Raw genomic sequence first — 42,618 nt, forward strand, 5'->3', positions numbered from 1 at the left:
GGGGGGGGGGGGCCCCCCCCCCCCGGGGGGGGGGGGGCCGGGGGCGGGGGGGGGGGCGCGGGGGGGGCCCGGGCCCCCCCGGGGGGGCCCCCCCCCCCCCCCCCCGGACGCGGCGGCCCGCGCCAGGGCGCGGGTGAGGTGTTCGGCCGCCGCGGGCGCGCCGCCGGGGCCGGGTCCCGCCGCCTCGGAGCCGCCGTCGGCGAGCGTGTCCGCCATGCCGCGCAGGAACTGGGCGAGAATGGTGCCGGAGTTGCCGCGCGCGCCGATCAGAGCGCCGTGTGCCATGGCCCGTACAGCGTCCTGGGGGCTGGGCCGCCCGTCGGCAGGGCCGCGTGCGGCGAAGACGGCCTCGACCGCCTGGGCCGCGGACTCGGCCGTCAGATAGAGGTTCGTCCCGGTGTCGCCGTCCGCCACGGGATAGACGTTGATCGCGTCGATCTCCTCGCGGTCCCTGCCGAGGGCGTCGAGCGCCCGTGCGCACCAGGTACGCACCGCGGCGGCGTCGAGGGTGTGCGGCACCTGCTGATCTCCTTGGCCTTGGCGCGAAAACCCGCCCGCGGACCGTCCACGGAGCGCCCGGAGAACGGAATGCCCGGAGAACGGAGCGCCCTGCGCGCGAAACGCCCGGGGAGCGGCCTTGCGGTCCTGCTCCGGGAACACTAGTCGGCGGCGGGCGGGCACCGCCGAGCCGGTCGGACCAGCGGCGCACCGTCCGGGTCAGCGCGTGCGCCAGCCGTGGTCGACCGGCCCGATGCCGCCGCCCAGGGCGAACCCGTGGCGCACCGCGCCGGTCACGTAACTCTTCGCGGCCCGTACGGCGGTGACGACGTCCGCGCCCGAGCCGAGTCCCGCGGCGATCGCGGAGGCGAGCGTGCAGCCGGTGCCGTGGGTGTGCCGGTTGTCGAGGCGCGGCGCGCGCAGCCAGACCTCCTCGGTGCCGTCGGTGAGCAGGTCGACGGCGTCGCCCGGCAGATGCCCGCCCTTGACCAGCGCCCAGCGCGGGCCGAGCGCCAGCACCGCGTCGGCCGCGCGCCGCAGGCCGTCCTCGTCCGTGACCCGTACGCCGGTGAGGCTCGCCACCTCGTCCAGGTTGGGGGTGGCGACGGTCGCGGTGGGCAGGAGCGCGGTGCGTACGGCGTCGAGCGCGGACTGCGCGAGGAGCGCGTCGCCGTGCTTGGAGACACCGACGGGGTCGACGACCACCGGTGCCGCGGTCCCGGCCAGGAGCTCGGCGACGGCGGTGACGATCGCGGCGGACGACAGCATGCCGGTCTTCACCGCCTGCACGCCGATGTCGTCGACGACGCTGCGGTACTGGGCGCGTACGGCCTCCACCGGCAGGTCCCAGGCGCCCTGCACGCCCAGGGAGTTCTGCGCGGTGACCGCCGTGACGACGCTCATGCCGTGCACCCCGAGGGCGAGCATGGTCTTCAGGTCGGCCTGGATGCCGGCGCCGCCGCCGGAGTCGGAGCCGGCGACGGTCAGCACACGGGGCGGCGGCACGGGGGCGGCGGGTCGGCCTTCGGCGGTCATGGCACCCGACCCTACTTTTCCGGGCCGTTGAAGTGGTCCCAGCCCCCCTCGCCCGTCCAGGGGGCGCCGTCGACGGTCACCTGCGGGCGCGCGGTGTGCGCCCGCACCTCGCCGATCACCTTCCACCGGGCGGGCAGTTTCACGTCGGGCGGGAAGGTCGCGACGATCGCGTGGTCCTCGCCGCCGCTGAGCACCCAGTGCAGCGGGTCGATGCCGACGGCCTGGCCGATGTCGTTCATCTGGGAGGGGATGTCGACGAGCCCGGAGCGCAGGTCGATCCGTACGTCGCTGGCGTGGGCGATGTGCCCGAGGTCGGCGACGAGTCCGTCGCTGACGTCGGTCATGGCGGTGGCACCGAGTCCGGCCGCGGCGGGGCCCGCGTGGTAGGGCGGTTCCGGCCTGCGGTGCGCTTCGACGAAGGCGCGCGGCGAGCGGAAGCCGCGGGAGAGCACCGCGAGGCCCGCGGCCGACCAGCCGAGCCAGCCGGTGTACGCGACGACGTCGCCGGGGTGCGCGCCGGACCGCGTCACCGGTTCGTGGCCCCGCAGGTCGCCCAGCGCGGTGATGGCGATGGTGATGCAGTCGCCGCGTACGACGTCACCGCCGACGACGGCCGCGCCGGCGACCTGGCACTCGTCGCGGATGCCGTCCATCAGCTCGGTGGGCCAGGTGACGGGGAGTTGCGCGGGGACGACGAGCCCCAGCAGCAGTGCCGTGGGCACGGCGCCCATGGCCGCGATGTCGGCCAGGTTCTGTGCGGCGGACTTGCGGCCCACGTCGTACGCCGTCGACCAGTCACGGCGGAAGTGCCGCCCTTCGAGCAGCAGATCCGTACTGGCCACGACCCTGCCGTCGGGCGCGGTCACGACCGCGGCGTCGTCGCCCGGCCCGAGCCGGACCGCCGGGGTGGTGGTGAGCCGGGACGTGAGCCTGTCGATCAGCCCGAACTCCCCCAGCTCCCCCACGGTTCCCTTCACCGGGTCTCCTCTCCGCTCGTGCGCGCGGTCCGATCGCGCGCGGTCCATGTGCGCCGGGCGGCGTCCGCGGCCCGGCCTGTGCACCCGTCACGGCCGGCGATCGCGCCAAGAGGCCAGGTCCGCCCGGCGGACGCGGGGAGCACCGGGTCTCCCCCCGGCGCGGGACGACGCGATACCGTGGCGTCCCTTCTCCCCTGGGACATGATCCTCATGGCCGCCCTGGAGGCTCCGTGGTACAGGCGTACATCCTCATTCAGACCGACGCGGGCAGAGCGACGTCGGTCGCCGAGACCATTTCCGTGTTCGACGGCGTGATACAGGCCGAGGACGTCACCGGCCCCTACGACGTGATCGTGCGCGCCCGTGCCGACACGGTCGACGAACTGGGCCGCATGGTCGTCGCCAAGATCCAGCGGGTGGAGGGCATCACCCGTACTCTGACCTGTCCGGTCGTGCATCTGTAGCCCCGTCTACGCTTGGCCGGTGACACCTTTCCGCCGAAGGCGCCCCGGGCGCAGGCTACCGGGCCCTCTCCTCTTGTCGTTGCCCGCCGTCGCCGTGCTGTGCGCCGCGGGCTGTTCCGGTTCGGGCTCCGCACCGAAGGTCGCGGTGCCCGAACCGCCCCGGGACCAGGCGGCGGTGTGCAAGGCCCTGCACAAGAAGCTCCCCGCGAAGGTCGGCGGGCAGGACCGGCGGGACCCGGAGCCGAGTTCGGACCTCACGGCGGGGTGGGGCTCGGGGGACGCCTCGATCGTCCTGCGCTGCGGGATCGCGCGGCCGAAGGAGATGAGCGACCCGCGGTCCGAGGCCGTGGACGCGGACGGCGTGAACTGGCTCGTCCAGCAGTCGTCGTCGGGCCAGACGTTCACGACCACGTACCGCAGTGCGTACGTCGAGGTCACCATGGGCGCGAAGTTCGCCCAGGACGGCACGCCGATCGCCCAGTTCGCGGGGGCGGTGAAGAAGACCGACCCGTCGACGCTGTGACCGTACGGGCGACCCGGGAGACACACGCGACGCACGGCGGCGGATTCCCTGCGTACGCCGGCGCGACAGCGCCACCCCGTACGCCGTCCCGGCCCGTCGGAAACCTGGGGCGGCGGCACGGGCAGGGGCGGTGGACACCGGCAGGACGGCCGGGGAGCACCGCCCCGCACCCCGCCCGGCCGAGGCGTCCGGGTCCTCAGCGCAGTCCGGTCGAGCGCCGCAGCGCCGCCCGGATCAGCAGGTCCACGAGTTCCGCGTAGCCGACGCCCGTCTCCTGCCACATGCGCGGGAACATCGAGATGGGCGTGAAGCCGGGCATGGTGTTGATCTCGTTGATGACGAACTCGCCGTCGTCGGTGAGGAAGAAGTCCGCGCGCACCAGGCCCTCGCAGGACGCGGCCTCGAAGGCCTCCACCGCGAGCCGCCGCACCTCGGCCGTCTGCTCCTCGGTGAGCGGCGCGGGCACGATCCCGGGCGCCGCGTCGATGTACTTCGCCTCGAAGTCGTAGAAGTCGTGCGCGGTGACGGGCGGGATCTCCGCCGGCAGGCTCGCTCGCGGGCCGTCCTCGAACTCCAGCACGCCGCACTCGATCTCGCGGCCCCGCAGGAGCGACTCCACCAGCACCTTGGGGTCGTGGCGGCGGGCCTCGGCCAGCGCCTCGTCCAGGTCCTCGAAGCCGTCGACCTTGCTGATGCCGACGGACGAGCCGCCGCGCGCGGGCTTCACGAACAGCGGCCAGCCGTGCTCCGCCGCGAAGTCCACGATGCGGCGGCGGGCGTCCTCCTCGCCGTTGTCCCACTCCCGGGGCCTGATCACCAGATACGGGCCGACGCGCAGCCCGAACGAGGTGAAGACCCGCTTCATGTACTCCTTGTCCTGGCCGACCGCCGAGGCGAGGACACCCGCTCCGACATAGGGCACCCCCGCGAGTTCCAGCAGGCCCTGGAGGGTGCCGTCCTCGCCGTAGGGGCCGTGCAGCATCGGGAAGACCACGTCGACGTCGCCCAGCGCCTTGGGCACGGAGCCCGGTTCGCTGTAGACGACCTCGCGGTTGCCGGGCGCCACGGAGAGCACCACGTCGCCCTCGGTGGACTCGGCGATCTGCTCGACGCTGGGCAGCGACCGGCCCGCGATGGCCATCCGCCCGGGATCGTCGGCGGTCAGCGCCCAGCGGCCGTCGGTGGTGATGCCGATGGGCAGGACGTCGTACGTGTCGCGGTCGATGGCGGCGAGCAACGCTCCCGCGGTGACGACGGAGATGCCGTGCTCGGAGCTGCGGCCCCCGAACACGACGGCGACGCGCGGCTTGCGGGGCGGCCGCTCAGGGCTCTGGGAGGGGTTCAGGCTGCTCATATCGCGATGAGGGTACCCGCACATCCGGCCCAGGTCAGCGGCCGAGGGCCGGTTCGGCGCGCCTCGGCGCCTCCGCCCGCGCGCGGCGCTACTCAGAGCCGTTCGGACTTGGCGCTGCGTGACATGAGGTCCTTGAGCGCGGCGAGCGGCGACTTGCCGTTGTGGACGATGTCCACGATGGTCTCGGTGATCGGCATCTCGACGCCGTGGCGGCGTGCGAGGTCGAGCACGGACTCGCAGGACTTGACGCCCTCAGCGGTCTGCCTGGTGGCCGCGATGGTCTCCTCCAGCGTCATGCCGCGCCCGAGGTTGAGGCCGAAGGTGTGGTTGCGCGAGAGCGGCGAGGAGCAGGTGGCGATGAGGTCGCCCATGCCCGCGAGGCCGGAGAAGGTGTGCGGGTCGGCGCCCATGGCGAGGCCGAGCCTGCTGGTCTCGGCGAGCCCCCGCGTCATCAGGGACGCCTTGGTGTTGTCGCCGAACTCCATGCCGTCCGCGATGCCGACGGCGAGGCCGATGACGTTCTTGACCGCGCCGCCGAGTTCGCAGCCGACGACGTCGGTGTTGGTGTACGGGCGGTAGTACGCGGTGTGGCAGGCGGCCTGGAGGCGGCGGGCGACCGACTCGTCCTCGCAGGCGACGACGGCGGCGGCCGGTGTGCGGGCGGCGATCTCCATCGCGAGGTTGGGCCCGGTGACGACGGCGACCCGCTCGGCGGGCGCCTTGGCCACCTCCTCGACGACCTCGCTCATCCGCTTGGCGGTGCCGAGTTCGACGCCTTTCATCAGCGAGACGAGGACGGTGTCGGCGGGCAGGTCCCGCGCCCAGACGGCGAGGTTGGCCCGCAGCGTCTGGGAGGGCACGCACAGCACGGTGAACTCGGCGTCGCGGGCGGCCTCGGCCGGGTCGCAGGTGGCGCGCACCCCCGCGGGCAGCCGGACCCCCGGCAGGTATTCCGGGTTGGTACGGGTGGTGTTGATGGTCTCGGCGATGTCCGCGCGGCGCGCGCAGAGCGTCACCTCGCATCCCGCGTCGGCGAGGATCATGGCGAATGCCGTGCCCCACGAACCGGTTCCGAAGACGGCGACCCTGGTCACGTTGTTCCCTTGTCCTCTTCCAGCTCCGCCGGGGCGGAGTCGTGCTCTGCCACCGGGGCGGACTTGCGCCGCTCCAGCGCCCGTGCTCTGCGCGGATCGTACGGCACCTCCGGCGCGGGCTCGCCGCGCAACTGGACGAGCAGCTCGGTGATCGCGGCCATGATGACCTCGGTGGCCTCGCGCAGCAGGTCCTGGGTGATGGCCCGGCCGTAGAAGGCCGACAGGTCCACCGGGGTTCCGACGAGGACGCGGTGGGTCTTGCGGGGGAAGAGGGACGCCTTCTTGGAGTAGGGCGGCAGCAGTTCGTTCGCGCCCCACTGGGCGATGGGCACGACCGGGCACTTGGTCTGGAGCGCGACGCGCGCGGCGCCCGTCCTCGCGGTCATCGGCCACTGGTCGGGGTCGCGGGTGAGGGTGCCCTCGGGGTAGAACGCGACGCACTCGCCGCGTTCCACGGCGTCCATGGCGGCGCGGAACGCGCCCCGCGCGTCGGTCGAGTCGCGGTACACCGGGATCTGCCCGCTGCCGCGCATCACGGCCCCGACGAAGCCGTCGGTGAACAGGGAGCTCTTGGCGAGGAATCTCGGCACACGTCCGGTGTTGTACTGGAAATGGCCGTAGGCAAAGGGATCGAGATGCGAATTGTGGTTCACCACGGTGATGAATCCGCCGTCCGCCGGAATGTTCTCCGCACCCCGCCAGTCCCGCTTGAACAGAAGGATGAGCGGCGGTTTCGCCAGCACTGCGGCAAGGTGGTACCAGAAGCCGACTTTTCGGCGGGACACGCGGACACCTTCCTGATGGCCTGCCCGGCTCGGTGCCCGGCTGCTGGGGGTCAAGTGTCGCCCCGAGCCCCTGGTCTGTCGAGCACACCGTACGCCCGGGTCGCGGGGACGCGGCGGCCCGCGGGGGCCCGGTCGCGTCAGAATGAAAGGCAGTCTCACGAGGACGGGGAGCCCGCCACGAACACCGATCCGACGGCCGGATGGTCCCTGGTCGTCCCGTTGAAACCCTTGGGGCGCGCGAAAAGCAGGCTCGCGCCCGCGGCCGACGCCTCGCAGCGCCCCCGGCTCGCCCTGGCGTTCGCGCAGGACACGGTGGCCGCCGCGCTCGCCGCCGAGAGCGTGCGGAATGTGGTGGTCGTCACCGACGATCCGGGCGCCGGGGCCGCGCTGGCCGCGCTGGGGGCGCGTGTCGTGCCGGACTCCCCCGCCGCCGGGCTGAACGCGGCGCTCGCGCACGGCGCCCGGGCGGCCGGTGCGGCGCGTCCCGGCGGGCGGGTCGCGGCGCTGAACGCGGACCTCCCGGCGCTCCGGCCGGCCGAACTGGCCCGGGTACTGCGCCATGCCGCAGCGTTTCCGCGTGCTTTCCTCACAGACGCGGCGGGAATCGGCACGACGCTGCTGACCGCGGGCCCCGGTATGGAATTGCGCCCCGCGTTCGGAGGGCCTTCCCGGCTGCGCCACCGTGCGGGCGGCGCGGTGGAAATCCCGCTGTCCGGCGTGGATTCCGTACGGCAGGACGTGGACACCGCGTCCGATCTGCGGACGGCGGCGGCGCTGGGGCTCGGCCCGCACTCGGCGCGGGTGTACGCGGCGCTGTCGCCGCTCATGTCGCCGTAGCGGCGCCGCGGGCGGCGGTCCCCGGGATGGGGGCGCGACGGAGGGCGGGAGTACGGGCGTGCGGTTACGCTGCGGGCATGCAGGCGACCGCGTACACCTACGTTCCCGAGACCCGCAGCGGCAGTGTGCTGCTCGACGACGGCACCCCGGTCGAGTTCGGCGCGGACGCGTTCGACGCGGGCGGCCTGCGGATGCTGCGGCCCGGGCAGCGGGTGCGGATCGAGACGGAGGACCGGGGCGAGGGCGAGGGCCCGAGGATCACGCTGGTGACGCTGCACACCTTCTGACGTCCGCGCCCTGCCGCCGTACTCGCCGGGCCGGACGCGCCGCGGGGGGGGGGGGGGGCCGCGGGGGGGGCGGGGGGCCGGGGGGGGGCGGGGGGGGGGCCCGGGGCCCCCGGGGGGCCCCCCCCCCCCCCCCCGCCCGCCCCCCCCGCCCCCCCCCCGCCGCGGGCCCCCCCCCGCGGGGGGGGGGCCCCCCGGGGGGCCCCCGGCCCCGGCGTGGACGCGGCCGTTGCCGCCGCTGGATCGTGCGTGTGGTGCTTACTTGCTCCTGGAAGCGGCCTTCTTCGCGGTGGTGCGCGAGGCGGCCTTGCGCGCGGGCGCCTTCTTGGCGGGGGCGGTCTTCTTCGCGGTGCCCGTGGCCTTCTTGGCGGTGGCCTTCTTCGTCGTGGCGGTGGCCTTCTTCGCCGTCGACTTCTTGGCCGGTGCCGTCTTCTTGGCGGCCGTCTTCTTCGCGGTCGCGGCCTTCTTCGCCGTGGTCTTCTTGGCGGTGGCCTTCTTGGCGGCGGCCTTGGCCGTCGTACGGGTGGAAGCGCCGCCGGAGAGGCTGCCCTTGGGCGCCTTCTTCACCGCGACCTCGCCGCCCTTGGGGAGCTTCTTCGAGCCGCTGACGAGGTCCTTGAAGCCCTGGCCGGCCCGGAAGCGCGGCACCGACGTCTTCTTGACCCGCACCCGCTCACCCGTCTGCGGGTTGCGCGCGTAGCGGGCCGGGCGGTCCACCTTCTCGAACGAGCCGAAGCCCGTGACCGACACACGGTCGCCGCTCACGGTGGCGCGGACGATCGCGTCGAGTACCGCGTCCACCGCTTCCGCGGCCTGCTGGCGACCGCCGAGCTTGTCCGCAATCGCTTCTACGAGCTGAGCCTTGTTCACGTCTTCCCCTTCGGAGACATTGCCAGAACGAATGTGTTCAAGCCTTTTCGCACGTTAGGCAGATATATACCGCAAATCAAACACGAAACGGGCTAATCACCCTAGTGCCGCAACGAAGTCGACCCGGCGGTCTTCCACCGGTCAGTCCCCTTCCGGAAAACGACCCTCGTCGAGATCCGTCAGAAGACGGTCGAGGCGCCGTGCGGCTTCCGGGAGATCATGCTTCGCCGCAGCCGTGATGACCAGCAGCTTCCGTGAGAGCGCCATGCGTACGCCCTCCGCGACTTGCAGTTCGCGCACTCTTGTGTGCGCTTCTTTCAGTTGTCCGGCGACCAACTCGTAGAGTCCGAGTTGGCTGTCGCGTTCCATGCACCGATTGTGCCATCTGGGGCGAGTTGTCGCCCCACGGGGGCTCAACATGCAACTGCACCCCCTGCCTGGGGGCAGGGGGTGCAGTTGGGGAAAACCGCTGATCAGATGCTGTTCAGGCGGCAATTGTGCGCGGCTTGAAGGCCGGTCGCGAGGCCTCGTACGCGGCGATGTCGGACTCGTTCTGCAGGGTGAGGCTGATGTCGTCGAGCCCGTTCAGCAGACGCCAGCGGGAGTTCTCGTCAAGGTCGAAATCAGCCGTCAGTTGCTCGGTGCCCGCGGCCGAGGCGCGGACCTGGCGGCGCTCCAGGTCCACGGTGACCTCCGCCGCCGGGTCGGTCTCGACGAGCGTCAGGAGGCGTTCCACGACATCCTGGCCGAGGACGACCGTCAGCAGGCCGTTCTTCAGCGAGTTGCCGCGGAAGATGTCCGCGAAACGCGACGAGATCACGGCTTTGAAGCCGTAGTTCTGCAGGGCCCAGGCCGCGTGCTCGCGGGAGGAGCCGGTCCCGAAGTCGGGTCCGGCCACCAGGACGGTCGCGCCCCGGTGGCGCTCCTGGTTGAGCACGAACGACGGGTCCTTGCGCCAGGCCTCGAACAGGCCGTCCTCGTAGCCGTCGCGGGTGACCTTCTTGAGCCAGTGGGCGGGGATGATCTGGTCCGTGTCGACGTTGCTGCGGCGCAGCGGGACGGCACGGCCGGTGTGGACGGTGAAGGCTTCCATGGTTATCGGGCTCCAGCGGGCGTGCGGTCGTCGGCGTCGGACAGGTCGGCGGGTGAGGCCAGATGGCCCAGTACCGCCGTCGCGGCGGCCACCTGCGGGGAGACCAGGTGGGTACGCCCGCCCTTGCCCTGCCTGCCCTCGAAGTTGCGGTTGGACGTGGACGCGGAGCGCTCGCCCGGCGCCAGTTGGTCCGGGTTCATGCCGAGGCACATCGAGCAGCCCGCGTGCCGCCATTCGGCGCCGGAGCCGGTGAACACCTTGTCCAGCCCCTCCTCGACGGCCTGGAGCGCCACCCGGACGGACCCGGGGACCACCAGCATCCGTACGCCGTCGGCGACTTTGCGGCCCTCCAGCACGGCCGCGGCGGAGCGCAGGTCCTCGATGCGGCCGTTGGTGCACGAACCTACGAAGACCGTGTCGACCCTGATGTCGCGCAGGGCCTGCCCGGCGGTCAACCCCATGTATTCCAGGGCCTTTTCGGCGGAGAGGCGCTGCGAAGCGTCGTCGTACGAAGCAGGGTCGGGGACCCGCTCGGACAGCGGCGCGCCCTGGCCGGGGTTGGTGCCCCAGGTGACGAACGGGGCGAGCTGCGCCGCGTCGAGGAACACCTCCGCGTCGAAGACCGCGTCGTCGTCGGTGCGCAGCGTCTTCCAGTACGCGACGGCCCGGTCCCACTCCTCGCCCTGAGGGGCGTGGTCGCGGCCCTCGAGGTAGGCGAAGGTGGTCTCGTCGGGGGCGATCATGCCCGCGCGGGCACCGGCCTCGATGGACATGTTGCAGATGGTCATCCGGGACTCCATCGAGAGCTTCTCGATGGCGGAGCCGCGGTATTCGAGGATGTAGCCCTGGCCGCCGCCGGTGCCGATCTTCGCGATGACGGCGAGGATCAGGTCCTTCGCCGTGACGTCGTCGGGCAGTTCGCCCTCGACGGTGATGGCCATGGTCTTCGGCCGGGCCATCGGCAGCGTCTGGGTGGCCAGCACGTGCTCGACCTGGCTGGTGCCGATGCCGAACGCCAGCGCGCCGAAGGCGCCGTGGGTGGAGGTGTGGGAGTCGCCGCACACGACCGTGGTGCCGGGCTGGGTCAGGCCCAGCTGGGGGCCCACGACATGGACGACACCCTGCTCGACGTCGCCCAGCGGGTGCAGCCGCACACCGAACTCCGCGCAGTTCTTGCGCAGGGTCTCCAGCTGGGTGCGGGAGACCGGGTCCGCGATGGGCTTGTCGATGTCGAGGGTCGGGGTGTTGTGGTCCTCCGTGGCGATGGTGAGATCGAGCCGCCTGACCCTCCTGCCGTTCAGGCGGAGCCCGTCGAACGCCTGCGGGCTCGTGACCTCGTGCAGCAGGTGCAGATCGATGAAGAGAAGGTCGGGCTCGCCCTCCGCGCGCCGGACGACATGGTCGTCCCAGACCTTCTCCGCGAGTGTCCTACCCATCGCTTTCCCTCCGGCCGGCGCCTTCGCCGGCGCTTTTTTAGAGACATGTGGGCCGCGTCCGTCCCACCCACCGGACAGCGGCTGCGGGCCCATGGTCCGCGGACCCCTGCGGTACAGATTGGCAAGTTCGCCGGGAAAAGGAACTTGCGTTTCACAGAGTGAGACGCGAGTATCGTTGCATGGACAATTCTAGTGGCGTGGGCGTTCTCGACAAGGCCGCTCTCGTATTGGGCGCCTTGGAGTCCGGCCCGGCCACCCTGGCCGGGCTGGTCGCGGCGACGGGCCTGGCGCGGCCGACGGCCCACCGGCTCGCGGTGGCCCTGGAGCACCACCGGATGGTGGCGCGGGACATGCAGGGCCGGTTCATCCTCGGCCCGCGCCTCGCGGAGCTCGCGGCGGCGGCCGGCGAGGACCGGCTGCTGGCGACGGCCGGCCCGGTCCTCACCCACCTGCGGGACGTGACGGGCGAGAGCGCCCAGCTCTACCGCAGGCAGGGGGACATGCGCATCTGCGTGGCGGCGGCGGAGCGGCTCTCGGGCCTGCGGGACACCGTGCCGGTCGGCTCGACGCTGACGATGAAGGCGGGCTCGTCCGCGCAGATCCTGATGGCCTGGGAGGAGCCCGAGCGGCTGCACCGGGGCCTCCAGGGCGCGCGGTTCACGGCGACGGCCCTGTCGGGCGTACGGCGCAGGGGCTGGGCCCAGTCGATCGGCGAGCGCGAGCCGGGTGTCGCGTCGGTGTCCGCCCCGGTGCGCGGGCCCTCGAACCGGGTGGTGGCGGCGGTGTCCGTGTCCGGCCCGATCGAGCGGCTGAGCCGGCACCCGGGCCGGATGCACGCACAGGCCGTGATCGACGCGGCGGGCCGGCTGTCGGAGGCGCTGCGCAGGGGCGCGTAGCGCCTGCGCGCCCGCGGGGGCACCCGTGGGCGGGCGGGCGGCCGCGACCGGTCCCGCAGCCGCTCGGGGCACGCGCCCGCGAACGGCCCGTAGCTCGGCGAGCACCCGAGATCGGCCCGGCAGCTCGGCGAGCGCCCACGATCGGCCCGGCACCTCGGCCGGCGTCCGCGACCGGTCCGGCACCTCGGCCGGTCCCGTACACGACGAAGACCCCCTCCGTGAAGGAGAGGGCCTCGGCCTTCTTTCTCTGTACCCCCGACCGGATTCGAACCGGCGCTACCGCCTTGAGAGGGCGGCGTGCTAGGCCGCTACACAACGGGGGCCTGATCGTGCGAAGCTGGGCTACCAGGACTCGAACCTAGACTAAATGAACCAGAATCACTCGTGCTGCCAATTACACCATAGCCCATGGTATAGACCAGTAGCCCCGACCGGATTCGAACCGGCGCTACCGCCTTGAGAGGGCGGCGTGCTAGGCCGCTACACAACGGGGCCCCAGCGATCTCCCCACGAGGAAGATCCGTACCCCCGACCGGATTCGAACCGGCGCTACCGCCTTGAGAGGGCGGCGTGCTAGGCCGCTACACAACGGGGGCGTTGCAGAGAACATCTGCGCTGGGCTACCAGGACTCGAACCTAGACTAACTGAACCAGAATCAGTCGTGCTGCCAATTACACCATAGCCCACCAAAACACAACCCCCTGGTGGGGGTTTGTTTGGTTTACACCCCCCGGAGCGCTTGTCTCCCTTGGGCGGTGCAGAAAGAACATTACCCGATGCCGGACACCGCTCCAAAACGAGTTCCCCCGTGCGGCAAGGCGGGCAGAGCCGTCAGAGCGGCGATCCGCACCAGCTCAGGACGGCCGCCGCGACCGTCCCCGCCGGACGGCACGGGGTCCGGCCCCGCGGCCGTCGCACCGGACCGCGCCGGTCTCTCCGGACCGCGCCGATCCCCGGCCTGCCCCGGTCTCTCCCGACCGCCGCTCGTCCCGGGCCCGGAGGCGCTGATTCCGCCGCAACCACCTTTGACCACCGCCTTGTTGGCTGTGAGACTGACGGCGGCCACCACCCCCCGCCCGCATCCCTACGCAACCGGAGCCCCCTATGGCGTCAGGTGTTCCCAGGCCGCAGATCGACACGAGCAAAGCGCACTCGGCACGCGTCTACGACTATCTGCTGGGCGGCAAGGACAACTACCAGGTCGACCAGGAACTGGGCGAGTGGCTCCCCGAGGCCGTCGCGCACACCGCCCGGCAGAACCGGGCGTTCATGCACCGGGCCGTCGCGTGGGCGGCCGGCCTGGGCATCGACCAGTTCCTCGACGTCGGCACCGGCATCCCGACCGAGCCGAACCTCCACCAGATCGCCCAGGGCGTCAATCCGGCGGCCCGCGTCGTCTACGTCGACAACGACCCCATCGTGCTCACGCACGCGCAGGCACTGCTGGTCTCGTCGACCGAGGGCCGCACCGAGTACCTCGACGCCGACGTCCGCGCGCCCGGGACCATCCTGAGGCGGGCGGCCGAACTGCTCGACCTGAGCCGCCCCGTCTGCCTGTCCCTCGTCGCGGTCCTCCACTTCATCCTGGACGAGGAGGACCCGCGCGGCATCGTCCGCTCCTTCACGGACGCGCTGGCGCCGGGCAGCTGCCTGTTGCTGTCGCACGCCTCGATGGAGACCCACCGGGCTCCCGACGGCGCCGGGGCGCAGGACAGGTACCGCAGCGACATCCCCTACCAGCTCCGCTCGCGGGCCGAGATCGAGCGGTTCTTCGAGGGCCTCGACCTGGTCGAACCCGGAGTGGTCACGGCCGCGGAGTGGTTCAAGGACACCCCGGCGCCGGACCCGGGTTCCCTGCCGGTGTTCCTCTACGCGGGCGCCGCGCGCGTGCCGTAGGCGGCGGGTTCGGAAGGGCCGCTCAGAGGAAGGAGCGGGGGGCGGAAGACGCGTACGGGGCGGGGCGCCGGTGGTGACCGGCGGCCCGCCCCGCCCCGTACGGTGCGCGAGCGGTGCGGTTACGCCGCCGCCAGCTTCGCGAGCGCGGCGTCGACGCGGGCCAGGGTGCGCTCGCGGCCCAGGACCTCCAGCGACTCGAACAGCGGCAGGCCCACGGTGCGGCCCGTGACGGCGACGCGCAGCGGCGCCTGCGCCTTGCCGAGCTTGAGCCCGTGCTCCTCGCCCGCGGCCAGGACCGCGTTTTTCAGCGCGTCGGCCTCCCAGGGCACGTCGGCGAGTCCCGCGCGCACCGTCGTGAGCAGCGCCACCGGATCGCCCTTCATCGCCTTCGTCCAGGACGCCTCGTCCCACACCGGCTCGTCCAGGAAGAGGAAGTCGACGTTGGCCGTGATGTCGGAGAGGACGGTGACCCGCGTCTGCGCCAGCGGCGCGAGCGCGTCGAACCCGGCCTGGTCGAACTGCTCGGGGGCCCAGGGCGCGTGCGGGGCGGCCAGCCAGGGCGCGCACGCCTCGGTGAACGCCTTCACGTCGAGCTGGCGGATGTGGTCGGCGTTGATCGCCTCGGCCTTCTTCAGGTCGAAGCGCGCCGGGTTGGCGTTGACCGCGGTGATCTCGAACGCCGCGACCATCTCGTCCATGGAGAAGATGTCCTGGTCGGCGGCGAACGACCAGCCCAGCAGGGACAGGTAGTTGAGCAGCCCGTCCGGGAGGAAGCCGCGCTCCCGGTAGAGGTTGAGGGAGGCCTGCGGGTCGCGCTTGGAGAGCTTCTTGTTGCCCTCCCCCATCACGTACGGCAGGTGCCCGAAGGCCGGTACTCCCTTGGCGGTGCCGAGCTCCATGAGCGCCCGGTACAGGGCGATCTGGCGCGGGGTCGAGGAGAGCAGGTCCTCGCCGCGCAGCACGTGCGTGATCTCCATCAGCGCGTCGTCGACGGGGTTGACCAGCGTGTAGAGCGGGGCTCCGTTGGCGCGCACGATGCCGTAGTCCGGGACGTTGTCCCGGGTGAAGGTCAGCTCGCCGCGCACCAGGTCGGTGAAGGTGATCGGCTCGTCGGGCATCCGGAAGCGGACGATGGGCCGCCGTCCCTCCGCCTCGTACGCGGCGATCTGCTCGGCGGTGAGGTCGCGGCAGTGGCCGTCGTAGCCGGAGGGCCGGCCGGCCGCGCGGGCGGCCTCGCGGCGCTCGTCCAGCTCCTCGGTGGTGCAGTAGCAGCGGTACGCGTGGCCGCTCGCGAGGAGCCGCTCGGCGATGTCGCGGTAGATGTCCATGCGCTGCGACTGGCGGTAGGGCGCGTGCGGGCCGCCGATCTCGGGGCCCTCGTCCCAGTCGAGGCCGAGCCAGCGCATCGAGTCGAGCAGCTGCGCGTAGGACTCCTCGGAGTCGCGCGCGGCGTCCGTGTCCTCGATGCGGAAGACCAGCTTGCCGCCGTTGTGCCGGGCGAAGGCCCAGTTGAACAGGGCGGTGCGGACCAGGCCCACATGGGGGTTGCCGGTCGGCGAGGGACAGAAACGTACGCGGACGGAGCCGTTAGCCACGCTTGATCACCTTGTTGGTGAGAGTGCCGATGCCTTCGATGGTGACGGCGACCTCGTCGCCGACGGAGAGCCGGCCGACGCCCGCGGGGGTGCCGGTGAGGACGACGTCCCCCGGCAGCAGCGTCATGGCCTCGCTGACGTGGACGATCAGGTCCTCCACGCTGCGGATCATCTGACTGGTGCGGCCGAGCTGCCGCTGCTCGCCGTTGACGGTGCACTGCACCGTCAGGTCGGACGGGTCGAGCTCGGTCTCCACCCAGGGGCCGAGCGGGCAGGAGGTGTCGAACCCCTTCGCGCGGGCCCACTGCTTCTCGGACTTCTGGAGGTCGCGGGCGGTGACGTCGTTGGCGCAGGTGTAGCCGTAGACGACGTCCTTGACGCGTTCGCGGGGCACCTCGCGGCAGAGCGTGCCGATGACGACGGCGAGTTCCGCCTCGTAGTGGACGTCGTCCGAGAAGTCCGGGTGGACGATGGGGTCGCCCGAGCCGATGACGGAGGTGCTGGGCTTGAAGAAGGTCATCGCCGTTTCGGGGACCTCGTTGCCCAGCTCCGCCGCGTGCTCCGCGTAGTTGCGGCCCACGGCCACGACCTTGCTGGGGAGCACCGGCGGCAGGAGGCGTACCTCGCTCAGGCGCACTTTCTTGCCGCTGAGCTGGGCGCCGCTGTACGGGACGCCCTTGATGATGTCGAGGAGCAGGCCGGCCGGGTCGCCGCCTCCCGCGTCCTCGACCGCGCCGAAGGCGACATTGCCGTCGATGGAGAACCTGGCGATGCGCACGGTTTGCTGTCGCCCCTCACTTCACTCGCGGACCTGGTCGGGATGGTCAGGATGGTCAGAAATCTGGCCATCAGGCTAGCGCGGTGCGGAGAGGCGGGTGCGTACCGCCGGGTGCGGACGGGGCCGCCGGTGGATCGATCCCGCCGGACCGGCGGAATCCCGCACGGACCGGCCCGGCGGATCGGTCCTGCCGGACCGGCATGGCGGGACCGACCGGGCTCGCATGCCCGCCACCAGCACGGGAGCCGGCGCCGGCGCGTCCGCCACGGCACCAGCGCCGCTGATAGCCCCTGGAGAGGACCGGTCCGGGCCTGGCGGCGGCCGTACGGCTACTCGGCGGGGGCGGCCTGCGGGGTCACGGGAGCGGTCATCAGCTGGGTGCGCCGGGGGTTGGCCGTACGGTTCGGCAGGGTGAGCGGGTGCTCGGTCGCCTCCGTGCGCACGAGGTGTGCGGCGTCCGCGAGATGGGCCAGCGTGGTGCGCTTCGGGTTGGCGGTCTTCCGGAAGATCATCGTCGTCTTCATGGGGTCTTCTGGGTCCTTAGGTCTCGCGGGTACGGGGGCGGGTGGGTGCGCGAACGCGGGCGGCGGAACGTCAGGAACCCGAAGCGGGAACCCGGACACGGCGACCCGGAACCGGCAACCGGCGAACGGGCCGCCGGGAACCGCCTCCGGCGGCCATCCCGTAAAGCGTCAGGCTAAACATCTGATTCCCGTCAAACGCGCGCTCTCCCCGCCCCGTTGCTGTGATTTTACTCACCACTTGACGGACAATCCGCGCAAATCCCGGTCTCCCAGGCCGTCATGAAAACGGTCATCTCGCACCAGACACCAGCATTCCGCTGCCGATCATGAGGACTGGGACACCTGCCGCCCCCTCGCGGATGATCCGTAATCACCCGTTTTCTCCGTGATCACTTTCGACGTTTCGTGATCCGCTCGTTACGCCGCGTCATACAGGTCACACCGGTGCCGTCAGACCTTGTTGGAGATCCGCCACTGTGCTGGAATCACCCCCACCGCCGCGAGTTCCCACCCGGCGCACACGGGCGCGACGGCAACGTCGCGTGTGCCGCAGGGCAAGGGGAACAGCGCCGGTGACTCACGACCACCACTGGGGGGCGTCTCGCACCCCCACGACGCCGACACCGTCCTGCCGCACGTGGTGGGACGCCTGGTCCAGAGGTTGCGACGCTAGTGCAGGGACGTTCTAAGAGGGATAGCAGTGCTGCGGCGGAGCAGGAGCCCCGCGGTGGGACCGAACGCGGCTCCTCGGCCCAGCACACCCAGAACAGGACGGCGGGCCCGTCGGGCGAGAGCGACCGCGTCGCCCGCCCCGGTGCGGCGGCCGATCCCGCCGCCGCGGCCCCGCGGCCGACGCCGGACTCGGGCTCCCGAATAGCCCTGCGCAACTGGCGCATCAGCACGCGCCTGGTCTCCCTGCTCGCGCTGCCGGTGGTCGCCGCCACCACGCTGGGCGCCCTGCGGATCGACGACTCCGTCAACGACATCCGCCAGCTCGACCACATGCAGCTGCTCACGGAGATGACCAAGGAGGCGACCACCCTCGCCGCCCAGCTCCAGGCCGAACGCGACCAGGAGGCCGGTCCTCTCAGCCACGGCGTCCCCGCCGACGACCTGAGCATCAAGCAGCTGCGCACCCAGACCGACCGGGCGAGCAAGTCGTTCCTCGAAGCGACCAACTCGATCGGCAACACCGACAGCGGCGACGACACGCTCAACAGCATCCGGGCCAACGTCAACCAGATCGCCACCCAGGTCCAGCAGATCAGCGACCTGCGCGAGAGCTCCTACCAGACGCCGGGCGCCTCGTCCCTGACCGTCGACTCGTACGACCAGCTGGTGACGTCCCTGCTGAGCCTGTCCCAGGACATGGCGCAGGCCACCAACAACCCGGACATGATCAAGCGGACCCGCGCGCTCGCCGCGTTCTCGTCCGCCAAGGAGTACGCCTCCATCCAGCGCGCGATCATCGCCGCCGCGCTGCCCGAGGACCCGAAGAAGCACCGGGGCAAGCTGAGCAACTCCGACCGGCTGTACGGCAACGCGGCCGCGACGAAGGAACGGAACGAACTCACCACGTTCCGCTCCCTCTACGAGTCGATGGGCGGCAACGCCGAGGAGCTGATGGCGCCCCTGGAGGGCGAGGGCAGCCCCGAGATCCAGGCGGCCGACGACTACGAGAACCGCGTGCTCGGCAGCTCCGACGGCCTCGCGAACCAGCCGAACCGCAGTTACGAGGACTGGATCGACCAGGCCTCGGTCCGCATCAACACGATGAAGACCATCGAGTCCACGCTGCTGGGCCAGATGGAGACCAAGGCGACGCAGCTGCGCACGCAGTCGCAGCGCGACGCGATCATCAACGGTGCGCTGATCCTGCTGGTCCTCGGCGTCTCCCTGGTGGGCGCGTTCATCGTGGCCCGGTCCATGATCCGCTCGCTGCGCCGGCTCCAGGACACGGCCACCAAGGTCGCTCAGGACCGGCTGCCCGAGCTGGTCAAGGAGCTCTCCGAGTCCGACCCGCAGGACGTCGACACCTCCGTCGAGTCCGTCGGTGTCCACTCGCGGGACGAGATCGGCCAGGTGGCCGCGGCCTTCGACCACGTGCACCGCGAGGCGGTCCGGCTCGCCGCCGAGCAGGCCCTCCTGCGGGGCAACGTCAACGCGATGTTCACCAACCTCTCGCGCCGCAGCCAGGGCCTCATCCAGCGCCAGCTCTCGCTCATCTCCGAACTGGAGTCCCGCGAGGCGGACCCGGACCAGCTGTCCTCGCTGTTCAAGCTCGACCACCTCGCGACCCGTATGCGCCGCAACGGCGAGAACCTGCTGGTCCTCGCCGGCGAGGAGCCGGGCCGCCGGTGGACCCGCCCGGTCCCCCTCGTCGACGTGCTGCGCGCCGCCGCGTCCGAGGTGGAGCAGTACGAGCGCATCGAACTGGCCGCCGTACCCGCGACGGAGGTCGCGGGACGCGTCGTCAACGACCTCGTCCACCTGCTCGCCGAGCTGCTGGAGAACGCGACGTCGTTCTCGTCCCCGCAGACGAAGGTCCGGGTCACCGGCCACGCGCTGCCCGACGGGCGCGTGCTGGTGGAGATCCACGACACCGGTATCGGCCTGTCCCCCGAGGACCTGGCCGCGATCAACGAGCGGCTCGCCTCGCCGCCCACCGTGGACGTCTCGGTCTCGCGCCGCATGGGCCTGTTCGTGGTCGGCCGGCTGTCCCTGCGCCACGGCATCCGCATCCAGCTGCGGCCCTCCGACTCCGGCGGTACGACGGCACTCGTCATGCTGCCCGTCGACGTCGCACACGGCGGGAAGAAGGCGCCCGGCAAGCCCGGGGCAGCCGCGGGCCAGGGCCGGCCGGCCCAGAACGCACCCGCCGCGCGCCTCACCAGCGGCCCGGGCGGCGCGCCCGCGGCCGGGGCGAAGCCGGGTCTCGGCGCGGGCCCTGGCGGCGGTCTCGCCGGTCTCGGCACCGGCGGCAACCGGCTCGGCTCCGGCACCGGCACCGGAGCGGGCGCCCCGCGCGGCCAGGTCGGAGCGGGCGCGGCCCCGCGCGCGGCGCTGCCCGCCCGGGACACGTCGCAGCCGGGCCGCCCGAACGGCGCGGCCCGGGGCGGCTCCCCGCAGGACTCCGGCGCCCAGGACCGGGGCGCGGGCTCGGCCAGTCTCTTCGCGCAGAACGCCTTCGGCGCGGGCCAGGGGCCGGCGGGCCCCGGCACCCAGGACCGGCCAGGACAGGACGCGGGCGCGGACCAGGGTCCTGCCACCGCGCAGATGCCCGCCATCGGCGGCGGTCCCGGCCGGCCCGAACCCGCCGGTTACGACCGCGGCGGCTTCGACCGCGGCGCGGGCGGCCCCGGCCCGAACGTTCCTGGTCCCGGCGGCCCGTCCGGCCGGGACAGGCAGGGCGGCCCGGCCTTCCAGGGCGGCCAGGGCGGCCAGGACCGCGCGCTCCCGGTGCGCGGGGACGTCTTCGGCGGCCCGGCCGGGCCCGACGCCTTCGGCGGCCAGGGCCCCGTGGCGCCCGGTTCCGGCGGCGCCGACCCGTCGGCACGGGGCGGCTTCAGCGGCCAGGCGCAGAACGCCTTCGCCCCGGGACCCGAGGGTCGCGGTGGCTCCGGTCGCGGGGACGAGCGGCAGCTGCCGCCGCCCGGCGCCCCGCGCGCGCAGCTGCCCGGCGGCCCGGGGAACACCCCGCCCGAGCGGCAGGAGCGGATACCGCTGCGGCCCTCGCTCGACGCGCCGCGCGGCCACGAGGAGCCGGCCGCCGGCCAGTTCGCCCGGCCGGGCACCGGACGGCAGGCGCCGCGCCAGGACGACCGGCAGGGGCCCGGCTCCACCGCCGAGTTCGCCCGCCCCGACTTCGACGCGCCGCGGCCCGGTCAGGGAGCACCCTCCGGCGGTCCCGTACGGGACCAGGGCACGGCGCCGCAGGGGCCTCGGGGCCCCCAGCGGCCGCAGGGACCGCTGAGCCCCCAGGACCCGTCGTCCATGCCGTCCACGGGTCAGTTCGCCCGCCAGGACCTGGACTCGCAGCGCCCGGACTACGACACCCGCTCCGGGTACGCCCCGCAGCAGGGCCCCGACGCCGGCGGCAACGCGTACGACACCGGCAGGCAGCCTCTCCAGGGCCCCGCCGCGAGTTCCCCCTACGACACGGGAGCGCACCCGGTCGCCGGCCCCGGCGGCAACGCGTACGACACGGGCCGGCACCCGGTCCCGGGCCAGAACCCGGCCTACGACACGGGTCAGAACCCCGTGTACGACACCGGCCGGCACCCGGTGTACGGCGAGGGCGCCCCGTACGGCGGGCAGACGTCCGCGCCGGCCGGCTACGACGAGGGGCCCCGGGGCGGCGCCCAGGACTACGGCCGCCAGCAGGGCGACCAGCAGGACTACCGGCAGCAGGACTACGGCCGGCAGGACTACCAGCCGCAGCAGAACCCGCAGGGCGGCATGGGACAGCAGCCGCAGTCCCCGTCGGGCGGCCGCGGCCCGCAGCAGCAGGACGCGCTGCCGCCGGCCGCCGGCCCCGGCGACGGACGTACCCCGCTGTACGAGGCGCTGGAGACGAACTGGTTCCACGGCGCGAACCAGAGCGGCGGCAACGGCGGGAGCGACTACCCCTCGGCCGGCCGGAACGGCCAGGCGGACGCCCCGGCGCCCGGCGCCGCCCCGCGGCAGGACGCGGGCTACGGCGAGCAGCGGTCCTTCGAACAGCGGCAGCGGCCCGACGGCGCCCGCCCTGCGATGCCGCGCCGTGACCCGGGAAGCGGCCTGCGCCGCGAACCGGCCCCGGCCGACCCGCTGTTCGGCCCGGTACCCGGCAGGAGCGACGCGTCGGGCCCGGCCCCCTCGGCCCCCTCACCGACAGGGCCCGCGCCGAACTCGGCGTGGCGCGCCTCTCCCAACGACGAACTGGTGCGGCAGGCCGAGCGGGTCAAGAAGCCCGCGGCCGGCGGCATCACCACCTCGGGCCTGCCCCGCCGGGTCCCGCGCGCCAATCTGGTGCCGGGTACCGCGCAGGAGCAGAGCACGCAGACCGGCCCGCAGGTGTCCCGTGCACCCGCGGACGTCCGGGGCCGGCTGACCAACCTCCGCCGGGGAATCCAGCAGGGCCGCAGCGCCGGCGCCGGTGGTACCAACGGCGGCGGGTTCGACTTCGGCCCCTCTCACCAGCAGGAGCGTCCGTGAGTCCGATGAGTCAGGCTGCACAGAACCTGAACTGGTTGATCACGAATTTCGTGGACAACACCCCCGGGGTGTCGCACACGGTCGTGGTCTCCGCCGACGGGCTGCTGCTGGCCATGTCGGAAGGCTTTCCACGGGACCGGGCCGACCAGCTCGCGGCCGTGGCGTCCGGGCTGACCTCGCTGACCGCGGGGGCGTCCCGGATCTTCGAAGGCGGGCCCGTCAACCAGACCGTGGTGGAGATGGAACGCGGTTTCCTCTTCCTCATGTCCGTCTCCGACGGCTCCTCGCTGGCCGTGCTCGCCCACCCCGAGTGCGACATCGGCCTCGTGGGCTACGAGATGGCGCTCCTCGTCGACCGAGCGGGCACGGTCCTCACCCCGGACCTCCGCGCCGAACTCCAGGGAAGCCTGCTGCACTGAGGCTTCCCACAGGTACCGCCCCAGCCCACCAACCGTCAGGCCGCGAGCCGTCCCCCACCGGCCACTCAGACGGCACGCAGACACCTTGCTGTCACGCCCGGAGGATCAATGACCCCGCCCACCGCCTCTCACGATCCGTACGGCGCCTCGGTGGACGCCAGCTACGGACCGGAGGGTGACCAGCCGCTGGTACGTCCGTACGCGATGACCGGCGGCCGTACCAGGCCCCGGTACCAGCTCGCCATCGAGGCGCTGGTCAGCACGACGGCGGACCCCGCCCACCTCGCCACGCTGCTCCCCGAGCACCAGCGGATCTGCCACCTGTGCCGCGAGGTCAAATCGGTCGCCGAGGTCTCGGCGCTGCTCAGCATGCCGCTCGGCGTGGCGCGCATCCTCGTCGCGGACCTGGCCGAAGCGGGCATGGTCGCCATCCACCAGCCGGGCAACGGCGAGGCGGGCGGCGCTCCGGACGTGACACTGCTCGAAAGGGTGCTCAGTGGACTTCGCAAGCTCTAGCGGTTCCGGCTCCGCCAGATCGACCACCAGCGCGAAGATCGTGGTGGCGGGCGGATTCGGCGTGGGCAAAACCACGTTCGTCGGCGCCGTCTCGGAGATCAACCCGCTGCGTACCGAAGCCGTCATGACCAGCGCCTCCGCCGGCATCGACGACCTCACCCACACCGGAGACAAGACCACCACCACCGTGGCCATGGACTTCGGACGCATCACCCTCGACCAGGACCTCATCCTCTACCTCTTCGGCACCCCGGGACAGGACCGCTTCTGGTTCATGTGGGACGACCTCGTACGCGGCGCCATCGGCGCCATCGTCCTCGTCGACACCCGCCGCCTCGCCGACTGCTTCCCCGCCGTCGACTACTTCGAAAACTCAGGACTCCCCTTCGTCATCGCCCTCAACGGCTTCGACGGACACCAGCCCTACACACCCGAAGAAGTACGCGAAGCACTCCAGATCGGCCCCGACACCCCCATCATCACCACCGACGCCCGCCACCGCGCCGACGCCAAAAGCGGACTCATCACCCTCGTCGAACACGCCCTCATGGCACGGCTCAAATAGTCTTTTCCATACGCCAGTTGCTGTACGCGGCCCCGGCGGTGGGCTGTGTCTTCGGACACGGCCCACCGTGGCCTTCATAACGTTTCGACAGAGAATTCACCGCGCTCCGCCACGCGTTGCGGTCGCCCGGCTCCCCTGCGCTCACCAACCTCCCGCCTTTTGGCGGATCTCGCCCCTTACGCCCGCTTTATCTGAGGCCTGGATCACTCGGAATGGCTGGTTCCCACTGTTTGGAACACAGCCGTGACACATGCTGGAATTCGACGGCTCCCGAGTGGTTGCGTTACGGCCCCGAAACGAAACACGGCACAGCGCAGGTGCCGTCGCCGAGAGGTTGTTGGTCGAGTGAGGCGAAGCAGGACGAGCTCCGCTGAGGAGGCACGGGACGGCGCCACCGCGACGCCGCGCGCAGCCGTGCCGCCGAGCGCCGCCCCGGCCGCCGCGACCGGCAGTTCCAGCCGCCTCTCCCCGCGCAACTGGCGGGTGCCCACCCGGCTGAACGCCATTCTCCTGCTGCCCGTCCTCGTCGGTCTTGTGATGGGCGGCTTCCAGGTCAAGGGGTCCGTCGACACCTGGCACGAGGCGCGGGACGCCGAGCACACCGCCCGGGTGGTGCGGGCCGCCTCCGACTACAGCCAGGCGCTGCTGAACGAGCGCGACCTGACCGCACAGCCGCTGCTCACCGGCCACCGCGACGATCCGCTCGTCAGCAGGACCAGGGCCGCCACCGACCGGGCGAAGAAGCGGTTCGACGCCGCCGCCTCGACCATGCCCGACGAGCCGCGCCTCAAGCGCCGCCTCAGCCTGTTCCGCGCCGTCGAGCCGAAGCTGGCGCGGCTGCGCGCGTCCGCGTACACCGACGCGATCGAGACCCCCGACAAGAGCGACGGGCACGGCGGTCCCGTGGCGACCCAGGAGGGCTACGTCCAGGTCCAGCACTCGCTGATGGAGTTCTCCAACGAGCTGGGCCTCGGCACGGGCAACATCACGAGCTACGGCCGCACGCTGTACGCGATCCAGCTGGCCAAGGCCGCGGAGTCGCTCCAGCGCTCGATCGGCCTCGAGCTGCTCGTCCGCCCGAACCCGAAGCCGGACATCAGGTCCGGGCAGCTGGTCGCCCTCAACTCGTACGCCTATCTGGAGGGCATCTCCGTCGAGGAGTACCAGTCGGGCGGTACGGCCGCCGACACGGCCCGCCTGACCGCCGTGATGAAGAAGGTCGCGGCGCAGGACCCGCCCAAGGGCTCCGTGCCCGCCGATGTCACTCCCCCGAGGAGTACGGGCGGGTCCGTGCTGGACGGCATGGCCGCCGCCATCGGGTCCGGGAAGAGCCCGAAGGACCTGAAGGCAGAGGGCATCACTCCCACGACCTGGATGGCGGCCTCCACCGCCAAGTTCGACGGCTACACCACGATCGAGAAGGGCCTGGTCGCCAAGGCCGTCACGGACGCGGGCGACATCGCCTCGAACGCCCGGCGCACGGCGATCCTCAACGGCGCGGGCGTACTCCTCGCCCTGCTGGTCGCGTTCGTGATCGCGGCGCTCATGGCACGCCAGATGAGCCACGCCATGCGGGCGCTGCGCACGGCCGCCTTCGGCATCGCGGAACAGCGGCTGCCGCTGATGGTCGACCAGCTCTCCCGCAGCGGGCCGAACGCGCGCCCCGAGCAGCTCGCGACGCGGGTCGCGCCCATCCCGGTCGACTCGCGCGACGAGATAGGGGAGGTCGCTCGCGCCTTCGACCAGGTGCACAGGGAGGCGGTGCGGCTCGCCGCAGAACAGGCCATGCTGCGCGGAAACGTCAATGCCATCTTCACGAACCTCTCGCGCCGCAACCAGTCGCTGATCGAGGGGCAGCTCACCCTCATCACGGAGCTGGAGAACCACGAGGGTGAGCCGGAGCAGCTGGAGAACCTGTTCAAGCTGGACCACCTCGCGACCCGGATGCGCCGCAACGGCGAGAACCTGCTGGTCCTCGCGGGCGAGGAGCCGGGCCACCGGTGGAACCAGCCGGTGTCGCTGGTGGACGTGCTGCGCGCCGCGTGCTCCGAGGTCGAGGCGTACGAGCGGATCGAGCTCGCGGGCCTGCCGGAGACGGAGATACACGGCCAGGCCGTGACCGACCTCGTCCACCTGCTGGCCGAACTGCTGGAGAACGCGACGACGTTCTCGTCGCCGCAGACGAGGGTGCGGGTCACGGCGACCCGGCTGCCGGACAGCCGGCTGATGATCGAGATCCACGACCGGGGCATCGGGCTGACGGCCGAGAACTTCGCGGAGATCAACCACAAGCTGGCCAACCCGCCCACCGTGGACGTCGCCGTCTCGCAGCGCATGGGCCTGTTCGTGGTGGGCCGCCTGGCCGACCGGCACGGCATCCGCGTGCAGTTGCGCCCCTCGGGCGAGCAGGCGGGCACCACCTCGCTGGTGATGCTGCCCGACGCGATCACCCACGGCGGGGGCGGCGGGACCGGCGCACCCGAGGATGGGTTCACGGTCTCCGGGATCATCCCCGAGCACCCCTCCGCGCTCCCCGCGGGCCAGGGGTACGGCGCCCCGGCGCTGACCGCCGCCGAACTCGGCTTCGACGACTCGCGCTACGGCCAGGACCCCGTGCACGAGGCCCGTACGCTCGACCCGGTCAACCGCACGCTGATGCGCGAGGAGCGGCGCGCCGCCCTGGAGGCCGGACCCGACCGGTCCCCCGCGGCCCTCGCACCCGGCTCCCAGGACGGGGCACAGGGCCCCGGCCTCGCTCAGGAGAGCCCGGCGCCGGCCCCGGAACAGCAGTTCTGGCTGTACGGGCAGCAGGAGCAGGACCCCGGAGCGGGAACGTACGACGGACAGCGGCAAGGGTCCGGCACGGGCATGTACGACGGGCCGCGGGAGAGCACCGGCACCGGCGTGTACGACGACGGGCGGCAGCAGGCCGCGCAGGACCCCTACGGCGACGGCCGGCCCTACCCGGTCGCACACGACGACGGATGGCAGGGGTACCCGGGCTCCCAGCCGGGCGCGGCCTACGGCGACTACGTACAGGGCACCGCGTACGTGACGCCCGGCGGGTACGGGGGCGCCCAGGCATACGGGCCGCAGGACACCTATCCGGCACAGGACGGCTATCCGGCGCAGGACACGTACCCGGCACAGGACGGCTTCCTCGGTACCGATCACCACACCGCCCCCGCCCCGTACGACGAGCAGCGTGGCGATGCCCATCCGGAAGCGCCCCACGCGACCGGAGGCGATGCCGGGGCACCGGGCGCCGAGGGCTTCGGCACCGGCTTCGAACAGGGTGAATGGGCGAACGCGGGCACCTACCAGGAGGCGTTCCCGGTTCTGCCCGAGGCGGAATCGGAGCCTGCTTTCGACGCTGACGGGAACGGCGGCGACCGGCTAGGCTTCGAGCGTTCCGGTCCTGGACCCTCGCCGAGTGCCAGCCACACGCTGACCGAGGCGGGCCTGCCGCGCCGGGGCACGGCCAAGCCGCGCCAGGACCGGCAGGAACCACCCCCCGCACAGGACACCGACACCACCACCGGCACCGGAGCGGCGGGACACCTCCCGACAGCGGCGTCCGACGGCGACAATGGACCGGACGGGGCGGACGGCCCGGAGCAGCCGCGCTCGGCGAACGACGAGCGCTTCCTCAGGGCCGGGAAGCTGCGCGATCCGAAGGCGGGCGGGGTGACCTCGTCGGGGCTGCCGAAGCGGGTGCCGAAGGCCAACCTGGTCGAGGGCTCGGCGGAGCAGGCCCCGCAGGAGGGCCCCCAGGTCTCCCGGGCGCCCGAGGACATCCGCGGCAGGCTGAGCAACCTGCGCAGCGGGGTCCAGCGGGGCCGCGACGCGGGGGCGGACATGAACAGACCGGGCCACGGCCCGGGCGGTACCTACAACCAGGAGCGTTAGTGTGAGCCCGATGAGCCAGGCGGCGCAGAATCTCAACTGGTTGATCACCAATTTCGTGGACAACACCCCCGGGGTGTCCCACACCGTGGTGGTCTCCGCCGACGGACTCCTGCTGGCCATGTCCGAGGGCTTCCCCCGGGACCGCGCCGATCAGCTCGCCGCGGTGGCGTCCGGCCTGACCTCGCTGACCGCGGGGGCGTCCCGGATCTTCGAGGGCGGCGCCGTCAACCAGACCGTCGTGGAGATGGAGCGCGGTTTCCTCTTCATCATGTCCATCTCCGACGGTTCGTCACTCGCCGTACTCGCCCACCCCGAGGCCGACATCGGCCTCGTCGGATACGAGATGGCGCTGCTGGTCGACCGAGCGGGCACAGTACTTACACCGGATCTCCGCGCCGAACTCCAAGGAAGTCTTCTCAACTGACAGACAGTGCGCTTCACGCCGCCGCACCATTAAGGTGCGGTGGCGCGGCTCCGCAGCGATGCGGGACCGGCAGCCGGCAGTCGGAGGAGGAAAAGTGGCGACACCCCCAGACGGGTACCCCTATGACGGGGCCCGGCGGTACCCCGGTGACCCAGGCCCGCACCACTCAGGTCCTGGCGCTGCGGCGGCGGGTGGCTATCCCGACGGCGGACCGTATCAGGACATGCGTCCGAACGGTCCACAGAACGGCGGCGCACAGAACAACGGCGGACAGAACGGCGGCGGACCGTACCAAGGCCCCCTCCAGGGCGGGCCCCGGCACGGCGTGTCCCAGCACGGCAACCCCTTCCCCGGCATGCACCCGAGCGGTGCGCAGCCCGGCGGGACCTATCGGAGCGGCCCCGGCGGGGTCTACCCGGGCGGCCCCGAGGGCTACCCGACGGGGGGCGCTCCCCGCCGGAGCGCCCAGCAGCCGCAGGGGCCCTACGAGCCCTCGCGCATCCAGCCGATCGCTCCCCGGCCGGCTCCCGAGCCCACCCGGGAGCCGACGGGCCCGCACAACCCCCTGGTACGCCCGTACGCGATGACGGGCGGCCGTACCAGGCCCCGGTACCAGCTCGCCATGGAGGCGCTGGTCAGCACCACGGCGGATCTCGCTTCGCTGCACGGGCAGTTGCCCGAGCACCAGCGGATCTGCCGGCTCTGCATCGAGGTCAAGTCGGTCGCCGAGATCTCGGCACTGCTCTCGATCCCCCTCGGCGTCACCCGGATTCTCGTAGCCGACCTGGCGGAGGCCGGACTTGTCGCCATTCATCAGCCCGGCGGCGACGAGTCCGCCGGCGGCCAACCAGATGTGACACTGCTCGAAAGGGTGCTCAGTGGACTTCGCAAGCTCTAGCGGCGCAGCGACCGCCCGCTCAACCACCAGCGCGAAGATCGTGGTGGCGGGCGGATTCGGCGTGGGCAAAACCACGTTCGTCGGCGCCGTCTCGGAGATCAACCCGCTGCGTACCGAAGCCGTCATGACCAGCGCCTCCGCCGGCATCGACGACCTCACCCACACCGGAGACAAGACCACCACCACCGTGGCCATGGACTTCGGACGCATCACCCTCGACCAGGACCTCATCCTCTACCTCTTCGGCACCCCGGGACAGGACCGCTTCTGGTTCATGTGGGACGACCTCGTACGCGGCGCCATCGGCGCCATCGTCCTCGTCGACACCCGCCGCCTCGCCGACTGCTTCCCCGCCGTCGACTACTTCGAAAACTCAGGACTCCCCTTCGTCATCGCCCTCAACGGCTTCGACGGACACCAGCCCTACACACCCGAAGAAGTACGCGAAGCACTCCAGATCGGCCCCGACACCCCCATCATCACCACCGACGCCCGCCACCGCGCCGACGCCAAAAGCGGACTCATCACCCTCGTCGAACACGCCCTCATGGCACGGCTGCGCTGATGCCGTGAGCAACGCGAAAGGGCCCCGTACTCCGAGGAGTCGGGGCCCTTCGCGTGGGACGTGGGACGGGACTGCGGCGGCCGCGGGGCCGTGCGGCTCCGCGCGGCGGCTCAGCCCTGCCAGCTGTGCGGGGCGCGGAAGCCGGGCGTGCGCTCCAGGCGGCGCCAGCCCGCCACGGAACGGCCGCGGCCGGCCGGGACGGCCGACTCGGTCGCCGAGGCGCGGGCGAGCAGGACCGCGGTGATCGCGGCGAGTTCCTCGGCGTCGGCCTGGCCCTTCTCGACGCGCAGCAGGGAGGCGGAAGTGATGTCGGTCATGGGTTGTCTCCGTGGATCGTCAGGTCGCCGACGGTGTCACTGCGGGGGGTTGCCGTGCTTGCGCGACGGCAGGTCCGCGTGCTTGGTACGCAGCATGGCGAGGGCGCTCACCAGGACCTCGCGGGTCTCCGCGGGGTCGATGACGTCGTCGACGAGGCCGCGCTCGGCCGCGTAGTAGGGGTGCATGAGCTCGGCCTTGTACTCCTTGACCATGCGGGCGCGCATGGCCTCGGGGTCCTCGGCGCCGAGGATCTGGCGGCGGAAGATCACGTTGGCCGCGCCCTCCGCGCCCATGACGGCGATCTCGTTGGTGGGCCAGGCGTAGGTGAGGTCGGCGCCGATGGACTGCGAGTCCATGACGATGTACGCGCCGCCGTAGGCCTTGCGCAGGATCACCGAGATGCGCGGAACGGTCGCGTTGCAGTACGCGTACAGCAGCTTGGCGCCGTGCCGGATGATCCCGCCGTGCTCCTGGTCGACGCCCGGCAGGAAGCCCGGTACGTCGAGAAGAGTGATGATCGGGATGTTGAAGGCATCACACATCTGGACGAATCGCGCGGCCTTCTCGGAGGCCTCGATGTCCAGCACGCCGGCGAGGGACTGCGGCTGGTTGGCGACGATGCCGACGACCTGCCCGTCCATCCGGCCCAGGGCGCAGATGATGTTGGTGGCCCAGCGCTCGTGGACCTCCAGGAAGTCGCCGTCGTCGACGAGCTCCTCGACGACCTTGCGCATGTCGTACGGGCGGTTGCCGTCGACGGGCACCAGGTCGAGGAGGGACTCGGCGCGGCGGTCGGCGGGGTCGTCGCTCTCGGCGGCCGGCGGGTTCTCGCGGTTGTTCTGGGGCAGCAGCGACAGGAGGTAGCGCACCTCCGCGATGCACGTCTCCTCGTCGTCGTACGCGAAGTGGCAGACGCCGGAGGTCTCGGCGTGCACGTCCGCGCCGCCGAGGCCGTTCTGCGTGATGTTCTCGCCGGTGACGGCCTTGACCACGTCGGGACCCGTGATGAACATCTGCGAGGTGTCGCGGACCATGAAGACGAAGTCCGTGAGCGCCGGGCTGTAGGCGGCGCCGCCCGCGCACGGGCCGAGCATCACGCTGATCTGCGGGATGACGCCCGAGGCGCGGGTGTTGCGCTGGAAGATGCCGCCGTAGCCGGCGAGCGCGGAGACGCCCTCCTGGATACGGGCTCCCGCGCCGTCGTTGAGGGACACCAGGGGCGCGCCGGCCGTGATGGCCATGTCCATGATCTTGTGGATCTTGGTGGCGTGGGCCTCGCCGAGCGCGCCGCCGAAGATCCGGAAGTCGTGCGCGTAGACGAAGACCGTGCGGCCCTCCACCGTGCCCCAGCCGGTGACGACACCGTCGGTGTACGGCTTCTTTTCCTCCAGCCCGAACCCGGTCGCCCGGTGCCGGCGCAACTGCTCGACCTCCCGGAACGTTCCCTCGTCGAGCAGGAGCGCGATACGCTCGTGGGCCGTGAGCTTGCCCTTGGCGTGCTGTGCCTCGGTCGCCCGGTCGCTCGGGCCTCGGCGGGCACGCTCCCGCAGGGCCCGCAGTTCCTCGACACGCCCCCTGGCGTCGACGGGCTCGCCAGGGATGTCCTCCACTACGGTCATGTTCCAACCCTACGAACCGCGCCGGTTTGCGCGCGCCGTGGGTTCCTCACAGTCTCCTTCACTGTTTCCTGGCAGAGCTGAACAGAACTCCGACCGCCGCGTGGCGACCGGACAGTTGAGTGGCCCGTCCTCTTGTGGGAACTCCATAGTCACAGCGACAGAATCACTCGTTCGGCCCATCTGGTTGAATTTTGAACCAGGGGGTTCTAGAGTTCCCCCCAGAGCGGTTCGTTGAATGTTGAATGGCACGCGCGAACGCGCACCCGTCCCCTCTCCAAGGAGCCCGTCATGGCCCTCTTCGGCCGCAAGAACACAGGTACCGACAGCAACGACACCGGCGCCGCCGCTCCCGGCCAGGGCGCCGTCGACCCGGGGCTCGCCGTGCTCAGCGGTGAGTACGTGATCGACCCCGCCCACACCGAGATCGGCTTCAGCGTCCGCCACGCCATGGTCACCAACGTGCGCGGCCACTTCGGCGAGCACGAGGGCAGCCTCTTCATCGACGGCGCGAACCCCGCGAACTCCACGGCCTCCATCGATGTCGCCATGGCCTCCGTCGACACCGGCGCCCCGGACCGCGACGGCCACCTGCGCGGCGGCGACTTCTTCGACGTCGAGGCGTTCCCGAAGATGACGTTCCGCTCGACCAGCGCCGAGGAGCGGGGCGGGGACGACTACCGCATCACCGGCGACCTCACCATCAAGGGCGTCACCAAGCCGCTCACCATCGACCTGGAGTTCAACGGCGCGGCCACCGACCCGTTCGGCAACCAGCGCATCGGGTTCGAGGGCACGGCCGAGCTGCTGCGCTCCGACTGGGGCCTGACCTACAACGCCGCACTGGAGACCGGCGGCGTGCTGGTCGGCGACAAGATCAAGCTCGTCTTCGACATCTCGGCCATCAAGCAGGCCCCGGCCGCCTGACCCGGCGCGCCCCGGCACCCGGGGAGCGCGGCGGGCGGCACCCCTGGCCGCCCGCCCTCCCGGGCCCGTGCGCCCGTAGGCAACGGCTCCGGGGCTCGTGCGCCCGTAGATGCGGCTCCGGGGTCCGTGCGTTCGCGGACAGGGACTCGGAGTCCGAGTGCCCGCGGGCACGACTCCCGATCCCGTGCGCCCGCGGGCACGGATCAGCCCCCGAAGCCGCCGTCTCCCCCGCCGAAGCCACCGCCGCCGTCCCCGAAGCCGCCGCCGCCGAAATCACCGGGGTCGTAGTCCGCCCCCGAGGTGTCGCCGCCCGCGTCCCCTCCGTAGCCGCCGCCGTCCGCCGCGTAGGCCGGGCCGGTCAGTGCCGAGCCGAGGATCGTGACGAACAGCAGGCCGGGCAGCAGGCCGCCGCCGAAGTAGCCGCCCGCCCAGGGCCCGTACACCGGCCCCGCCTCCCAGTAGGGCCGCCGGCCGTAGACCGTCTCCACGGTGCGCCCCGCCGGCTCCTCGCCGGTCTCGATCCGGGCCGCGTCGGCCGCACAGACCGGCACCGCGCGCGGCACACCGCCCTCCGGCATCCACTCCTCGTCCCGTACCGACGGGCCGTGCCGCGGGTCGAAGAAGCACGGCGGGCGCCGCTCGGGAAGCGCGGTGCCCGCCCTGCGCGCCGCCAGCGAGGCGAGCGCGAACCTGCCGTCCTCCAGGGCGGACGTCACCGGGCGTACGTCCTCGGGGTGGCGTGCCGCCGCCATCCGCGCCTTCGCGGCCTCGTACGCGTCGAGCCCGCGCCGGTAGTCCTCCCGCATCGCCTCGTCCACGCCCGCCTCGTCCGGGTGGAAGTCGAGCCGGTCGAGTTCCTCGCCGTAGGCCGTGATGTCCTCGTCCACGACCACCCGCAGGCGCTCCAGGGCCTCACGCTCCTCGGAGGCGCGCCGGTTGCGGCCGCGCCGGGCGACGGCGTAGACGCCCGCCGTACCCGCGACGACCGCGGCGCCGAGCACCGCGAGCGCGGTCCCGGAGCCGGGACCGCCCGCGGAGTCGCCGTTCCAGGAGGACGGGGCGTGGCCGCGCAGCTGCGGGAGCGCCTGGTCCACAAAGGTGTTGAGCTGGGTGTTCGCGGAGACGGGCCCGCCAGGTTTCGCCGCGGCCGTCAGGTTGGCGACGGCCTGCCTGGACAGGACGGAGGAATCCGCGCCGGCGTTGAAGCCGGTGCCGAGCCGGATCGCGTACAGGCCCGTGACGCCGGTGTCGGTGCGCACCGTGCGCAGGACGCTGTCCGGCGGGAACTGCGCGTTGCGCGGCAGGACGGCGACGAACAGCGGCTTGTCCGCCTTCTTTATCTTGTTCGCGATCGCGTTGGCCTGGGCCCCGGAGAGCTCGCCCGACGCGCGCGGGTCGACGTAGACGGGCCCGCGCTGGAGGGCGGAGGCCACGGTCCCGGGCCCGGTGGCGGCCTCAGTGGCCGGCGCGACCACAAAGGCGGCGGCCGATCCGGCGAGCAGGACCCCCGCGACGGTGGTGGATCGCCTGTGCCCCATACGGCCACTTTAGGGCCTTTTGTACTAAATCGTTGCCCGAACGGGTGATCGTGGCCGGAAGGCCGGCGGACCGGCAGGCCGGCCAGACACGGGAAACCGCGGGGACTCGCGGGCGCAGAGCCGGTCGCGGCAGTCCGCTCAGGGTGCCGAGCGGCGCACCACGAGGTCCGTCGGCAGGACCACGGGCTCGTCCGGCGCCCGGACGCCGCCGAGGTGGCCGAGGAGCATCCGGGCCGCGGTCTCGCCGAGCAGCCCCGCGGGCTGCCGGACGGTGGTGAGCGGCGGTTCGGTGTGCCGCGCCATCGGCAGGTCGTCGAAGCCGATCACCGCGACGTCGTCGGGCACGGTGCGGCCCGCGGCGCGCAGGGCCCGCAGCGCGCCCGCGGCGCTGAGGTCGTTGTGGGCGAAGACGGAGTCGAAGGGCGTGCCCGCCGCGAGGTGCCGCTCGACCGCGTCGCGGCCGGCCCGCTCGGTGAAGTCGCCCGGGGCCACGACGTGTTCGGGCAGGACCGAGGCGAAGCCGCGCAGCCGGTCCTGTACGCAGGGGAAGTGCCCGGGGCCGGTGATCACGAGGGGCCGCCGCCGCCCGCCCGCCCTGAGGTGGCGGGCGGCACCGGCCGCGCCCTCGTGGTTGGTCGTCACGACGGAGGGGAACGCCGGGTGCCGGCCCCGGTCGTCGATCAGGACGACGGGCAGCCCGCCCCGGTGCATGGCGGCGATGGTGTCGAGAGTGTTCTCCGGCTCGACGACGAGGAGCCCGTCGAAGGCGCGGGCGGAGACCTGGGACGCGAACCGCTCGACGGACTCGGTGCCCCGGTTGCAGGTGTAGAGGAGCAGCCCGTACCCGGCCGCCTCGACGGTGTCCACGACGCCCTGGAGCACCTCCGCGATCCAGGACCAGGTGAGCGAGGGCACCAGCATGCCGAGGGTCCTGCTGGTGCCGCGGGCGAGGCCGACGGCGCCCGAGCTCGGGACGTAGCCGAGCCGGCCGATGACCGAGCGGACGCGGGCGGCCGTCGCCCGGTCGACTTCACTTCTGGTATTGATGACGCGCGAAACGGTCGTCTTGCTCACGCCGGCCTCGCGTGCGACGTCCGCGATCGTCACACGCATGCTGACCTCCCGCTCCGCCCGCCGTCGAGGAAATGCTGCCGGTACCGCAACCGATTCCGGAACCGGTACCGGCGCCGGACGGTGAGTCAACCGCGCGCCGGACGTGCCGTCAACACTTCACGCGGACATTGGTCCGCACCTTTGTTACAGAGCACGGGGGCCGCAGGTCAGGCCCGAAGAGGGCGCCCCACGCGTTCAGTTCCTGAAAACGGAACCCCTTGACGGATGTCCGGGGGCGCAGTTCACTCTCGCCGCACCCTGAATCGCTCCCCCACCTCAGTGTCGAGAAGGGCAGCCCCACCATGCAGAAACCGACTGGCACAGGCCGCCGGCTGGCGAGCGTCGCGCTCGCCGGCGCGCTGGCCACCGCCGGCCTCACCGGCCTCGCCGCCACTTCGGCGCACGCCGCGAACGAGCAGGTGAACATCACGCTCACCAGCACGGACGACTCCGGCGGCCGCCATGTGACCCGGGGCCTCCAGCAGCAGACCCCGGTCGCCTTCCAGTCCGGGACGGGAGGCAGCGGCACCAACATCACCGTCGACGAGAACACCAAGTACCAGAAGTTCACCGGCGCGGGCGCGTCGTTCACGGACACCGCGGCGTACCTGATGAACAGCAGCGGCGCGCTGTCGCAGGCGACCAGGACCGACGTGATGAACAAGCTGTTCTCGCCGACCTCCGGCATCGGCGTCAGCTTCCTGCGCAACCCGATGGGCGCCTCCGACCTGGCCCGCAACAGCTACACGTACGACGACGGCGCGGCCGACCCGAGCCTGTCGCGGTTCTCGCTGGCGCACGACCAGACCGACGTCATCCCGCTGACCAAGCAGGCGAAGCAGCTCAACCCCGCGCTGACGGTGATGGCCTCGCCGTGGACCGCGCCGCCCTGGATGAAGGACAACAACAGCTACAACCAGGGCTGGCTCCAGTCCCAGTACTACGGCGCCTACGCCCAGTACTTCGTGAAGTACATCCAGGGCTACCAGGCCGCGGGCATCCCCGTCGACTACGTCTCTGAGCAGAACGAGCCGACGGTCGGCTCCGACTATCCGGGCATGAACTGGAACGGGTCGGGGCTGGCCTACTTCGCGAAGAACGACCTGCTGCCCGCGCTCCAGAACGCCGGGCTGAAGACCAAGGTCCTCGCGCTGGACTGGAATCCGGACTCCTACCAGTCGTTCGCCGCGCCCAGCGTGGACGACGCCGCGATCCGCGACCACCCGAACTTCGGCGGCATCGCGTACCACGGCTACACGGGCAACATCGACGTGCAGACGCAGGTCCACAACCAGTACCCGGACGTGCCCGCGTTCGACACCGAGCACTCGGGCGGCACCTGGATCGGCAACCAGCAGAACGAGGACATGAACAACCTTGTCGACTACTTCCGCAACTGGGGGCAGAGCTGGGTGAAGTGGTCGCTCGCGGTGGACCAGAACATGGGCCCGCACAACGGCGGTTGCGGCACCTGCACCGGCCTCGTCACCGTGCACGACGACGGCAGCGGCAAGGTCGACTACACCGTCGAGTACTACACGATGGGCCAGGTCACGAAGTTCGTGAAGCCGGGTGCGACGCGGATCGACTCGACCTCGTCCACCGCGCTGCCGAACGTGGCGTTCCAGAACCCGGACGGGTCCAAGGCGCTGGTGGCGTACAACGGTTCCGGTTCCGCGCAGCAGATACGCGTCAACTGGGGCGGCGAGAACTTCAGTTACTCGGTCCCGGCGAACACCTCGGCCACGTTCACCTGGTCGGGTGCCCAGGCGGGTGGTCCGTCCTCACAGACGGGCACCTTTCGGGGCCTCGCCGGCAAGTGCCTCGATGTGGCGGGTGCGAACAGCGCGAACGGCACGGCCGTAGACCTCTACGACTGCAACGGCACCGCCGCCCAGCAGTGGTCCGTCGGCTCGGACGGCACGATCAAGGCGCTCGGCAAGTGCCTCGACGTGAACGCGGCGTCGACGGCGAACGGGGCCAAGGTGCAGCTGTACGACTGCAACGGCACGGGGGCGCAGCAGTGGCGGGTCGAGGCAGCGGGCGACGTGGTCAACACCGCGGCGAACAAGTGCCTCGACGTGACGGGCCAGTCCTCGGCGAACAGCACCCCGGTCCAGCTGTGGAGCTGCACCGGGACGGCCAACCAGAAGTGGACGCTTTCATAGCGGTCCGCGCGATCCGTGCGGCCCGCGCGATCCGTGCGGGCCGTATGGGCCGTATGGGCCGTACGTGCCGTGCGGTGGCGCCCCCGGGCGGGGGGCCCGGGGGGGGGCCCCGGGGGGCCCGGGGGGGCGGGGGCCCCCCCGGGGGCCCCGGCCGGGGAGGACAGGGCGCGGCGCCCCCGGCCGGGTGCGCCCCGCGGCGCGCCCGCGGGCGGGGGGGGGGGGGGGGGGGGGCGGGGGCGGGGGCGCGGGGGGGGGCCCCCCCGGGGCCCGCCCCCCCCCCCCCCCGTCCGCGTGCCGCTCGGCGGCAATCGGCGCCCGCGGTGGCCCCTGGCCTGTCCGAACGTGAGGCTACGCCTCGGCCGGTTCGACCCCGGCGCGCAGCAGCCCGTAGGTGTACGCGTCGGCCAGCGCGTGCCAGGACGCGGCGATGACGTTCTCGCCGACGCCGACCGTCGACCAGTCGCCGCTGCCGTCGGAGGTGGTGATGAGCACGCGGGTGGTGGACTCGGTGCCCTGCTTCCCCTCCAGGATGCGGACCTTGTAGTCCACCAGCTGGAAGGAGGCGAGCGGCGGGTAGATGCGTTCGAGGCCCGCCCGCATGGCGAGGTCCAGCGCGTTGACCGGGCCGTTGCCCTCCCCGGTGGCCACGATCCGCTCGCCCTTGGCCCACAGCTTCACGGTGGCCTCGTTGGCGTGGCTGCCGTCGGGGCGGTCCTCGACGATGGCGCGCCAGGACTCGGTGCGGAAGTAGCTGACCGGGCGGCCCTCGGCCTCGGCGCGCAGCATCAGCTCGAACGACGCGTCGGCGGCCTCGTAGGTGTAGCCCTGGAGTTCACGCTCCTTGACGCGGGCGACGACACGGCCGACCAGGTCGCGGTCCCCGCTCAGGTCGAAGCCGAGCTCCTTGCCCTTGAGCTCGACGGAGGCGCGGCCCGCCATGTCGGAGACCAGCATGCGCATGGTGTTGCCGACGACCTCGGGGTCGATGTGCTGGTAGAGGTCCGGGTCGACCTTGATCGCGGAGGCGTGCAGGCCGCCCTTGTGGGCGAACGCGGAGACGCCGACGTAGGGCTGGTGGGTGGACGGCGCGAGGTTGACGACTTCGGCGATCGCGTGCGAGATCCGTGTCATCTCCGCGAGCGCGCCCGGGGGCAGCACCCGCCGGTCGTACTTGAGCTCCAGCGCGGCCACCACCGGGAACAGGTTGCAGTTGCCGACCCGCTCCCCGTACCCGTTCGCCGTGCACTGCACATGGGTCGCGCCCGCGTCGACGGCCGCGAAGGTGTTCGCCACCGCGCACCCCGAGTCGTCCTGCGTGTGGATGCCCAGGCGCGCGCCGGTGGCGGCGAGCACCTCTGTGACGACCGTGTGCACCTGTGCGGGCAGCATCCCGCCGTTGGTGTCGCACAGCACGACCACGTCCGCGCCCGCGCCCGCCGCCGTACGCACCACCGACAGCGCGTAGTCGGGATTCGCCCGGTACCCGTCGAAGAAGTGCTCGCAGTCCACGAACACCCGCCGCCCCTGCTCCCGCAGGTAGGAGACGGTGTCCCGGATCATCTCCAGGTTCTCCTCCAGCGTGGTGCGCAACGCCAGCTCCACATGGCGGTCGTGGGACTTCGCCACCAGCGTCACCACCGGCGCGCCGGACTCCACCAGGCCCCTGACCTGGGGATCGCTCGCCGCGTCCCCGCCCGCCTTGCGGGTCGAGCCGAACGCCACCAGCTGCGCGTGCCGGAAGTCGATCTCCTTGCGGGCCCGCGCGAAGAACTCGGTGTCCCGCGGGTTGGCGCCCGGCCATCCGCCCTCGATGAACCCGACCCCGAACTCGTCCAGGTACCGGGCGATGGCCAGCTTGTCCGCCACCGTGAGGTTGATGCCCTCACGCTGCGCGCCGTCGCGCAGCGTCGTGTCGAAGACGTGGAAAGCGTCGGATCGGCCGTCGGGAGCCGTGGACTGGGTGGTCATACGAGTTGCTCCTGTCAAGGGGGCGCGGGGCCGCCGGGAAAACGAAAAGACCCCTCGCGGATGCGAGAGGTCTGCGCGCGGGTCGTGGCACGAATGCCGCCGCGTACGTCAGGGGTACGGGACGGTCACTGTGGACCGGCGCGCCTGCTGCCAATAATCATGGCGAACGAGAGCACGCGCCGATTTTCGCACGGCTTGCCGTTCTGGGAAGCCCTGTCTCACGATGCGGGCGCCGGGAGCGTCCGGCGGCGGCGTCAGCCTCCCGCCGGCCTACCGTCCCGTACGGCCCCGGCGCCGTCGCCGGCCGCCGGCCCGCGCCGGCCCCTCGGCCGCACGCGCGGGGCCAGTACCGGTCAGACGACCCGGTGCAGCCAGCCGTGCACGTCCTCGGCGGCGCCCGTCTGGATGTCGAGCAGCGCCTTGCGCAGGCGCATGGTGACCTCGCCGGGCGCGGGCACGGTCCAGTTCCCGGCCTTCGACTGGACCTCGCCGACCGGGGTGATCACGGCGGCCGTGCCGCAGCCGAAGACCTCGGTGAGCGAGCCGTCCGCGGCGGCCCTGCGCCAGTCCTCGACGGAGATGCGCTCCTCTGCGACCTCGTAGCCGAGGTCGGCCGCGATCGTCAGGAGGGAGTCCCGCACGATGCCGGCGAGCAGGGAACCGGAGAAGGACGGGGTGACGACCCGGTCGCCGTAGACGAAGAACAGGTTGTTCGTGCCCATCTCCTCGATCCACTTGCGCTCCACGCCGTCGAGCCAGACCACCTGGTCGCAGCCGTGCGCGGTGGCCTCGGCCTGCGCGAGCAGCGAGGACGCGTAGTTGCCTCCGGCCTTCGCCTCGCCGGTGCCGCCGGGCGCGGCGCGGACGTAGTCGTCGGAGATCCACACCGAGACGGGCCGCACGCCGCCGCTGAAGTAGGCGCCGGCCGGCGAGGCGATGACGAGGAAGAGGAACTCGTTCGCGGGGTGGACGCCCACGCCGACCTCGGTCGCGAACATGAAGGGCCGCAGGTAGAGGCTCTCCTCGCCGCTCGCGGGCACCCAGTCGACGTCCTGCTTGACGAGGGCGTCGCAGGCCTCGATGAACAGCTCCTCGGGCAGCTCGGGCATCGCCATGCGGCGGGCGGAGCGCTGGAAGCGGCGGGCGTTGGCCTCGGGGCGGAACGTGGCGACCGAGCCGTCCGCGTTCCGGTACGCCTTGAGCCCCTCGAAGATCGTCTGCGCGTAGTGCAGCGTCATGTTGGCGGGGTCGAGGGAGAGCGGCGCGTAGGGCACGAGCTGGGCGTCGTGCCAGCCGCGGCCCTCGGTCCAGCTGATCGTCACCATGTGGTCGGTGAAGTGGCGGCCGAAGCCGGGGTTGGCCAGGATGCGCTCGCGGTCGGCGGCGGAAACCAGGTTCGACGAGGGCTTGAGCTCGATCGTGGGCGTGGTCATGAGTAATCGTCCTTCACCGGTTGTGTGGGTCGGACCGCGTCACACCCCTGGCTGTCCGCGGGGGCCTCTCGTTCCGGTCCTGTCGGGCTCACTGATCCGACCTGATCCGAACGAAAGGTCCTAGGACATCCGAGTACCCCTGTGGACAGCGGTCGCAGTGACGATTATCCCGCGTACGCGGCGCTGGTCGAGGGCGGGAGGGGCGTGAGTACGGCCACTGATGGGTGGTGCGCCCGGTGGCAGCACGCGACAGCCGCCGGGCCATGTGCACCCGGCGGCTGTCGTGAGGGGTCCGTCGGGTCAGCTCGCTACGCGTACCGCGAGCGCGTCGCCGATCTCGTCCGTGGTGCGGCTCGCCGCGCCGCGCTCCGCCAGGTCGGCCGTGACGGCCTCCTCGACCCTGGCGGCTTCGGCGTCGAGGCCGAGGTGGCGCAGCAGCAGCGCCACCGAGAGGACGGTGGCCGTCGGGTCGGCCTTGCCCTGGCCCGCGATGTCCGGCGCGGAGCCGTGGACCGGCTCGAACATGGACGGGAAGGTGCGGTCCGGGTTGATGTTCGCGGACGCGGCGAGGCCGATGCCGCCGCTGACGGCGGCGGCGAGGTCGGTCAGGATGTCGCCGAAGAGGTTGTCGGTGACGATGACGTCGAAGCGCTCGGGCTGGGTGACGAGGAAGATCGTCGCGGCGTCGACGTGCAGATAGTCCGTGGTGACCTCGGGGTACTCCTGGCCCACCCGGTCGAAGATGTTCTTCCACATGTGGCCCGCGTAGACGAGGACGTTGTTCTTGTGGACCAGCGTCAGCTTCTTGCGGGGGCGCGCCTTGGCCCGCTCGTAGGCGTCGCGGACGACGCGCTCCACGCCGTAGGCCGTGTTGAGGCTGACCTCGGTGGCCACCTCGGCGGGGGTGCCGGTGCGCAGCGAGCCGCCATTGCCCGTGTAGGGGCCCTCGGTGCCCTCGCGCACGACGACGAAGTCGATCGAGGGGGTGCCGGCGAGCGGCGTCCCGGTGTTCGGGAACAGGCGCGAGGGGCGCAGGTTCACGTAGTGGTCGAACGCGAACCGCAGCTTGAGCAGCAGCCCGCGCTCCAGGACGCCCGACGGCACGGACGGGTCGCCGATGGCGCCGAGCAGGATGGCGTCGTGGCCCTTGAGGGCCTCGAAATCCTCGTCCGGGAGGGTCTCCCCGGTGCGGTGCCAGCGGCCCGCCCCGAGGTCGTAGTGCTTGGTCTCCAGCTTCACATCCTGCGGGAGGACCGCCTCGAGGACCTTGAGGCCCTGAGCCACGACTTCCTTGCCGATGCCATCACCGGGGATCACTGCGAGATCGATGCTGCGAGACATGGCCGCAGCCTAACCCCCGTCCCAGGGGATGACATCGGCCGTCCACATGGCGGACCTCGCGGATGCCGTCCGGAGTCGCCCCGAGTCGCCGGGGAACGTCCGGGCCCCGGCGCCGAGCCGCTCCGGGCGGCCGGCGGTCAGTGGCCGGTGGAGCCGCCGTTGTCCCGGCGGTCGAGGGCGCGCTGAAGGGCGGCCGCCGCGTTCCTGCGGTCGGACTCGCCGGTACGGGGAGTGTGCCGGACACGGATGCGACGGACGGTCGTCTCTGCCATGGGAATCGACTCCTTCTGCCAGCTGGAGCCGCACTGCGGCGGGGCGCGGCGCGGCACGCGAGGGGGCCGGACAGGGGTGGGGGACGCACTCCGCAGGGGTCACCTGCCTCGGAGGGTCCGCATCCGCCGTTCGCTCGATGGAGCGGCATGCTCGGCACTTACCACGCTAAGGGAGCGGGTCCTCGCTGTCTGCATCATTACTCGGACGTCCTACTATCTGAGACGGACCGCACTCCCGAGGGTGAATCCGGTGCGCGCACGGCCGCGAGCGCGCGCAGTTCCCCGACGGGCACAGGGGGCAGCCGCTGCGGGAGGGGAACGCGGGACTCGCGGGCATGGCGGTGCGACAGACGCCGGCCGGCGGGCATGGCGGTGCGACAGACGGCGGCGGGCGGGCACAAGGCCGCCCCCCGCCGGGGGGGGGGGGGGGGGGGGGGGGCCGCGCGGGCGGGGGGGGGGGGGGGGGGGGGCCCCGGGGGGGGGGGCGGGGGG

37 protein-coding genes and 5 tRNA genes are annotated in these 42,618 nt (G+C 72.1%); 16 read left to right on the forward strand and 26 right to left on the reverse strand.

Annotation, left to right across the window (positions count from 1 at the left end; all coding sequences use genetic code 11):
• The 3 genes from LCE31_RS05780 to LCE31_RS05790 form a co-directional block, all read right to left on the reverse strand.
• The coding region (locus LCE31_RS05780) for a DAK2 domain-containing protein (protein WP_225012884.1) at positions 1-519 on the reverse strand (519 nt) is incomplete at its 3' end.
• A gap of 198 nt (positions 520-717) precedes the next feature.
• Positions 718-1,533 (reverse strand): bifunctional hydroxymethylpyrimidine kinase/phosphomethylpyrimidine kinase, encoded by an 816-nt coding sequence (thiD, locus tag LCE31_RS05785; RefSeq protein WP_225012885.1) that lies wholly within the window; start codon positions 1,531-1,533, stop codon positions 718-720.
• Between the two features lie 11 nt (positions 1,534-1,544).
• A complete protein-coding gene (locus tag LCE31_RS05790; RefSeq protein WP_225012886.1) occupies positions 1,545-2,510 on the reverse strand; it encodes a thiamine-phosphate kinase in 966 nt (321 codons plus the stop codon).
• 230 nt (positions 2,511-2,740) lie between these two features.
• Between LCE31_RS05790 and LCE31_RS05795 the strand changes: the two genes are divergently transcribed.
• Together LCE31_RS05795 and LCE31_RS05800 are read left to right on the forward strand one after the other, a co-directional pair.
• A complete protein-coding gene (locus tag LCE31_RS05795; RefSeq protein ID WP_225012887.1) occupies positions 2,741-2,974 on the forward strand; it encodes an Lrp/AsnC family transcriptional regulator in 234 nt (77 codons plus the stop codon).
• 79 nt (positions 2,975-3,053) lie between these two features.
• Positions 3,054-3,497 (forward strand): DUF3515 domain-containing protein, encoded by a 444-nt coding sequence (locus LCE31_RS05800; protein ID WP_225012888.1) that lies wholly within the window; start codon positions 3,054-3,056, stop codon positions 3,495-3,497.
• A 196-nt stretch (positions 3,498-3,693) separates the two neighbouring features.
• Here LCE31_RS05800 and LCE31_RS05805 read toward each other — a convergent pair whose 3' ends face one another.
• From LCE31_RS05805 to LCE31_RS05815, 3 genes are all read right to left on the reverse strand, one after another.
• Positions 3,694-4,851 (reverse strand): D-alanine--D-alanine ligase family protein, encoded by a 1,158-nt coding sequence (locus LCE31_RS05805; RefSeq protein ID WP_225012889.1) that lies wholly within the window; start codon positions 4,849-4,851, stop codon positions 3,694-3,696.
• 92 nt (positions 4,852-4,943) lie between these two features.
• Positions 4,944-5,945, reverse strand: a complete 1,002-nt coding sequence (locus LCE31_RS05810) for an NAD(P)H-dependent glycerol-3-phosphate dehydrogenase (protein WP_225012890.1) — start codon at positions 5,943-5,945, stop codon at positions 4,944-4,946.
• Positions 5,942-6,730 carry a lysophospholipid acyltransferase family protein gene (locus LCE31_RS05815; RefSeq protein WP_225012891.1) on the reverse strand — a complete coding sequence of 263 codons (789 nt, stop codon included), beginning with the start codon at positions 6,728-6,730 and terminating at the stop codon, positions 5,942-5,944. The genes LCE31_RS05810 and LCE31_RS05815 overlap by 4 nt, the downstream gene beginning before the upstream one ends.
• A gap of 219 nt (positions 6,731-6,949) precedes the next feature.
• Here LCE31_RS05815 and cofC point away from each other — a divergent pair, with 219 nt between their 5' ends.
• Positions 6,950-7,567, forward strand: a complete 618-nt coding sequence (gene cofC, locus LCE31_RS05820; protein WP_263631498.1) for a 2-phospho-L-lactate guanylyltransferase — start codon at positions 6,950-6,952, stop codon at positions 7,565-7,567.
• 77 nt (positions 7,568-7,644) lie between these two features.
• A complete protein-coding gene (locus LCE31_RS05825; RefSeq protein ID WP_225012892.1) occupies positions 7,645-7,854 on the forward strand; it encodes a hypothetical protein in 210 nt (69 codons plus the stop codon).
• Positions 7,855-8,109: 255 nt separating this feature from the next.
• Here the strand turns inward: LCE31_RS05825 and LCE31_RS05830 are convergent, their stop codons facing one another.
• The 4 genes from LCE31_RS05830 to leuC all read right to left on the reverse strand — a co-directional run bounded on the left by LCE31_RS05830 (position 8,110) and on the right by leuC (position 11,250).
• Positions 8,110-8,721, reverse strand: coding sequence for an HU family DNA-binding protein (locus LCE31_RS05830; protein ID WP_225012893.1), 612 nt, complete (start codon positions 8,719-8,721; stop codon positions 8,110-8,112).
• A gap of 141 nt (positions 8,722-8,862) precedes the next feature.
• Positions 8,863-9,090 (reverse strand): hypothetical protein, encoded by a 228-nt coding sequence (locus LCE31_RS05835; protein WP_225012894.1) that lies wholly within the window; start codon positions 9,088-9,090, stop codon positions 8,863-8,865.
• Between the two features lie 115 nt (positions 9,091-9,205).
• Positions 9,206-9,814 (reverse strand): 3-isopropylmalate dehydratase small subunit, encoded by a 609-nt coding sequence (leuD, locus tag LCE31_RS05840; protein ID WP_225012895.1) that lies wholly within the window; start codon positions 9,812-9,814, stop codon positions 9,206-9,208.
• A 2-nt stretch (positions 9,815-9,816) separates the two neighbouring features.
• Complete coding sequence (gene leuC / locus LCE31_RS05845) at positions 9,817-11,250, reverse strand: 3-isopropylmalate dehydratase large subunit (protein WP_225012896.1); 1,434 nt, start codon at positions 11,248-11,250, stop codon at positions 9,817-9,819.
• A 179-nt stretch (positions 11,251-11,429) separates the two neighbouring features.
• Between leuC and ndgR the strand changes: the two genes are divergently transcribed.
• Positions 11,430-12,146, forward strand: coding sequence for an IclR family transcriptional regulator NdgR (gene ndgR, locus LCE31_RS05850; RefSeq protein WP_225012897.1), 717 nt, complete (start codon positions 11,430-11,432; stop codon positions 12,144-12,146).
• A gap of 250 nt (positions 12,147-12,396) precedes the next feature.
• Here ndgR and LCE31_RS05855 read toward each other — a convergent pair.
• The 5 genes from LCE31_RS05855 to LCE31_RS05875 all read right to left on the reverse strand — a co-directional run bounded on the left by LCE31_RS05855 (position 12,397) and on the right by LCE31_RS05875 (position 12,833).
• Positions 12,397-12,469 (reverse strand) — tRNA-Glu (locus LCE31_RS05855).
• 14 nt (positions 12,470-12,483) lie between these two features.
• A tRNA-Gln gene (locus LCE31_RS05860) sits at positions 12,484-12,555 on the reverse strand.
• 13 nt (positions 12,556-12,568) lie between these two features.
• Positions 12,569-12,641 (reverse strand) — tRNA-Glu (locus tag LCE31_RS05865).
• A gap of 28 nt (positions 12,642-12,669) precedes the next feature.
• Positions 12,670-12,742, reverse strand: a tRNA-Glu gene (locus tag LCE31_RS05870).
• Between the two features lie 19 nt (positions 12,743-12,761).
• Positions 12,762-12,833, reverse strand: a tRNA-Gln gene (locus tag LCE31_RS05875).
• Positions 12,834-13,251: 418 nt separating this feature from the next.
• Here LCE31_RS05875 and LCE31_RS05885 point away from each other — a divergent pair.
• Entirely contained in the window at positions 13,252-14,043 is a 792-nt protein-coding gene (locus LCE31_RS05885) for an SAM-dependent methyltransferase (protein ID WP_225012898.1), read from the forward strand.
• 119 nt (positions 14,044-14,162) lie between these two features.
• Here the strand turns inward: LCE31_RS05885 and gltX are convergent, their stop codons facing one another.
• The 3 genes from gltX to LCE31_RS05900 form a co-directional block, all read right to left on the reverse strand.
• Positions 14,163-15,638, reverse strand: coding sequence for a glutamate--tRNA ligase (gltX, locus tag LCE31_RS05890; RefSeq protein WP_225012899.1), 1,476 nt, complete (start codon positions 15,636-15,638; stop codon positions 14,163-14,165).
• Positions 15,631-16,416: a fumarylacetoacetate hydrolase family protein gene (locus LCE31_RS05895; protein WP_225012900.1), complete on the reverse strand. Its 786-nt coding sequence runs from the start codon at positions 16,414-16,416 to the stop codon at positions 15,631-15,633. Before LCE31_RS05895 ends, gltX begins: the two co-directional genes overlap by 8 nt.
• A gap of 329 nt (positions 16,417-16,745) precedes the next feature.
• Complete coding sequence (locus LCE31_RS05900) at positions 16,746-16,940, reverse strand: hypothetical protein (RefSeq protein ID WP_225012901.1); 195 nt, start codon at positions 16,938-16,940, stop codon at positions 16,746-16,748.
• 672 nt (positions 16,941-17,612) lie between these two features.
• On the opposite strand from LCE31_RS05900, the gene LCE31_RS05905 reads away from it, so the two are divergent.
• The 8 genes from LCE31_RS05905 to LCE31_RS05940 all read left to right on the forward strand — a co-directional run bounded on the left by LCE31_RS05905 (position 17,613) and on the right by LCE31_RS05940 (position 29,432).
• The gene (locus tag LCE31_RS05905) at positions 17,613-22,136 is read left to right on the forward strand and encodes a sensor histidine kinase (protein WP_225012902.1); all 4,524 of its coding nucleotides are present in this window, start codon (positions 17,613-17,615) and stop codon (positions 22,134-22,136) included.
• A gap of 5 nt (positions 22,137-22,141) precedes the next feature.
• Complete coding sequence (locus tag LCE31_RS05910; protein ID WP_030351794.1) at positions 22,142-22,555, forward strand: roadblock/LC7 domain-containing protein; 414 nt, start codon at positions 22,142-22,144, stop codon at positions 22,553-22,555.
• A 108-nt stretch (positions 22,556-22,663) separates the two neighbouring features.
• Entirely contained in the window at positions 22,664-23,071 is a 408-nt protein-coding gene (locus tag LCE31_RS05915; protein WP_225012903.1) for a DUF742 domain-containing protein, read from the forward strand.
• Positions 23,052-23,636 (forward strand): GTP-binding protein, encoded by a 585-nt coding sequence (locus tag LCE31_RS05920; protein ID WP_225012904.1) that lies wholly within the window; start codon positions 23,052-23,054, stop codon positions 23,634-23,636. The genes LCE31_RS05915 and LCE31_RS05920 overlap by 20 nt, the downstream gene beginning before the upstream one ends.
• Positions 23,637-23,981: 345 nt before the next feature.
• Positions 23,982-27,545 (forward strand): sensor histidine kinase, encoded by a 3,564-nt coding sequence (locus LCE31_RS05925; protein ID WP_225012905.1) that lies wholly within the window; start codon positions 23,982-23,984, stop codon positions 27,543-27,545.
• Between the two features lie 10 nt (positions 27,546-27,555).
• On the forward strand, positions 27,556-27,969 hold the full coding sequence (locus tag LCE31_RS05930; RefSeq protein ID WP_026057603.1) for a roadblock/LC7 domain-containing protein: 414 nt from the start codon (positions 27,556-27,558) through the stop codon (positions 27,967-27,969).
• A 94-nt stretch (positions 27,970-28,063) separates the two neighbouring features.
• Entirely contained in the window at positions 28,064-28,867 is an 804-nt protein-coding gene (locus tag LCE31_RS05935; RefSeq protein WP_374118413.1) for a DUF742 domain-containing protein, read from the forward strand.
• Entirely contained in the window at positions 28,848-29,432 is a 585-nt protein-coding gene (locus LCE31_RS05940) for a GTP-binding protein (RefSeq protein WP_225012907.1), read from the forward strand. Before LCE31_RS05935 ends, LCE31_RS05940 begins: the two co-directional genes overlap by 20 nt.
• 110 nt (positions 29,433-29,542) lie before the next feature.
• Here LCE31_RS05940 and LCE31_RS05945 read toward each other — a convergent pair whose 3' ends face one another.
• Together LCE31_RS05945 and LCE31_RS05950 are read right to left on the reverse strand one after the other, a co-directional pair.
• Complete coding sequence (locus tag LCE31_RS05945) at positions 29,543-29,749, reverse strand: acyl-CoA carboxylase subunit epsilon (RefSeq protein ID WP_225012908.1); 207 nt, start codon at positions 29,747-29,749, stop codon at positions 29,543-29,545.
• Positions 29,750-29,785: 36 nt separating this feature from the next.
• The gene (locus LCE31_RS05950) at positions 29,786-31,369 is read right to left on the reverse strand and encodes an acyl-CoA carboxylase subunit beta (protein WP_225012909.1); all 1,584 of its coding nucleotides are present in this window, start codon (positions 31,367-31,369) and stop codon (positions 29,786-29,788) included.
• A gap of 288 nt (positions 31,370-31,657) precedes the next feature.
• On the opposite strand from LCE31_RS05950, the gene LCE31_RS05955 reads away from it, so the two are divergent.
• Positions 31,658-32,293 (forward strand): YceI family protein, encoded by a 636-nt coding sequence (locus tag LCE31_RS05955; RefSeq protein WP_225012910.1) that lies wholly within the window; start codon positions 31,658-31,660, stop codon positions 32,291-32,293.
• 203 nt (positions 32,294-32,496) lie between these two features.
• On the opposite strand, the gene LCE31_RS05960 is transcribed toward LCE31_RS05955, so the two are convergent.
• A complete protein-coding gene (locus LCE31_RS05960; RefSeq protein ID WP_225012911.1) occupies positions 32,497-33,831 on the reverse strand; it encodes a hypothetical protein in 1,335 nt (444 codons plus the stop codon).
• 138 nt (positions 33,832-33,969) lie between these two features.
• Positions 33,970-34,944: a LacI family DNA-binding transcriptional regulator gene (locus tag LCE31_RS05965; protein WP_225012912.1), complete on the reverse strand. Its 975-nt coding sequence runs from the start codon at positions 34,942-34,944 to the stop codon at positions 33,970-33,972.
• 302 nt (positions 34,945-35,246) lie between these two features.
• On the opposite strand from LCE31_RS05965, the gene LCE31_RS05970 reads away from it, so the two are divergent.
• Positions 35,247-37,112 carry a ricin-type beta-trefoil lectin domain protein gene (locus LCE31_RS05970; protein WP_225012913.1) on the forward strand — a complete coding sequence of 622 codons (1,866 nt, stop codon included), beginning with the start codon at positions 35,247-35,249 and terminating at the stop codon, positions 37,110-37,112.
• 348 nt (positions 37,113-37,460) lie between these two features.
• On the opposite strand, the gene cimA is transcribed toward LCE31_RS05970, so the two are convergent.
• The 4 genes from cimA to LCE31_RS40315 all read right to left on the reverse strand — a co-directional run bounded on the left by cimA (position 37,461) and on the right by LCE31_RS40315 (position 42,126).
• Entirely contained in the window at positions 37,461-39,080 is a 1,620-nt protein-coding gene (gene cimA / locus LCE31_RS05975; RefSeq protein WP_225012914.1) for a citramalate synthase, read from the reverse strand.
• Between the two features lie 353 nt (positions 39,081-39,433).
• Entirely contained in the window at positions 39,434-40,513 is a 1,080-nt protein-coding gene (locus LCE31_RS05980) for a branched-chain amino acid aminotransferase (RefSeq protein WP_225012915.1), read from the reverse strand.
• A gap of 300 nt (positions 40,514-40,813) precedes the next feature.
• Positions 40,814-41,854, reverse strand: coding sequence for a 3-isopropylmalate dehydrogenase (locus LCE31_RS05985; RefSeq protein WP_225012916.1), 1,041 nt, complete (start codon positions 41,852-41,854; stop codon positions 40,814-40,816).
• Between the two features lie 137 nt (positions 41,855-41,991).
• Positions 41,992-42,126, reverse strand: coding sequence for a hypothetical protein (locus LCE31_RS40315; protein WP_263631499.1), 135 nt, complete (start codon positions 42,124-42,126; stop codon positions 41,992-41,994).
• Positions 42,127-42,618: the final 492 nt, after the last annotated feature.

Origin of the sequence: Streptomyces sp. 8L (assembly GCF_020176795.1) — a bacterium.
Taxonomy (GTDB): domain Bacteria; phylum Actinomycetota; class Actinomycetes; order Streptomycetales; family Streptomycetaceae; genus Streptomyces.

Coding starts and splice junctions, on each gene's coding strand:
- thiD (WP_225012885.1), bottom strand. CDS start 1,533: ATGACCGCCGAAGGCCGACCCGCCGCCCCCGTGCCGCCGCCCCGTGTG.
- LCE31_RS05805 (WP_225012889.1), bottom strand. CDS start 4,851: ATGAGCAGCCTGAACCCCTCCCAGAGCCCTGAGCGGCCGCCCCGCAAG.
- LCE31_RS05825 (WP_225012892.1), top strand. CDS start 7,645: ATGCAGGCGACCGCGTACACCTACGTTCCCGAGACCCGCAGCGGCAGT.
- LCE31_RS05835 (WP_225012894.1), bottom strand. CDS start 9,090: ATGGAACGCGACAGCCAACTCGGACTCTACGAGTTGGTCGCCGGACAA.
- leuD (WP_225012895.1), bottom strand. CDS start 9,814: ATGGAAGCCTTCACCGTCCACACCGGCCGTGCCGTCCCGCTGCGCCGC.
- leuC (WP_225012896.1), bottom strand. CDS start 11,250: ATGGGTAGGACACTCGCGGAGAAGGTCTGGGACGACCATGTCGTCCGG.
- ndgR (WP_225012897.1), top strand. CDS start 11,430: ATGGACAATTCTAGTGGCGTGGGCGTTCTCGACAAGGCCGCTCTCGTA.
- LCE31_RS05885 (WP_225012898.1), top strand. CDS start 13,252: ATGGCGTCAGGTGTTCCCAGGCCGCAGATCGACACGAGCAAAGCGCAC.
- LCE31_RS05900 (WP_225012901.1), bottom strand. CDS start 16,940: ATGAAGACGACGATGATCTTCCGGAAGACCGCCAACCCGAAGCGCACC.
- LCE31_RS05910 (WP_030351794.1), top strand. CDS start 22,142: ATGAGTCAGGCTGCACAGAACCTGAACTGGTTGATCACGAATTTCGTG.
- LCE31_RS05915 (WP_225012903.1), top strand. CDS start 22,664: ATGACCCCGCCCACCGCCTCTCACGATCCGTACGGCGCCTCGGTGGAC.
- LCE31_RS05930 (WP_026057603.1), top strand. CDS start 27,556: ATGAGCCAGGCGGCGCAGAATCTCAACTGGTTGATCACCAATTTCGTG.
- LCE31_RS05945 (WP_225012908.1), bottom strand. CDS start 29,749: ATGACCGACATCACTTCCGCCTCCCTGCTGCGCGTCGAGAAGGGCCAG.
- LCE31_RS05950 (WP_225012909.1), bottom strand. CDS start 31,369: ATGACCGTAGTGGAGGACATCCCTGGCGAGCCCGTCGACGCCAGGGGG.
- LCE31_RS05955 (WP_225012910.1), top strand. CDS start 31,658: ATGGCCCTCTTCGGCCGCAAGAACACAGGTACCGACAGCAACGACACC.
- LCE31_RS05960 (WP_225012911.1), bottom strand. CDS start 33,831: ATGGGGCACAGGCGATCCACCACCGTCGCGGGGGTCCTGCTCGCCGGA.
- LCE31_RS05965 (WP_225012912.1), bottom strand. CDS start 34,944: ATGCGTGTGACGATCGCGGACGTCGCACGCGAGGCCGGCGTGAGCAAG.
- LCE31_RS05970 (WP_225012913.1), top strand. CDS start 35,247: ATGCAGAAACCGACTGGCACAGGCCGCCGGCTGGCGAGCGTCGCGCTC.
- cimA (WP_225012914.1), bottom strand. CDS start 39,080: ATGACCACCCAGTCCACGGCTCCCGACGGCCGATCCGACGCTTTCCAC.
- LCE31_RS05980 (WP_225012915.1), bottom strand. CDS start 40,513: ATGACCACGCCCACGATCGAGCTCAAGCCCTCGTCGAACCTGGTTTCC.
- LCE31_RS05985 (WP_225012916.1), bottom strand. CDS start 41,854: ATGTCTCGCAGCATCGATCTCGCAGTGATCCCCGGTGATGGCATCGGC.
- LCE31_RS40315 (WP_263631499.1), bottom strand. CDS start 42,126: ATGGCAGAGACGACCGTCCGTCGCATCCGTGTCCGGCACACTCCCCGT.